Genomic DNA, 49,723 nt, shown 5'->3' on the forward strand with positions numbered 1-49,723 from the left:
TCGGGCGAAATCCGCGGCGTCAGCGATCTGTTGGAAGTAGACTTGTACCCGCACGCCCAGGACGAGGTCGCCGAGCACCAGGACCACCGCTCGGGCGGCCGCCGTCGCCATGGTCCTCGGCTTCGTACGACGCGCCAGGCCCGCGCCGGGCAGGGCGCGGGCCTGTCGTCGTGTACGCACGTCTCGTATGTGTCGCACTCGTGCGAGGGGTGCGGCGGGCGGTGCCGCGAGGGGTTATGTCTGGTCGGGGTCGAGGCCCTGCGCGCGGAGGAGCGCGGCCAGGAGGCGCTTCACGTCGCCCAGCTCTCCCTTCACGTCGCTGAGCTCGCCCTCGATCGAGTCGAGGCGCTGTGTGATGGTGCGTTCTCCCGGCGCGCCGATTGCGTCGCCGAGGGAGTCGATGTTGGAGAACGCGGTGCGCTGCTGGGTCTCGATCTCGCCGAGCTTGGTGCTGTGCTCGGCGAGCGTGCGGCCCGTGCGGAATGCCTGCGCTTCGAGGTCTCGCAGCCGTGCGTCTGTCGTCTCCATCGCCATGGGCTCATTCTCCCAGAGTCGGTGTGCCGCCTGATTGTGCGGCGGAGCAGGGGGCCGGGCCCGCGACGCGGGCGGGTTGTGTGCTGCCTGGGTGCGGGCGCACCGATTCCCCGTCGTCGGGGGATCGGGCGCGACCAGGACGAGGGCGCCGAGCCTCGGGGAGGCGCGGTCCCAAGGCAGGTCAGGTGGTCTTTTTCGGCGGGCGTCCGGGACGTCCGGGCTGGGTGTCGATGTGGTGCAGCAGGGTGGCGAGGTGCCAGACCGGCTCGCTGCCCACGTGGTCGTCGGGGGCCGGGGCCTGTCCGCGGGCGACGTAGCCACTCCAGGTTTTCGGTTGCACGCCGGTGATGGCCGCCGCGCCGCGTGTGGGCACGCTGCTGATCCGCCGTTGCACGTTCTCTGTCGACGCCCCCAGCTGGAGAGCGATGTGGTCCGCGGCCATGCCGTGCCGGTAGAGGTGTGCGATGTAGCGCCACATCACGATGCCGGATCGGTGTCGGGCCTCCTGCAGCTCCTTCTCCTTCTCCTCCACCCGGGCCACCAGCGCGAGATCGTCCGGGGAGTGCTGGCCGTCCCGGACTCGTCGGTAGAAGGTGTCCCGGAGCTGGGAGTCCTTCCCGATCAGGTGCTGAGGGTCCCCGATCCGGGCGACCTCGTCCAGCAGAGGGCGCAGGTAGCGCTGTCCGTGGGCGGCGATGACGCTCAGCCGGAGCCGCTGGATGGCGTCCTGCCCCTTCGGGGTGTCTGGGCCGTCCGTCTCGACCTTCGTCCGGTCGACCTCGTCGCCGTCCAGGTACGCCCGGACGTCGATGCCGTGACGGATGCGTGAGGGGTTACCGGAGCCGGACCACTCGGCCGCGCGCCACACGACGGTGGTCCCCGTCTCGTAGCCGAACCCGTGGGCGTGGAACTCGACAGCGTCCAGTGGGAGGAAGTCGCTCAACTGAGGGAGAGTTTCCATGACACCCATAATTACAGTCGGCGACTGTAATTTCAAGAGCTGTCCCGCCCCCACGTGGCCGTCAGGAGTCCTGCTCCTGCAAGCAGCGCCCCTCCGGCGTGCCCCGTGCACCGTGCGGCTCGCGGTGCACGGGCAGCACGCCGGGTGTCGGCGAGCACCAGGACCAGGCCGAGGACGCCGTCGGGCGCGCGGCCGGCCTTCCGGGCGGGGGCGTCGGTGGCAGGGGCGCGGCCTACGATCGGGGGCGTGTCCGACCCGCCTCCTGTGCTGCTGACCTTGCCCGACAGGGGCGAGAAGCGGAGCCCCCGTCCTCCACCCGCAGGCGGAATCCGCATGCCGTATGACCCAACGTGACCGTTGTCGAGGACCAGGCGGCCCGAACGCGCCCCACGGCGCGGACGAACTCAACCTCGATCAGGCGCTGACTGTCCTGGAGGGCTCGGGCGCGTGGGCGTGCACGGAGTGCGGCGCTGCTGCCGCTGCTCGGCACGAGCGGCGATGAGCACCTCAGCGCGCGTCGAGCATGAGTCCCGGTCCTCGTCCACCCAGTGCTTGAAGCTTGTACGGGCGTAGCCGTCACGGGACTCCGCCGCCAGCGGCAGCGCGTCGATGGCCTCGGCCAGGCGGAGCGTCTGCTGCTGAGGGGCTTCAGGCGTGGGCGCGGCCTGAGCGGCGGTCGTGGTGAGTGTGGCGGGCGCCAGCAGCGCGGCGGCGAGCAGGGCGCGCCAGGTCGAATTGATCATGGACGTAAGTCGTAGTGCCCCACCGGCTCGCCGTGTGGCATATTCGCGGGCTCACCACTCGACCAGCAGCACACAGCACCCCTGCCAGGCCAACGGCTTCGACTCCGGGCGCTGGCTGCCTCTGCCTGGAGTAACACGCAACGCTCACCGCACAGCCGCGGCGGAGGATGACCAGGTGGAGCGCCCCGTCGAAGTCGCCCTTGCTCGCGCCGTCACCAAGCTGCCGATCGGTGAGGGCTGGTGGTACGAGCCGAAGTTCGACGGGCACCGCATCGTGCTGTTCCGTGAACCGGACGCGGTGGCACTGCAGTCCCGCACGGGCAGGGACGTCACCAACGCCTGGCCCGACCTCGCGGCCGCCGGCCTCGACCTGCCGGTGGGAACCGTGGTCGACGGCGAGGCCGTCATCTGGAACGAAGGAGTCCTCGACTTCGCCGCCGTGCAGGCCCGCGCCGCCTCCGCCGCCGCCCGCGCACGACTGCTGTCCCACCGGCTGCCCGCGTCGTACGCCATCTGGGATCTGCTCGCCCACCCCGAGCTCGGTGACATCCGCGCACGTCCGTACGTCGAGCGGCGCGCGCTGCTCCTGGACGTCCTCGCCGACGTCGGGCCTCCGCTGCAGGCGGTGCCGGCCACCAACGACCCCGAGATCGCGCTGCGGTGGTACCAGGCACTCCAGACACAGAACATCGAGGGCGTCGTGGCGAAGCGGGCAGACGGCGCGTACCGGAGCGGCAGGTCGTGGCACAAGATCAGACACTCAGAGACAGTTGATTCCGAGGCCGTCGGCTACACCGGAAACGCCACCCACCCCCGCACCGTGGTCGTCCGGCTACCCGACGGACGCACCGCCCAGTCCCAGACTCTCACCGCACCACTGAGCAGACGCCTCGCCCAGCACATCGCCGCCTCCGGGCCCGGCCGACGCGCCAGAACTGACGACGGCGAGCGATACACCACAACCGGCGGCGGACTCATCTTGGAAGCGCTGGCCGGGACCACACGGCACGCCGTGGTGACCATCGTCCGCGCCCGCTGAGGATCAGAGCCGGGCGCCCCGACGCCCGGCTTCCCTGCCTGGCCGCCGCTCGTCGCCCCTGAGCTATCCGGCCCAGGAGACGGCGAGGACGTACAGGTGCGCACCGGGGCGGTTGACGGTGTAGACGACGGTGAGCGGGCCGACTTCGGCGCGGCGTACGTCCTCGCCTTCGGGGTCGGTTTCTGCAGCTGTTCGGCGAGGCTGGGGGCCGGGCTGGTGCGGAGGAGTTCGACGGGGCGCGGGTTGCCGGGGTCGTTGACCCAGGTGCGGACGGTGTCGAGGGAGGCGTCGTCGAGCGCGGCGGCCATGAAGTAGGCGGTCAGCATCCGGTGCGCGATTTGCTCCCAGTAGTCCCACTTTTCGGAGTCAGACCGGACGGGCCACAGGACGAATGCTGCCTCTTCCTGGGCTCGGCGCACATCAGTGCAGGCGCCGAGGTCGAGGGTCTGATACGTCATCAGTTCGCGGCCAGTCCCAGCGTTTCGGCAGCCAGCGCCTTCCGGCGCGCGTGGGCCTGGTCGAGTTTGTTGTGCAGTCGGTCGGCCTCGGCCGCGACGTCTAGGTCGAGCGGGGCAAGCGGCGGGTGGCCGGCGGCGAGGATGCGCTCGCGGTAGACCCGCAGCATCTCCGTGTCCAAGTCGCCATCGAATCCGGCCCACTCCACGGCGGGGGCGGCCTCCCTGGCCCAGGCGGTGATGGCGGCGTGAGCCTCGTCGACGGCGACGATGTAGGCGTGGTGGGCGGCCAGCCAGTTCGCCGCAGTGCTCAGTGCCTCCCACCGGGTCTCGACCAGGTGCAGGGTCCGGTCGCGCTCTCGGCGGGCGCGCTCCTCGGCGGCGAGGCGCGTACGCAGGCCGTTGTAGCGACCGACCGCCGTGAAGATCGGCTGGGACCACCCGATGGCCGTCTTGATGGCGTTCGGGTCCTCGGGGTGCTCGTCGGCGTAGCGCTCGACGACGTCCTGGACGTTCTCGAAGCTCTCGCCGTCGATGCCGTCGATGACAACAGGTGTGGTCATGTCGCTGGACTCCTTCGGTCGGTGGTCGGGGTCGATGCCCCTCGATCGCAGATCTGCGTAGACGGTCGGCCGGCTGATGCGGGCGGCCTCGGCGAGCGCGGAGACGTTCGTCTCGCCCGCCTGCCACGCGGCGGCGAGCAGGTCGGCCCGGCGTCCGGGCCTCGACCACTCCCGCAGTGCGGCCGTCGCTTCATCTCGTGTCGTGCTCACACAACGACGATCCTGTAAAGCAGCTTTACATGGCAAGTAGCTTTACAGCCCTCGGCCGGAAAACATCACCGAATGTCCGGATCGCCACTGTGGAAGGGGGACAGCGTTCGTGCGGCGACCGGGCCGAGAACGAAGTGCAGGCGGTATCAGGTCGGCGTGCCGCTGTGGCAACGGTCCGAAAACAGGATGAATTGCATCGGATGCAACACTCCGCAGGCCCTCTACAGCGCAGGCTCATACGTGATGCTCTGCCTTGGTCAGCCGGCCGCGACCTCGCTCATGGTCGCCGCCTCGGCCTCGTCGGCCGACAGGCTCCGGCTAGGGGCCGCTCGCGGTGCCGTGGCTGGTGCAACGAGCGTCGCCCACGCGAAGGGAAAGGACTCGAATCACTCATCCGACGGAACCTCGGGCGGTTCCGGTTCAGCGGAGCGGGAGGTGGGCAGCGAACGCCGCAACTGCCCATTGATCAAAAAGGAGACGCATCCATGTCCGAAGGGGACCTCACCGAGCAGCTGGAGAAGATCGTCACGGACCTCAACCGTGATCTGGCCCGGATCTTCACGGGCAGGGCGAACCCGCGTGCGCTGGATTCCGTCATGGTGCATCACTACGGTGTCTCAACTCCCGTGAGCCGTGCGGCGAGCATCACCGCTCCCGAGCCCCGCGTGATGGCGATCAAGCCGTGGGACTCCGGTAGCCAGAACCAGATCGAGCAGGTGCTGCGGGAGGCCGACCTGGGGATGGCAGTCCGCGTGGTCGACGGCGTAGTACGGCTTGAGGCTCCGGCGCTGACTGAACAGGGGCGGGCGGACGCGGTGGAGAAGATCCGCGCGCGAGGCGCTGCGGCCACGGAGGCCGTAGACAACGCCCTGCAAGCCGGTGAGCAGCAAGGCCAGAGGGCGGCGACGTACCACCATCGGATCGATGAGGAAGTCGCGGCCAAGGAAAGGGAAGTCAACACGGTGTGAGCGGGGCGGGGCCGGCCTCGGCCCCGTCCTCGCGGTGCACCACCAGCTCCTCGCCCGCTGCCAGCAACTCGACGGCGCCCAGGGTGTCCCTGCGGTCCCGGCACTGCGCAAGGCCCGCCGTGCGTACGGGAGCCGGGGCAGCGCCCTCACAGGCCGCGCTGACCCTGGTGGCCCGGGATGCCTGTACGGTGGCGCGCGCCGTGTCCTACAGACGGGCCGGCGGCGTGAAGGAGTAAATGCCCGTCTCCGAAGTCGCTGAACCGTCGGCGGGAGAGGATCCCAGCGCCGCGTGGACCACGACAACCGGGCCGGGTTCGGCGTAGCTGTTCCACCAGACCGGAATCTTGCCCTCGCACTCGGGCACCAGGTGGTGTTCGACGGAGCGGACCGACAGCTGCAGGGAGCCTGGCAGCGGGCGTGCCGTCGCGCGGTCGACGACGCGCGGCGACGCGGCCGTGAGGCATGTACCCGATCTGCGGAACAGCCGCGGCCCGGTAGTCCTCGGTCCGTTCCAGAGCCCTGAGATTGCCGGCCCTGAAGGTGAAGGCTGAACGGTGCCACGATCTCCGGCGCCGATGTTCTCGACCTGGGGGCGGATCACGAGCCCGACCGGATCGTAACGCAGGGCACATGCATGAATACTTTTGGTAACCTTCTTTGGTTGAGGCTCGAGCGGTTGTGGGTCTACCGGGCAGGACGTTGTCCCATGTCCCACGGGGCCGATCGAGCGACGTGATGCAGCAACCAGGATGGGGACGCAATGGCCGACTACACCGGTTCGTTCGAGCTTGACTCTCAGCAGAACTACGACAACTTCCTCACGGAACTCGGCGTTGGCCCCATTAATCGCAGGCTCATGCAGTCGACGAAGCCCGTCATCGAGTTCACCGTCGACGAGGCAGGTCAGTGGGTGATCACGAACCGGGACAGCCTGAGGACACGCCAGTCCCTCCTCAAGCTGGGCGAGGAGTTCACGGAGACGCGAGTCGATGAGTTGAAGGTGACGTCTCTGATCACCCGTGAGGGAGACGAACTGACCCACATCCAGACCCCTCTGAACGGCGGCAATGTCGTGAAGAAGGTCTACGACCTCAAGGATGACGACACCCTGACCATCACCGCGTCAGTCGGGAATGTCACCTCGGTCCTCGTCTTCAAACGGGTCTGATACCGCGAAGCGATCCGCACCGCTGCCGCCGACCTGCCCGACCACGCTGCCAACGAGGACGAGTCCCGCCCCGGAGGTGCCGGTCACCCTCGACGTGCCGGGCAAGATCACCAACTGCCTCCGCGCCCCCTGGCCAAACCCGCTGGCGCCCCGCACTCGGCCAGGGGGGTGGCCGCACGGCGCGACCAGGGCGACACCCTGCGCCTGATCGCCGTCCCCGCCGAACACCGGCCACAGCAGCGTGTGGCTCTCGGTCACCTGAGGAAGCACCGAATAGCACAGGGCTGGAACACTGCCTCTTCACCAGTAAGACCGTGAAACGGCCCGAGATCATCACCGAACGAGACCCACTCAGACCGTAAAGAACAAGCTCGGGGTTGTGGCGCGTGCTCACCGTTTGGCAAGTCCCAGAGTCAGGAGCACGATGAAGGCGCCTATGCCAAGGGCTGCGACAACGACGTCAGTGGGGAAGTGGGATAGCAGCACCCCGCCGGCGGCGTAGACCACAGCGAGGAGCAGACCCAACCCGACGAAGACTGAGATCGGGCTGGAGCCCCGGTCGTCCTGCGGGTAGCGGGCCTTGAGGGTCTCCCGGAATCGGGTGATCAGCGGTACTTGCTGCATGTGTCGGTCCTCCGGAGCGTGAGGGGGAATGGATGAGGGGCACGTGGCCGTGTGGCGGTCGGCAACGGAGGGTGGATTGTGGGGACTTCGTCGCCCGCCGGTGTGTTGCTACGTGCCGCGGCGTACCTCGAGACGTCCAGCGTCGTCTGCGGCGAGCTGGCGGATGTCCGCGACCTCGCCCGTCTGGGTGTCATGCAGCTGTAGTCGTGAAGCGCTCAATGCCCGTCCTGCATCGGTGAGATGGCGCAGACGCTCCTCCTCCGGTTCGTCCTCCCACATGCTTCCCAGCATCACGGTCCGGTCCAGCCCTCTGCTCACGTAGAGCGGGACATCCGCCTCCAGGAGCGGGCGCAGGGCCTGTGACGCGTCGTGCTGCAGCAGTTCGGCGGCGAGCATCTTGAGCGTCGTAGGCCTGCTCTGCGCGTTGCGGGCCCGATCGGCAATCACGTTCGCGCTGACGCCCTGCTCCGTGCTGTCAGTGAGCATCGCCTCCGCGAGGCGCTCTTTGGCCCGGCTGACCGCCAGGGCGGCCGGCGTCGTGTAGTCCCGGCCTCCGCCCTTCAACGGCAGCGGCCAATCGGCTTCGACACACAAGTCCTGAAGGTCGATCCGTGCATCGCGCTCCGACGGCGGTTCCAACCGTGGAGACAGCGGCCCGGAACCTGCCTCCAGGGTGTTGGTGTACCACCTTTCCACCAGCTGTCCGCGCGTCATGCTCCAGGCGGCAACCGGACCCAGGTTGTTGATCACATCGTCGACCGTCAGCCAGGTCAGCCCCTGCTCGTGCAGCAGCTTCAGCAGCCGCTCGAACTCCCGGACCACACGCCGCGGAAACCTGACGACCGGACCAGGCTCTTCAACGCCACGCACAGACACACTCCCTTCCCCGCCGAACACCCCTTCACCATGCCAGTCAAAAACTAGACCAGTCAAGATATTGACCACCACCGTGGCGGCTCGGACCCGAGGCCGACGCGGACTCGGACGGCGTCCGCGCTGCGGCCCATGCCGGCCGTGCGGCTCATGCGGTTGCTGCACGCGAGGCAGAGCCGCCCCGCCCTGATCCAGCCGTGCACGTGGCAGTGGTCGAAGTGCAGGAGCACCGCGACCGGGGCCCGCGTGAAGCCGTCGGCGGCGTACCGCTCTTCGCCGTCGGTGTCCACGAGTTGCTGCAGCGCGGCGTGGATCGCCTCGTGGGCTTCGCGCTGGCTCATGTCGTACAGGTCGGCTGGTCCGGCCGTGAAGGCCATAACCATCTGACTTGGCCTTCACGGCGTACATTGAAGATCCGGCCCGACGACATGAGCGCAGGCTGCGGAAGTCGTTTCGCTCGCGCGGTGGCGCGCCGCCCGCGGTACTGGCCGAGCGCGCCGAGCTGGTCGCCGTACTGCGGCCGAGGCACGAGCGGGGCGGGCGCGCCTGCGCCTCGCTACGTCCTGCTGGGGCAGCTCAACTTGCTGTCCCTGCCCGCCCGTTGGCGGCCCGCTCGCAGTGGCCTGGTGAGGCGGTCTGTGATCCAATCGGGAAGCGGCCGGATCGGCTCGTCGCGGACGATCACGTACGGGACGCCGTTCACGATGCTGCCGGGGCCGATCAGGTAGCCGCCGCTGTGACGTCCGGGGGCGCGGACGTCGATTCCGGGGCCGAGGCCGGAACGTCCGCCCGAGGTGCTGGGGACGATCCGGCCGGTGGGGGCGCGGAAGTACAAGTGCCGGCCCCCGGACGGGGTGGCCACGGTCAGCGTGTCCGGCCACGGCTCGCCGAGGCGCGCCGCGAGGGCGGCGAGCACGGCCAGGCCGTCGGTGTCGTCGTCCTGGTCGAGGTCGAGGCCGACCAGGTTCGAGGCGCGGCAGGCGACGCCGATGTTGTCGCCGTCGCGCCACCGTTGGCGCACCTGGTCGGGGGTGGCGAGGCAGTGGGCCTGCCACCGCCCGGCGGGCAGACGACCGCCGGGCGGGAGCGGGAACACGACGAGGCCTCGGGCCGTGAGGCCTGCGGCCTCGTCGGTGGTGGTCATGCCGGGACGGCCTCGCACTCCTGGCCGTCGTCCTCGAACCCCTCGTAGCAGGTGCACTCCTCGTACGGGCTGCCCGATCCGGCGCCGCAGTCCTCGCAGTGCACGTTGCTGTTGAGGTGGTCGTAGTAGTCGGTTTCCAGGTCGGTTTCGTACTCCTCGATGTCATCCGGGTCGAGGAAGTTCGGGTGCCGTACGCCGTCGTAGACGATGGTGGAGGTCTGCCCGTTCTCGCGTGCCTGGGTCTCTCCCCACGGCAGGTCCGGCAGGCCAACCTCCATGCCGAACTCGTCGCCGCAGGCGGCGCAGGCGTAGACGTCGAACCAGTGGGTGACGACCCACAGACTGCCGGGGTGACGGTCGACGTGGACGAGCCGCCCGCCGCACGCGCTGTCGTCATCGCAGGGCTCGCCGTGGCGGCATCCGGTGCCCGAGCAGCGGCACGGCCGGGCCGGGTCGTCCACGGTCCGCCACACCGCCTCGGCGCGGGCGCGCTGCACCGGGGACGCATCGGCGGGCAGCGCGCGCACGCCGAGTTCCTCGGGCACGATGCCCTCCGCGGCCTCCGCCTCGGTCGGCTGCAACACGTAAGCCACCGCCGGGGCGGCCGGGGCCGGCTCGGTGGTCGTGTCCTGCGGGGCGGTGTCCACGGCGTTCTGCTCGCGTACGCGGTCGAGAGCCGCGTGGTAGCTGATGCCTTCGGCCCGCTGGAGTTCGCGGGCGCGCTGCTGCTCGGTGGTACGTCGGGTCACGGTCGGTGCCTCCTGACCGGTTGGCTCGGGCCCCCACGCAGCCCCCCGGAAAGGGCAAAAAACGAGCACGGCCGTGCCGTGCGCCTTGATCCCGTAGAACCTTCCCCCGGTGTGCCCGCGCTGCGTGGGTGCGCGTACGGCTCGGGGTGGGCGGTCGGAACGCCACTGGAGACGACGGTAACGGACAGCGCTGACATCCGCGGTGCGCCTCGGCGGAGTCACGCGCGAGCGCCCGCAGCCAACTCCACTGGCTGCGGGCGCTCTTGCTGGTCGGGCTCCTTGTCAGTCGACGGTGGCGGCATGTTCGCGTATGCCGGGGGTCAGTCGGCGTCGAGCACGCCAGGACGGATGAGGCCGGTCTCATAGCCACGCGCGACGGCGTGCGCGAGGGTCCGCGCCCCGAGCCTGCACCGCACGCGGTACAACAGCAGCCCCGCAGTCTCCGGGCACACGCCGAGCGCCGTCGCGATCTCCGTATGGCGCAGCCCGCGCGCGAGCAGCCGCAGCGCCGTCAGCTCGTGCTCGGTGAACAGGGGCGTCACAGGATCGGCCGGTTGATGTGGCGGTGCTCGGTCTCGACTCCGATGCCGGCGACTCGGAGCCGGTCGGCGATGTCCTCGGCGACGGCGACCGAACGGTGGCGGCCTCCGCCGCACACCACGTGCAGGTCGACGCGGCGGCCGTCCGTCACCTGGTCCAGGAGGGCGAGGGCGCGGCGGGTGCTGCGCTCGATCAGTCGGGCGGCGCCGGGCGAGCTGCGTACGTAGGCGCGCACCTCGGGGTCGAGGCCGGTGGAGTGGAGCATGCGGGCGCGGACGGCGGGGTCTTTCGGCGGGTTGCGGAGTGACGAACTCAACGTTGACCAGGCGCTGACCGAGCTGGAACGACCGGGGCGCAACAAGGGCCGTCAACGCGAGGCCGAAGCCACCGTCGATACGGCACTCGGATACCTGGGAGACAACCCCGTCCACTTCGACGTTGATCAGGCCGACCACGTACCCCGGACATGCCGAAGGGCCCGTTCCAAAATTTTAGAATGGGCCCTTCGGCATGCACGTCGGCCGAGGTGCGTCAGGATCTCCGCTGCTGCTCGGTCCCCTTCAGCCACTCCACATGCCACCGGTACGACTTCAGGCACACATACGCGAGGCGAAGCCGCCGAATCAAGGTCACCGCAGCGACTGCGTTCAGCACGAGGATCACGGCGAACAGGCACCGCGCCCCCGGGGAGGGCGACGACACGCCAGCCCATACACAGATCACCGCAGCAGTGGCAGTGACGGTTAGCAGGAACGCCGCCCGCCTGCCCTGCCGCTGCTCATCGAGCAGCAGGCAACACATCCATTCCAACTCACCAGCGGTTCGGGCGCCGCCTCCGACCTTTCCTTCGCCGGGCATGGGCCCTCCCCCCTCGATCCGGCATCAGCTCTTGCATTGTGGCGCTCCCGGAAGATCAGAAACAGTGTCTCCGTCGACGTCGTGCACTCCTAAAAGTTGCCATTGTGGAGTGCCTGCCCCGGGCTACCCCTATGCGACATACGCATGCCGTATGGCCTGGGGCCATACCCCGACACACCCGTCACCGACCGGGCGCAGCCCGGCCGCGCGGCGTGATGCATAGGGTCAAGGCTGGTCATCTATCGGGGAGTTGATGCGCGTGACACGCACGGTTTGTGCAGCCATTTTGGTGACCTGTCGGTCCTGACGGGCTGGTCCTGCGGGGTGACGGTGGTGCACACAACTGCACCTTCAGCGAGGGGAGTTCGCTGTGGCATTACGGTTCTTCGGGATCGACCCCCACACCGGGGACAAGCAGAGTCCGACGGTGTGGGTGGACGAGGACAACCTGGAGCTCGTGTTCCAGGGGTGGGAGCCGGGCGAGGAACTGGCAGCAGAGTGCGCGGCGTTCGAGGTGCTGGGCCACGCCAAGGGAATTCCGGAGGGCGAGGCCGTGGTCAGGATCCCCGCCCGGATGATCGACATGGTGAGGGAGGCGTGCAATGCCCTCGAAGGGCGCTCCGACGTTCGATGAGCTGATGGCCCGGTGCCGGACGGCGGTGCACCTGGAGATGCGCGACAGCTACGCCGTCGACTACGAGGAAGGACCCTTCGCCCACTGGCGTGCCGGGTTCCGGCACGATGTGGCCGACCGGACCTCGTGGTGGCGGCCGTGGCTCGACCTCATCCAGACCAATGTGCAGCGCGGCGCGGTCATCCGCCGGGCCCGCATCGTGTCCGAGCCGGTCAGCGAGTACACGCGGTTCCTGCACGACGGCACGTTCACGAACGTCGCCGCGGGCGAGCAGGTCCGCTGGCTGCCGCGCGGGCGGGCCTCCGCGATCGCCCTGCCCGCCAACGACTTCTGGCTGTTCGACAACGCATGGGTGCACTGGAACCACTTCGCCGGCGACGGCTCATGGACCGGCGAGGAGATCACCGACGAACCCGCAGCCGCGAAACTCTGCACCGAAGCGTTCGAGGCGGCATGGGAGCACGGCACCCCGCACGGCCAGTACGAGATCCACTGAACAACCCTGGTAGGCCAGCCCATGCCCAAGTCCCCCTCATCGAACTTCTTGAGATCGAGGTCGAGGCCACCGAAGCACGCAAACTCGCTGCCCGTCTCCGGTTCGCCTGCCTCTCGGCCCGCAGCATCGAGTCGATTAGAGGCGCGAACTCGTCGATCACCCTGGGCACCAGCTTGCCGGCCCGAAGCAGCAGAACGGGTCCCGCGAATACGACAGGACCATGTGGAACGAATAGACCTTGCCGATGCCCATGTGAGCGAGACCCTAGTGTCCTGAGTCGGGAACCTCGCCTGCCTCAGGCCGCCCGCACTCTGTCCAGGAGGTCATCCACCGCGTCGACGCCGGCGTACTTCTTGAACTCGGGGGCGAGGTCGCGTACGAGTGCGACGCAACGGGGTGCCCCGATCTTCTCGGCCAGGGTGAGCGATTGCGTGGCGGCGGCTGCGGCCTGATCGGCCTCGCCGACCTTGAGGAAGCTGCCGGCTTCATAGCTGAGGAATACCGATCGGGTCTTGCTGCGGGCAGCGGGCAACAGAGCTGCGCCTTCGCCGATCAGTTGGTGGGCGTGTTCGAGCTCGCCGAGATCGGCGAGGCACTGGCCGGAGTCCACCAGGAGGTCGGCACCGGACATCCAGCTGCACCAGGCCGGGGGTTCGTCAGCGGTGCGGGCGAGTTCGCGCTCGGCGGTGGAAAGAGACGTGCGGCAAGCGCGCGCTGCGCCGAGTGCGGCCTGGGAGCGGGCGAGGCGGAGGTGGAGGAGGGCGCGTGCTGTGGGGTGGCGAATGCGGGCGACGGCGCTTTCGAGGATCTCTGCTGCGGTTTTCGGCTCCGTCAGCCAGGTGGCTTGGTAGGCGAGGTCCGACATGATGCCTGCGCCGAGGTCGCGGTCGCCGGAGGTGTGGGCGCTGTGCAGGGCGGCGTGCCAGTAGCGTCCTGCGGCGCCGTGCTCGCCCTGGTCGAAGCGATGCCAGGCGACTGTCTGGGCCAGGTGCGCGGCGAGGGTGTGCAGTCGCTGCCCCACGGGCTGGCTGTAGTTGGCGCCGTCGATCAGGTCCGTGATGGTCGTGAGGTGTGCGTCGAGCAGGGTGCGGGTGTGCTGGCGCTGCTCGGTGACCAGGCTGGTGAGCCGGTGTCCCGTGGCCTCCAGGAGGTCGACGAGCTCGGTGTCGATCGTCTTGCCGTCCAAGGCGGCGGACAGGGCCTGTGGTTCGTTCGTGGCCCACTGGTGGGCGAGGCCGACGAGTGAGGCGGAGCTGTAGGTCAGGAACGTGCGGCGGTCCATGGTGCGCAGGGCCTCTCGAAGGGCGGGGACGGTGCTGTCGGGCCCGAGCGGTATCGCGTGGTCGCGGCCGGGGAGCCAGTAGGGCCAACCGAGTTCGGTAATCAGGCTCTGGTCGACCTCGAACGCGTCGGCGAGGAGTATCTGGGAGTCCTCGTCGGGGGTGGCCCGGTCGTTCTCCCAGGTCCAGATCCGCTGCCGGTCCACCCCGGAGCGGAGCCCGCGCTGTTCGGCGACCCGTCGTACTTGACGGGCGAGTTCGGGCTGCGTCCATCCACGCTCGCGTCGGGCGTGGGCCAGCGGGTGACGGATCAGGTCGTCCACGGAGCAATCCCATCATCTGGGGTGAGCGCCAGCGTACTGCTCGTAGGGCGGCACTACAGCGGCACTACACCCAACTCCTGTTCAGTGTCGAATGGTTGAGCTGTACTCGCAGACGTTCCCTCGCTGACCGGGCGAGGCTGAGACCGCGAGAGGAGGGCCGAGATGACCAAGGAGAAGAAGGCCGAGACACCGAAGGTGACCGCCGAAGCGGTGCGGGCGCTGCAGCGCCGGGTGAACGCGTTCGCTGCGACCGGCATCACCAGCCACGCGCCGACCACGTACCACCGGTGACGCGCACCTGCTGGTGAGCAGACCGCGGCCGGGGGCGCTGGACTCGCCCCCGGCCGCTCTCCGTCCGTACGTTCACGACCTGCAAGAGGAGACTGACATGGCTGCTCCCGCCGGACTGGAGCTGACGTTCCTCGGGCACCAGACGTGGCACATCACCGATGGCCTGTCCACCGTACTGCTCGACCCGATCCTCGCTGAAGCCTTCGGGGCCGGGGCTCTGGAGTTCCCGATCTGGCCGCCGCGGACCGTCGACGTGGACAGGATGCCCCTGCCGGACGCGGTGGTCCTCAGCCACGAGCACCTGGACCACTTCCACCTGCCCTCGCTCAACCTGCTGCCGAAGCACATCCCGCTCTACACCGGCATGACCACGCCGGCCGCGGTCACCGACGCCATCGAGGTCCTCGGATTCACCGTGCACCGCGTCGACCACACCACCCCGCTGACCGTCGGCGACATCGAGATCACCCTCTACCCGGCCGGCGCCCGCACGCTCTTCTGGGAACAGCGCGTCGCCCAGCCTCTCATCCGCCGCGCCGGCACGAGCGGCAGCGACGTGTTCATCGGCGTCGACGCCGACGTCTCCGACCTCTACATCGAGCAGGTCACCGACGGAGCGCTGCCGCCCCCGCGGCTCGCGATCGTGTCCAACAACGCCCAGACCGTGCCGTACGGCGCGCTCGGCGCCGACGCCAACCTCCTGCCCGGCATGGACGGCCCGCGCCACCGCAAGACCGGCCTTGAGATCCTGCACGGCCTGCTGATCGACTACCTCAGGCCCCTCGACGGCGTCCGCGACGTCGCCCTGTGCGGCAACGGCTTCACCGCGCCGCGCAGCCCCCACGGCCCGTTCCTCTACGCCGACCACGCGGCACTCGCGCAAGCGGCCAACGCCCTGCAGCACCTCTTCCACGTCCACGGGCCCCGGCCCGGCGAGCGTCTCACCGTCCCCCACGACGGCGGCGACATCACCACGTCGGGCGCCGAGTGGGTGCACCTCGACACCCAGGCGGAAGCTGCCGCACTCGCCGTTCAGCGCGCCTTCCTCGACACCCCCGACGAAGCCGGGCCCACCCCGATCACGGACCCGCTGACCGAGGAACGCTGGTTGCCCGCACAGGCGTTGCTCGCGCAGGAACTGCCGATCCTGGCACGCGCCTTGATCGCCACACGCATGGGCGCGCTCGCCTCCGGCATCCACGACTACCTCAGCGGCCCCCTCGGCTCACAGCGCGCCGTTTTTCGCCTGCTCGACCCGCCCGGCGCCCAAGGCCACACCGAGTCCTACGCCTGGAACATCACCGGCCCCGCCTTCGAACGGGTGGAGTCCACCGGCCGCGAAGAAGCCATGGCCGCCTACCCGTTCGGCGCCGAGATCTTCTACCAGGACCTCATCGCCGTACTCGAAGGCCGCGCCCAGATCTGGGACGTAGTCGGCGGCTCGTACCAGGGCTGGCACATCGGCGAGCCCCTCGACTCCCCGGTCTACGCCCTCTTCGCCGTCTACGGCGAACACCAGCGCCCCGACCTCGCCGCCCGCTGCTACGAGCACAGCCTCACCGCGCTCGGCTACACCCAGAGTGCGAGCGCGTGAGCATCACCGTGGCCGGGCCACTCGCCGGCGCCGCGCGCGTGCGGCCCGACGGGTGGCTCGCCACTCCCCTGACCACCGTCCCCGAGCGCGCAGCTGCCCAGGCCCGCTCCCTGATCCACCGCTACCACCCCGCCGCACCCGGGCCGGTGCGCTGCCTGACCGCCCGCTACCGGAGCGCGACGTTCACCCTCGGCACCCCGCCCCGCCACCTCCTCAAGCGCCATGGCGACGAAGCGGCCTACCTCGGCGAGGTCCTGGCCTACCAACTCATCGACGGCGAACGCGTTCTGCCCGAACTGCACAGCGCCAGCGACACCAGCCGCACCCTGGTCGTCGACTTCCTGAACGAACAGGCCGATATCGATTGCGAAGACGGCTTCGACGAGCTGATCGCCACCGTCGCGGCCGTCCACACCGCTTCCGCCCGATGGCCCCAGCACATCAGTGCCTCCATACGCACCTGGCAGCTCGGCGAGACTGCCAACGCGTCGGCCCCGCAATGGATTCGGCAGCCCACCGCTTGGCGTGAGCTTCTAGGTCTGACCACCGGGGCACACGGTCCCGAGCACGTCCCCCTCGGCCATCTGGACCTCAAGGCCGACCACTGCCGCCGCCGGCCCGACGGCCGCCTCGCCCTGATCGACGCCGAGACCCTGCGCCCGGACATCACCGGCATCCCCGACCTCGTCGCCCTCGCCCACCTCGGCCAGACGGAAGGCCGCGCCCTGTCCCCGCGCTGGGTGCGCCAGACATACCGTCGTCACACCAACCACCTCGGTGCTCAGTGGAGCGATGCCAACCTCGTGGGCGCCCTGCGCGCATTCGCCGAGGCCACCGGCCTCACCTCATTGCACGGCACCGACCAATAGCCACCGACAGCACTTGGAGGACCGCTTGTTCACCGGCATCCGCACCATCATGATCTTCGCCGAGGACCCCGAGAAGACAGCCCGCTGGTGGGGCAACGTCCTCGACACGGCGGTCCACACGGACGTCAACAAGGACAACGGCGACGTCTACGCCTGGCTCGACATCGCCGGCGGCATCGAGTTCGGCTTCCACCCTCTTGACGAGAAGCGGAACAAGCGCGGCGCCAGCCCGGTGCCCTACTGGCAAGTCACCGACGTCGAAGCCGCACGACAACGACTCCTTGACGCCGGATGCACCCATCACCGTGGCCCCCACGACGTCGGCGACGGCACCGGCCGCAAGATTGCCCAGCTCACCGATCCGTTCGGCAACGTGATCGGCATCGACGGATTCTGACATCCCCCTTCGGAGGCCCCGATGCGCCACTGGCCGCTCACTCAGCTCACCCTCACCACACCTGACCTGCTCCTGCGCGTCCCCAACGACGAACAGCTCGACGAGCTCGCGCAGGTAGCCGCCGACGGCGTCGTCCCGCCCGGCACCGTCTACTTCCCACAGCCCTGGGCCTCCGGCAGCCCCGATGAGGTAGCCCGCAACGTCCTGCAGAACCACTGGTGGGCCCGCGGCGACTGGCGCGAGGACAACTGGCGCCTCCTCCTCGCAGTCCTCCTCTTGCCGGACGGGCAGGTGATCGGCCAACAGAACCTCTCCGCCCGCAGCTTCAGCGTCACCCGCGAAGCACGTACCGGCTTCTGGCTCGGCCGACGCTTCCAGGGCCGCGGCTACGGAACCCAGATGCGCGCTGCCGCACTCCACCTCGCCTTCGACAACCTCGGAGCCGAGCGAGTCGTCTCCACCGCCTTCGCGGACAACCACGCATCCCTGCGGGTCTCCGAGAAGTTCGGCTACGAACCCAACGGCATACGACGCCTCGCCCTCGAGGGTCGCCTCGTAAAAGCTCACGACGGTGCCATTACCGCCGCAGGATGGCGCTCACGGCCCCAACAGAGCACCCAGATCAACGGGTTCACCGAGTGCCGACACATGTTCGGCCTGCCCGCAGCGGCAGAACCCGTGGACGTTGTGTCGCACCTTTGACTCGCAGCCACCAGCAGGCCCCTCTTGGTCCCGGGCGCGCCGTACATCCTCGTCTTCCGAGTCGGTCGGGTCCACAGCAGCCATCCCCAGGGAGAGCCCGAGGCCAGGTCAAGTGCGCCCCGGGTCACCTCCCGTAAGTGGTCAGAGAGTTCGCCACGCACCATCACGCTTCTTCTCCGGTCGAGGAAATCCCCGTCGAACTGACCGCCCGTCAAGACCCTGGGTTCGAACTGACGGGGCATCGGCCCAACAGCGCAAGGGCGGCAGCGGTTCGCCCGCGCCTTGATGTTCGATTTTCTCGCCAAGGTGCGGCATGCCGAGGCACGTCTCGCTCTTCCGGCGCAGCGAATTTTGAGCGGTTCTTGTCGAACGTTGCGCGACTGTGCCGCTGCTTATCGGTCTCCCTCGGCCAGCACTTCTTTGGCGGCGACCGCGAAGGCTTCGCAGGCATGCTCCGCTGCCTCGCCTCGGGCGAGCATGTCCGCCTTGTCCGCAGCGAAGAAGATCTCCCGAGTCTTCACCTGTATCGCAGCAGCCTGCTCGGCAAGCTGCTGCGCCTCCGGGCCAATGGCAACAAGGCGGAGCCGGAATACGCTGCTTCGGACCTCGACATACAGCCGGTACGACTCTGCCCGGGCTGTGAAGGTCGCCTCGGAGTCGGGTGTTGCGTGCTGGCTTGTCCACCGGTCGTACTGCGCCCGCCGATAGTCCTCCGCCAGGGCAATGAAGCTGGTACACGCATCAAGAAGACGCTGGTAGCTTCGCTCACGGTCAGCATGGGCCGCGGACCGGGCTGCGATCTTCTCCTGATAGCGGTGCGCGACGACAGCGCCCAGCAGCGTTCCGATGACGGCAATAGCGGCCGCAATGATCCCCGACACAACGACCAGCCCATCATCGGCAGCACGCGACGGACAGAGCGCGAATCGGCCACTACCCGTGCCGCTAGCTCAGGCTTCACGAGCGCGGGCGACGGCAGCCGCCGTCGACTCCCCGGGTCCAGACGCCCCAACCTCGACGAACAGGACCCCCTTGGGCAGTCCGCGCAGCAGCTCGCTCACGTCACCGGTCACCACGGCCTCCGTCGTTGCCGTTGTGGCGGGTCGGGAGTGCGAGGGCCGACTCGGTGGTGATGCACCCGGCCTGCTCGAAGAAGGCCAAGCGGTCGAGGGAGTTGCCGTCGGCGTCGACCGTCATCAGCCATTCGTCGAAGAGGTCGTCGCCCAGGCGCGCCTGGAACTCGTCCATGATCCAGCCGCGGACCAGGGCGACTTCCTGAGTACCGCCCCGTCCCTCGGTGGCCATCCACGCCATACACAAGGCAGCCTCGCTGTTGAGGCCGGTGGCCATCCGTCGCACTCGGGTCTCGGCCTGCTCACGTGACTCGACATGCATGCGCCCCCTCCCGGTGGCTTGCCACCAGAGTGTCAGGGTGCTTGCATGGTGGCAAGCCACCGGGCAGGATTGGCGAATGACCACAGGAGACGAACGCCGCAGACAGCACCGCCACCGCCACAAGCAACGCGTCCTACGCGGCATCGACGACGAGCTGGTGGCGGACTTCGACGCCGCCACTCACCGCGCGGGCAGCGACCGCAGCAACATCACCCGCCAGCTCTGGGAGTGGTACGTCCGCCGGGACGGCGCCGAACTCCCCCAAAGACCGGACACCCCGCCACCACCCGCCGCCGGCGGCGACCGTCAAGAGCAAACCGAGAAGTAAGGGACAAACAGGATGACCGACCGCACGGGGCAGCAGGACGTGCTGAGCCAGACAGCAAGTCGTGACGTCCTCGACCGGCTGATCCTGCCGACCTGGACCCGGCACGCCGTCCCACAGCAGCAGCCCGTGGTCGTGTTCGTGGTCGGACAGCCAGGGGCGGGCAAGACCCAGCTGGTCGGCATCCTGCAGCACGTCCTCGACCGTCGTGGCGGTGCCGTGCTCGTCGGCGTCGACCTCTACAAGGCCGTGCACGAGCGGTACGAGACCCACGTCGAGAACGACGTGCGCACCGCGGGCGCCAAGGTGCGCCCGGACACTCGGCGTTGGCATGCCCTGGTCGAGGAGCATGTGCGGGAACGCCGATACGACGCGCTCGTCGAAAGCGCGCTCGCAGACCCGCATGCGTTCCGCACGGCGGCCGCGGCGTACCGGCGGGCGGGGTACCGGATCGAGGTCGTGGCCCTGGCCGTGCCCGAGGCGGTCAGCCAACTCGGCGTGCTGCGAAGGTTCCTGGACGGCGCCGAGGCCGGCGGCGGGAGGTACGTGTCCTGGGAGAACCACGACAACTGCGCGAAGCAGCTGCCGCTCGGCCTGAAGGTCATCGAGGACGAGCGCCTCGCCGACCGCGTGACGGTCGTACGGCGCGACCTGCAGGTGCTTTACACCAACAACCTCACCGACGGCACCTGGCAGCACCGGGCCCGCGCGGCCTCGGTGCTGCTGGGTGAGAGGTCCCGGCCCTGGGGCCCGGCCGAGACGGCGGTCTTCCGGGAGCATCTGGCTGATGCGGACCGGCGGGTGCATGCCGGGCTCGTGCCGGAGGACAAGAGCCTGGCCGTGAGGCGCGACGCCGAGCGTGTCGCGGCGCTCGCCGAACCGGTCCGGCGCATCGCCCAGCCGCGGGCCGAGGCGCCGGGCGTCGACTACCACCGGCTCTCCCACGACGAGCACACCTGGATTTTCGACGAGCTGATCGTGCCGTCGTTCCTCGGGCGGATCACCGCACAGGAGCGGCCGGTTGTCGTGTTCGTGAAGGCGCAGCCCGGGGCGGGCAAGACCCGTGCGGCCCAGATGGTGCGCAGGACCTTGCGCGGTCGTCCGACGTGGGTCACCGGCGACTTCTTCAAGGCGAACCACCCGGACTACCGGCGGTCGCTGCGGGAGAATCCGCGGACCGCGAGTTCGAAGATCCGGGCGGACTACCGGGCCTGGCAGACCCAGGCCGAGGCGTACGTACGCGCGCGGCGCGGGGACGTGCTGATCGAGATGGCGCCCGGCAGCGTGGAGCAGTTCCTGGACAGCGCGCGCCCGTTCCACGAGGCCGGGTACCGGGTGGAGCTGGTGGTCCTGGCGGTGCGCAGTGCGGACAGCCGGCAGGGGACCGCGGCCCGCTACGCGGCCGTCGCCGGGGACGAGCGGCTGCCGGCCCGGTTCACCACCGCCGCCGGGCATGACCGCAGCTTCGCCGTACTTCCCGAGGCCGTACGGGCGGCGGAGACGAGCGGGCTGGTTGGCTCGGTGGCGGTGGTGCGCCGGGACGGCAGCGCCGTGTACCGCAACGAGCGCCTCGACGACGGCGGTTGGGTACGCCCTACGGGCGCGATGGGGGCGCTGCTGGCGGAGCAGGAGCGGCCCTACACCGAGCAGGAGGCGTCGCGGTTCCTGGCCGTGCACCGCCACCTGCTCGCGGCTCTGCCGCAGTACCGGGCCGAGGTGCGGCAGATCCTGTGGCTGGCCCGTCCGCTCATGCCCGCAGGCTTCCAGCCCGGGACGCTTGCGGGGCCGGTGGCTGTCGCGGCGCTGCCGATGCGCCGGGCTGAGGCGGGCTACTCGGCGCCGAGTTCCTTCAGGCGGGCCGCGTAGCGGGCCGCGACCTGCTCGGCTTCCTCGCCGCCGTCGCCCTCCTGGAGCTCGCTGCGGTCGGCGAGCGCCTGGCCGTACTCGGCCTTCAGCTGCTCCAGCCGGTCTGCGTCGCCGCTCGCGCGGGCTTCGCGCATCTGCTCGGACAGCTGGGCGATCACGCCCTCCACCTGCTGGAGTGCCTCGGCGGTAGCGGGATCTGCGGAATCGTCGTACACGGGGAAACCGTCCTTGAAGTGGGGTGATTCGGACGGGCCATTGTCCCTGGGCCGCTCCCGGCCGCCGCGAGCGGCTGGAACTGCGCGGCTGGGACGGGCCGTGGCGGGGACGCCTCCCGTACGGCAGGGGCGCGGGCCTAGGCTGTGCGGAAAATGATCACTTCGGGGGTGGGGCATGGCCGATCTGCGGGCGTTGTTCAGCGTGAACGACCGGGCGCTCACGTCGACGGAGGCGTTCACGAACCGGCAGGCACAGTGGGAGAGCGTCACCACGGCACTGGCCGACCACCTGCGGCGTATCGCCGAACCTGGCTTCACGGTCGAGGACTTCGAGGCCGCGCGGAACAACGTCGTGGTGTTCTACGGGATCGGCGGCATCGGCAAGACGACCCTGTCACGCAAGCTCGAAGCCTCGCTCACCGACCCCGCGCAGCGGCCGTCCCAGTGGGGTGAGCCGTCCTGGGAAGGGCAGCGGCTCGTGCCGGTACGGATCGACCTGTCCCGCTCGGCCGGACTCGACTTCGAGCAGGTCGCCCTGACCATCCGGCTCGCGCTCGCCGCCCACCTCAACCGGCCGCTGCCCGCCTTCGACCTGGCGCTGCGCCGCTACTGGGAGCACAACCACCCCGGCGAGCCGCTGGAGCAGTATCTGCAGCGTGCCGGGCTCGGCTCGAAGTTCGGGCAGGCCCTGCCCCAGCAGATGCAGAACGCCCTGTCCGATGTCGCGCAGGCGCTGTTGATGCCCGGCACGGTTGGATCGGTCATCGGGCAGGTCACCGGATCGCTGGTGACCGCGCTGCGGGAGCGTCGCCAGACCGTCCGGGCCCTGGCCGGGTGCGCGCTGTTGGCCGACCTCCTGGAGGCCGAACCCACCCTCGACGCCCTGTCGTACTACCCGTACCTGCTCGCGTGGGAGCTCGCCCAACTGCCCGCCGAACAGCGGGTCGTGCCGGTCATCCTCCTCGACACGTTCGAAGACACCGGCGACCGCACGCACCGCGATCTGGAGCGGCTGCTGCAGCGGATCGTGTGGCTGATGCCGAACGCCCTGTTCGTGGTCACCGGACGCGGCCGGCTGCAGTGGGCCGACGAGCAGCTGCAGGGCCAACTCGACTACACCGGCCCGCTCGCCTGGCCCGGCCTGGTGGCCCGTGACGTGCCCCGGGCCCGCATGCCGGAGCAGCCGGGAGACGGTGAACGGCAGGTCCTCATCGGCGACTTCGCGCCGGAGGACTGCGACGACTACCTCGCCCGCCGGCTCACCAGCAACGGCCGACCTCTGATCAGCGATGTAGTGCGGCAGACCATCACGGCACGCTCGCACGGACTGCCGCTCTACCTCGACCTGTCGGTGATGCGGTTCCTCGAACTCCGCCGCAGCGGCCGCACCCTCGAACCCGGCGACTTCGACACCGACTTCCCCGCCCTGATCGCCCGCACTTTGCAGGACCTCACCCCCGACGAGCGGCACGTAGTGCGCGCCGCTGCCCTGCTCGACGCGTTCGACGTCCCCCTCGCCGCCCGCACCGCCGGCCTCGCCCAGGAAGCGGCCGCGCTGCGGCTCATCGAGCGGCCCTTCGTCCGCGAGCAGCCGTTCAGCACCTGGCCGTACTCCCTGCACGCCGTGATCCGCTCCACCATCCGCACCGCGGACGACCGCACCGACGACGCCTGGACACCACGGGACTGGCAACAGGCCGCCGAACGCGCCCACACCGCGCTCGGCACCCAATGGCGCGCCGGAGCCGCCCGCGACCGCAAGCTCCTCGTGGCGTGCCTGCGCCAAGGCCTCGCCCTCGCCGCCGAATTCGGATTCGACCTCGACTGGCTCGAAGACGCGAGCTGGCAGTACATCGGCGACTCCGTATGGGAACCCCTCCCCCACCCCCGCCCCGCCGACGCCCAGGGCGGGCTGGGCAGTGCCACCGACGCGCTCATCGAAACGCTCAGCGCGCTCGCACGGCGCCAGCACGAGCACCGTGGCCGTACCGTCGACCGGCTCACCAGCGTCATCGACTCCGCCCTGCTGCCCGACGAGCTCCACGACCTCGCCCTGTACTACCGGGCGAAGGCGCTGCGCGACATCGGCCGCAGTACGGACTCACGCCACGGCTACCAGCAGGTCGTCGACGGCGGCGGCCGCCTCGCCCAGAACGCCCGCCGCGGCCTCGCCCAGGCCGCCCGCCTCGCCGGCGACTTCCCCACCGCCTACGACGCCGCACAGCACCTGGGCTGGGAAGGACGCCACCAACGCGTCCTCGGCGACGTCCTCTGGCTCCAGGGCGAACCCGAGCGCGCCGCCGACGCCTACCTCGCCGGCCGCACCGAAGCCGAGCAACACGCCAAGGCGGGCGAAGCCGCCCACTGCCAAGCCCTGCGCGCACTCGCCGTCGCCTTCACCAACCCCGAGCAGGCCGACGACGAACTCGACCTCGCCCAGCAACTCCTCGCCCCGCTCTCGCTGCGCGCCACCGGCATCAACGCCGCCATCGCCGCCCTCGTACGCGACGCCGGCAACCCCACGGTCGAAGACCGCGTCCGCACCCTGCGCACCGAACTCGACATCGCCGGCCTCACCTCGATGACACCCACTCTCGAGCTCGCCCTGGCCTTCCACCAGGCCGTCCACGACGACCAGCAGGCCCTGGCGGCCACAATCGCCCGGCTCCGCGAGCTCACCCAGGGCGGCGACTTCGCGTACTACATCGACATCGTCCACTTCATGGCAGGCCTCCCCCTGCCCGACGGCCACACGGAGCCGCAGTGGCTCGTCAGCGCCACCGCCACCCGCGACCGCTGGCGTTCTGTCGTCAACGCCCGCCGGGCACAACAAAGCTGAGCTCGGGACGGTGCTCTCGGCCCGATTCCCCTGCTGCGCCCGACCGTTGTCAGTGCCGCACCTGAGAATCGCCTAGGACTTGTCCGGCCGATCATGTGCGGAGCCAGATGACGAGGGCTGCTGCGGTGGCGGTGCCGAGGAAGACGTATCCGCGCTTGTCGTAGCGAGTGGCAACCGCTCGTGCGTGCTTGAGCTTGTTGATGGCCCGTTCGACGGTGTTCCGTTTCTTGTACCGCTCTTCGTCAAAGCCCGGTGGCCGCCCGCCGCGTGAGCCTTTGCGCAGGCGGGCGCCCTGGCTGTCGGTCTTCTCCGGGATCGTGTGCCGGATGCCCCGGCGCCGCAGGTACTCGCGGCACGGCGCGTTGCTGTAGGCCTTGTCCGCCGCCAGGCTGTCCGGCTTTCTGCGGGGCCTGCCCGGTCCGGTCCTGGGGACGCGGATCTTCTCCAGCACCGGTTTGAACTGGGTGCAGTCGGCCCGCTGTCCCGGCGTGACGATCAGGGACAGCGGTCGACAGCGGCCGTCCGCGCTCAGGTGGAGCTTGCTGGTGAACCCGCCGCGCGAGCGGCCCAGGCCCTCGCCTCCCGCACCACCTCCACCAGGCGGCCGTGCAGGCTCTGCCACGGAGTTTCGCCCTGGTGTTCTGCCGCTCCGGCCCCCTTTGAGGCGGGAGTTGGCGGCGGATCGGTGCGGGCGCCGGCCGCATGCTGATGCGCGCGGACGACGGTGGAGTCGACCGAGATGTCCCAGTCGAGCTCGCCGCGTCGGCCTCGGCCTGGACCTGCTGAAGCAGGGGTTCCCAGGTGCCGTCGGCGGACCACAGCCGGTGGCGTTCATAGACCGTCTTCCACGGGCCGAACCGCTCGGGCAGGTCACGCCACTGCACCCCGGTCCGCACCCGGTGCAGAATCCCGTCGATCACCTGCCGGTGATCCCGCCACCGACCACAACGCCTGTTGCTCACCGGCAGGAACGCCGCAGCCGTTCCCACTCCGCATCTGTCAGATCACCCCGCCCCATGCCCAGAACAACGACCCGGGCCCGAGACAGTCACATGATCGTCCGGACAAGTCCTAGATGGCCGTACGCCCTGTGTGCCCGCCCCGACCGGGGCGGGCGTCGCTGTACCCGGGTCCTGCCGCACGGCTAGCGTTCGAGCCATTCCATGAGGCGCCTCTCCCACGCGACCCGCACCCGGTTCCGGAAGCGGGGATAGATCGTCGCCGGGTCCTCGTAGCCCAGGGCTCGCATGACGAGCCACCACAGGGGGCGTACGACGAGAAAGCGCCAGACAGGCGGGAAACTCCGGCTCCAGTGGCGGCGTACGACCACAGCCAGGGCGAACGCGAGGACTAGCAGCAGACGCGGGAAGGCCCAGTACATGATTTCGGGCAACACTCGGGAGCCCCTCCTTCAAGGGGATCCCGGAACGCGACCACCGGGGCTCTCGCGGCTCATGCCACGGGCGTCATCAATGTGATTTGCGAAAGGATTCTACCGACTGCCCGCGGTAGAGCGTGGGAAAATTGCCGCCTGGTCTCCAGGGCACTTGCACCGGGTCCCCGGATCCGCTGGGTTCGGCGAACCTCGTGAATGGCTCGCGCAGCCAGGAGAACGGCATTTCCACACCGCCGCGAATCTGCTCGCCATCTAGCTCCAGGGTGTTGTGACCATTCATCACACAGCGTTTGCTATAGCTGGTGACCACATCGGTGCCGCCGCTGAAGTCTGGTGGTACGCGGGTCTCCAGTCGGTGCGGTCGATCGATACGCCCGGCGTTCTGCACGATCAGAACCGGGCCTTCGGGCTCTCGATGGGGGACCGTGAAGGCTCGAGCCCTCTCGGCACCACACCTCTGGCCGCCAGCTCGGCTCGGCACTGCGCAGACAATGATCAGAGCGAGCCGAGGCCAGTCTCCGGGGGCCGGCGGGTAGATGCCTTCTGCTACCTCGCCGCGTTCGGCGTTCAGTCGTCGTTGGAGCTCCCGACGCCGCCGTTCGTGCGCGGCCGAGCCGTCACGTTCACGGGTCAGGGCGTCCGCCAAACTCCCGACCAGGACAGCAGCCTTCCGGTGTGTCCACTCCTGTTGCTGGCGCTGCGGCAAGCGTTCGCAGATCCGGTCCACCAGTGGCACCAGCCGTTCCTGCTGCCCCTGCCCTGTCAGCGCATCGTCGAGCTCAGCCCACTCACCGTCGAGGAGAGCTGCCACGAGCATCTCCGCCAGATCATCCACCCCTGGATCGGGGGCACGCGGAACCATCCCGATCTGAGGAACCAGCCACCTGGGTTGGCGAGTTGCGCAATCCTGCTGGGCAGGCCCGCCTGCCGCATCCGATCCCCGTTCGCTCACCCTTCCGCCTCAGGCAAGGAGTTCGGAGGCGGTGAAGATCGACCAATCCCAGTTTCCGTTGTCGTCGCGATCAGCGAGGAGGATCAGGTCGTCGACGCTGTCACGGGCTTGTTCCCGCGCCTTGGCCATGGTGACGAGGTAGGACATGTGGAAGTCCTCCGGGAGGGGCTTTCCGCCTTCGGTGTCGCGGTGGACCAGCAGGACCGCGTCGTTCGACTCGACGCGCGAGGCGAATATCCGCACGTCGTTGACGCTGAGTTGGGTGATCGTGTCTGTGCGAACCAGGATGAGGGTGTCCGGCCTGCGCGGGTTGATGGCCTGTACCCAGATGTTCGCCATGAAGTTCTCCGTGTGGTTGAGGGTCACGCGCTGCGCCGCATGATCGAGTCGTAGACGCGCTCTGTCTCCGGCTCGGTGCCGACGCTGAGGCTCCGGTTGACGGCGAGGAGCGTGTCGTACGCGGCGCGTACGGCGTCGCGGTTGCCCGCCTGGTCCTCGATGAGCATCCAGTCCTGGTAGAGGAGTTCGGAGCTGTCGTCGATGTCGAGGCCGACGCGTACGGCGCGCCGGGCGGCGTCGAGGTTGGGGCGTGGAGCCGTGCGGTGCCAGGTCGCGAGGGTGTGGGCGACGTCGGTGATGCGGACGAGCATCTCCTGGATGCGGGCTGCGGCCCAGGGCGGCTGGTCGCCGTCGAAGGGGCGGCCGGTCACCAGGTCGAGGGCGGCGGCGAGGTCCGCGATTCCTTCGGTCTCGCCCGTGGTGAGTCCGCGGGTGGCGAGGTCCTCGAACTGGGTCCAGTCGCAGCGGACGTGGTCGGAGAGGCGGTAGCCGCCGGTGCGGGCGCGGGGCAGGTAGACGTTTCCGTCGCTGTCCGTGCCGAGGCGGTTGCGGAGTTCGGAGATGCGGGTCTGCAGGGTTCGCTTGGCCCAGGGCTCCATCGGGTCCATGGCGTCGCAGATCGTGTCGCCGGTGATGCCGGGCTTGAAGTAGATCAGTGAGGCGAGCGCGGCGAGTTTGGGGCCGTGGCCGGAGGCCTCGACGCCCGTGACCTCGACCGGGCCCAGCACCCGGATCAGAGGCCCGTCACCGGTGATCTCCGGCTGCTGGGTGGGGAATTCGGTCTCGTCTGCCGCGTCCTGGTCGAGCAGGAGGGCCGGGGCAGCCGCGCTCTCCTCGGGCGCTTCGGGCTCCGGGTTGCCGTCGGGGGCTTCGTGGACGGCCGGAGTCGGGTTGAGGACGTGCACGGTGCCGCCGCTGGGCGCGGTGTCGGTGAGCGCGGCGAACGGTGCCTCGGGCTCGTCGACCGCGTCGGCGGCTGGGTCGGTGACCGTGGCCAGCAGGGGGACGCTGCTGGGGCCGGTGTCCGTGTCGGTCTTGGTGAGGCTGACGGGCGGGACGTGTCGCCAGGCGCCTTCTGCTGGGCGGGCGGGTTCGTCTGCGCTGTGCAGGATGCGCAGGAACTCCCGGTAGTCCTCCTCGGGGAGGGTCTGCAGGACGAGGTCGGTGTCGAGGAGGTCCAGGTGCTGGGGTGTGTCGGTGCCGGCCTGGAGGCGTACGGCGTCGGGGAATCCTGCTGCGGCGTGCCGCGCGGGCAGGACGAGCGCCACGGGCATGTCGTGGGCGGCGGCGAGCGAGTCGGCCAGGGACTGTACGTCGTCGGCCCGGATGGCGTCGGCGGAGCAGATCAGCATCCACGGCAGCGGGTCCGCTGGCTCGTCGCCTTGGTGGTGTTCGAGGAGGAGTTCGCCCAGGTCGGTCTGTGCGGCGCGCAGTGAAGGGACGGTGCGCAGGCGGCCTTGGGGCAGCAGGGTGGGCAGTTCGGTGCCGAGGCCGACGGTGAGGATGTCGGCGTGGTCGCTCCATGCGCTGGTGCCGGCTGCGAGGGCTATGACGCGTGCGGTGTCGCGTACGTCCTGGTCGTCGCCGTCCAGGAGGAGGACGCGGGTGTGGGTGAGGTTGAGGAGGATGTGGCTGCCGTCGGGGTCGGTGCCGAGCGGGACGAGGCCGGGGTAGGGGGCGGCGACGGTGTGCGGGCTGTCGATGAGCGGGTGGGCGGGGTCGAGCGTCCAGCGCTGTTCGGCGACGTGGGTGAAGGGCGGCAGCGGCTCGGCGGCACCGTTGAGGAGGAGTTCGATGCCGGTGGCGGTGACCCGGGCGCCGCGCAGCTCGGGCAGGGCGCGGTCGTGTTCGGCGGCGTGGTGCGCCAGGGTGCGCAAGGCGTCGTCGAGGAGGTCGACGCTGGCGGGTTCGGCGGTGGCGTTGAGGACCTGCTCGACGGGGCCGGGGGTGTCGGGCATGGCGATCGTCTCGCCGGGGTTGCGGCGGCGCCGCTGGAGCAGGCGCTTCACAGCGATCGTTCCGGCCAGGGTGCCGGCGAGGAGCATGCCGAGTCCGGCGATGTGGCGGGCGTCGACGGTGGATTCGCTCGTGGAGGGGGCGGCGGGCTCGTCTGCGGGGCGCGTCGGTTCGGCGGTGTCCGGCTCGGCCGGCTTCGTGGACGGGGCGGCCGAAGGAGCCTGCGTTTCGTGTCCGGAGGCGGAGGGAGACGGCGCGCTGTCCTCTTCCGCGGCGGGCTTCTCCGTCTTCTTCGGCGGCGTCTCCGCGGCGCCACCGCCTGCACCGTGCTGTTCGTCGTCGGCGGGGGTGTCGGGTTCGGCGGGGCGATCGTCGGTGGAAGTCCGTTCGCGGTCCGGTGACTTGGGGGCGTCCGGCTTGGCGTCCTCGGCCGGGGCGGAGGCGTGCGGGATGGTGAGCTTGAGGCCGGGGCGGATGTCGGCCGGGTTGGTCAGCCGGGTGCCGCCGGGCTGCGCGGCGCCCTTGTTCGCTTCGAAGATCTGGACGTACTTCGTGCCGGAGCCGGTCTCCTCCTCGGCGATCTCCCACATCGTGTCGCCGGGCTTCACCACGCGCTCGGCGTCGTGCCGCTCCTCGTCGACGGTGGCGGTGTGGCCTCCGGCCGGGCGCGGGGCGCTGTCGGCGGCGGGGTGGGCCGCGGTGTCGGTGGCCGGTGTCTGGGTGGTGCGGGCGTCGGCGGGCAGCTGCACGGTGGTGCCGACGGGCAGGGTGGCTCCGGTCGGCAGATCGGGGTTGAGCTGGCGGATTTCGACGGCGCGCTGTCCGTCGCCGAGCGTGGCTTCGGCGATGTCCCACACCGTCTCCCCCGCCTCGGCCACGACGTGCACAGAGGTCGCAGCAGTGGCTGTCCGCTCAGCGGCCTGGGCGGGTGCTGCGGGCGCTGCCTGTTCGGTGGTGTGCTGCGGGGTGTGGGGGGCGGTGGCCGCGACGGCGGGGGTGGAGGCGGCCATCGCGGTGCTGGCGGGCAGGACTAGGAGACCGCCGAGGAGGAATGCGGCCAGGCGCTGCGGGGCGGCGAGGCCGCGCCGGGGCCGGGAGGGCCTGCGCCGCAGCAGCGCTCCGGTCTCAAGCGCGGTGGAGACGACGAACCAGGCCCAGAACGCCCAGGCGGCCACAGTGAGAACGATGAGCAGGGTGCTGCCGTCGTCGTACTGCACCGCTTCGCTGATCTCGTCTGCGCTGGGCACGTGTCCGGGCAGGGTTCCGGCGTTGAGGAGCAGGACGGGGACGCCGACGAGGAGAGTGGCGAGGGCGGCGAGGCTGGCCACGGCCCGCAGGAGCCGTACGGCGAGCGGTAGTTGGGGGCGCATGGTCATCCTTGGGGGTCCGTGCGTACGAGGGTGGCGGTCGAGCGGGCGGTCACATTGAAGGTTCCGAAGCCGAGCCCGCTCAGGAGGATGGGCTCGTAGGTGTCGTGCACGGTGACGGTGATCTTCTGGCCGTCGGCGGAGACGCGGGCGGTGCCGGACGATCCGGCTTCTTCGAGGAACTCGGCTGCGGCGGCCTCGGCGCCGGCCGGGTCGACTGCGGTGCCGTGGCCGCCGATCGCGTCTTCGGGGATGATCTGCTGGCCTGCGGCACGGGCGGCTTCGGCGGCGAGGTCCTCGCTGTCGGCGGAGGCCTTCATGTAGCGGCCCATGTCTGTCATGAGGGCCAGCAGGCCGATGAGGATGATGCCGAAGCCGAGGTAGTACAGGGTGACCGAGCCCTTGTCGGACATGGCTTGGGTGCGGAGCGCGCGCAACCATCGGTTCATGAGCCGTCACCGCCTTGGTCGGTGCGGCTGTTGTACTGGTCCACGTAGCTGACGCGGGTCGATTCGAGGGTCTTCGCGCCAGGCAGTCCAGGCACCATGAGCTGGGACAGCGACACGGTGCACGTCACGGTCACGCTGACCTGCCCCGGATCGCCGACGGCTTTGGGGAAGTTGCTGACGTCGATCTCGATCGAGGACTCCTCGCAGGTCCGCCCGGCCTTGCTGAGGGCGGAGCGGGCGGCGTCCTGGCCGGCGGCCTCGGCGCCTTCGGGAGCGCTGGCCCGGCTGGCCGCGCGGGCGGCGGCCGCCGCCGCGTTGGCGGTGGTGGTGTCGCCGATGCCCGCCAGGCCGTACGCGGCGAGCAGCACCACCACGAACAGGACGACGGGCGTGCACACGAGGGCTTCGAGCGTGTAGGCGCCGGTGTCCTCGCGCAGACGGGCACGCCAGGTGCCCGCTCGGGCGGGGGCCCGGCGGGCTTTCGGCGGCGTGTGGGGGCTCATTGTTCGACGATGTCCTCGGCGCTGCGGTGGATGGAGATGTCGAGGAACGGCAGGAAGTTCATCACCTGGGCGTCGACGGTGATCTGGACCTTCTCGCCGGTGGATCCGGCGGTGGATACGTTCACGTCGCGCACGATGCCGATCCCGGCGAGCCAGCGGTGGGCCCGTGCGGCTCCTTCGGCGGGGGTGGACTGGTAGGACGATCCGGTCTCGGCGCCCTTTCGGGCGGCGGTCGCGGCTGCCGCGTCCCCGAGGTACCAGATCCCCATCTGGACGGCGGCGCACAGCACGATCAGCAGGATCGGGGCCAGCACGAAGAACTCCAGGGTGCTGATGCCGTCGTCCCGGTGCATGCGCGCCAGTCGCCGCTGCCAGAAGGCCCGGAGCCGCTGCATCTACTTGCCTACAGCGGACTTGAAGTCGGCGACGAGGCCCTCAAGGGCGCCGTTCCAGGCCAGGACGAAGGTGGCCACGCCGGCCATGACGACGATGCCGATGCCCAGGGCCTCCAGGGTCGACATGGCGCCGGTGTCCTCGCGGGTCTTCGCCGTGATGCTGTTGATGCGGGTGGTGAGGGCGACGTGCAGGCGCTGGCCCGCGCGGCGGACGAAGTCGGTGGGGTGCATGGAGAGTTCTCCTTCTGTGCGGGTGGTCGGTGCGCCGTCAGCGTGCGGTGAGTCCGAGGACGGCGGGGTAGGCGAACGCGGCGAAGGTGATAGCGAAAACCACGGTGGAGGGGAGCGGCAGCTTCTCGAACGCCCCGCTGGCCTCGGCCTGCTTGTCGGTGCGCAGCCGCGTGCGGAGCGCCTTGGCCTGCGTGTCCAGCGTGGCGATGATCTTCGCGCCGGATCCGGCGAGGGAGAAGGACTCGGCAGGGCTGGCCAGTTCGGGGATGTCCAGCTCGTCGCCGAGCTGCTTCAGTGCTTCCCACGGCTCGATGCCCGCGAGCTCGGCCCGGTTGAGGGCGGCGCGCATGCGGTGCAGGATCCAGTGGTCCCCGACCTGCACGGTGTGCAGGAGGGCTGCCTCGACACCGACGTTGGCGCTGCGTACGAGCTGTGCGCGTTCCAGGACCGAGGCGACGGCGAACCGGAACTCCAGGCGCTTCTCGCGGGCGTTGGCGCGTACTTCGTGGTCGGCGTTGAACCACACGATCACGGCGAACACGATCGAGACCACCAGCAGCGGCACGGCCAGCTGCGGGGCGCCGGCCGCCAGCAGCAGCGCGTTGAAGACCTGCGGGACGGCGAGCGCCGCGAGCGAGCCGAGGATCTTGGTGCCCATGTGCTCGGCGGGTGAGCGGCCAAGGACCTCCAGGTCGCTGCGCGCGACGCCCAGCAGGTGACCGAAGGAGGCGAGTGCCTTGTAGCCGGTGCGCTCGACGAGCGGCGTACTCCCGGACGCCGTGGCGTGCACCGTGGGCGGCGGGGGTGTGGTGCCGTCGAGGCGGTCGAGGACCGCGTCGGCGTCGGGCCGCGCGGGCAACAGCTCCGTCAGCAGCAGGTACAGGCCGCCCCCGATCAGGGCGCCCGTGATGAGTGCGGCGGGCGAGATCACAGGACGCCTCCGTCCGAGAGCACTGCACCGTGGTTGGGGGTGGTCCGGGTCGGCAGCGGGTCCAGCAGGCGCGGGTCCGGGGGCGTGTACGCCATGCGGCGCAGCCACCACAGAGCTGCGGCGAACAGGGTGGCGAGGACGATGAGGACGAGCTGTCCGGTCGCTGTGCGGTAGACCTCGCCCCAGGAGCCGGTGACCGTGTAGCCGATCATGGCCATGCTGATGAGGGAGACCCAGCGGGTGGAGACGCGTACGCGGTTGCGTTCAGCGTCGATGCTGCGCAGCGAATTCGCCTCGGCGGAGGTGAGTTGGGACATGGTTTTCAGGGCGTTGCTGAGGCCGCTGCCATGGTCCTGGGTGTGGGTGAGGAACAGCAGGACGACGTTGTCGACGGCTCCGTCGGCGAATTGGTCGGCGAACTGCCGGTAGGCGTGGGCCGGGTCGACGCCCATACGGAGCCGGGCGGCCAGCGTGCGCACCTGGGGGCGGATCGCCTGCGGGCAGCGGGTTGCTGACGCAGAGATCGAGGTCTCCAGGGTGGCGGAGGACTGGTGCATGCCGGCCAGCTGCTGCAGCCACTCGGCGAGCGCTTCGAGCCGTACGATCTGCCGCTGCGCGGTGCCGGCGGGGTTCCAGATCCACGGCAGGCCCAGCACGGCCGCGGCAGCGATGAGCCCGTGGACCGGGCGGAGCGTCACCACCCAGGTCGCGACCGCGGCGAGGGCGGCGACGGCGGTGAGCATGCGGTACTTGGAGGCCCAGGCCTCAGGCATGGAGGCCTGCATGCGGCGCCACATCAGCTGGCGGCGGGTGGCGGGGCGGCCTGGCTGGACGGCCACGCCGCGGATTCCCGTCGCGGTGAGCAGGAGTCCGGCCACGATGAGCGCCCCGAAGAACGCGGCGAGCAGGCTCCATTGGGTCGTGTTCACAAGGTGGCCTTCCGCAGACGGGGCTTGGCCAGATCGAGAGGGGCCGTCCACTTGCCGCGCTCCACGCGGAACCAGTCCGGGTCGAAGCCGACGTTGGCCAGGTCTTCCATGACGCCCTGCGAGGGCATCATCTTGAAGCTGCCGCGGGGGTCGTTGGGGGTGGGCTCGAAGATGTGCTGCCAGGACGGCTTGCCGTCCTCGCCGGGGCGCAGCTCGGTGATGTGGGAGACGAAGCGGTGGATCCGGCCGCCGATCTGACGCTGGTCGATCATGCGGACGAACACGATGAAGTGCACGCCGGTGGAGACCAGTTCGTGCACGGACTCCCTGGTGCGGTTCTGGCAGAGGGTGACCAGGCGGGGAAGGATCAGGTCGGGATGGTCCGCGTGCAAGGTGCACATCGTGCCCCGGCCGCCGGCGCTCATTGCTTCGAGCATCGCGTCGGCCTCGTCGCCGCGGACCTCGCCGACGATGACGCGGCTGGCCGCGGTACGCAGGGAGTGGGCGAACATGTCGGCCACTCCGATGCGGCCGACTTCCTTGCCGCTGCTGTCCAACTCTCCGTTGGAGAAGCGCGCTTCGAGCGCCAGAGCGTGGGGGGTCTGGCCGTGCTCGTAGCCCTCCTCCAGGTACAACTCCTTGTCGGATTCGAGGATGGTGATCCACTCGTGGGAGGGGATCAGGCGGGCGAGGGCGCGCAGCAGGGACGTCTTGCCCGCGCCCATGTTCCCGCCGATCAGCATGTTCTTTCCGGCGAGGACTAGGGCGTGCAGGAAGTGCGCCATGGCCAGGTTGATGGAGCCCCACTGGACCATGTCGTTGATGCTGGCCTTGATGGTGCCGTGGCGTCGGATGATCAGGTAGGGCTCGGGGGCGAGGAGCCCGGCCTCGGCCCTGGAGCCGTCGGGCAGCCGGAAGGACACCATCGGGCTGGCGGGTGAGAGGCGCCGTTCGCGGTGTCCGGAGTTCGCGGCGAGCCGGTTGATGAACCCCTCCAGGTCGGCGGCGGTGTCGACGACCGGCTCGACCTGCTCGACGGGGCGGGAGTTGTAGGAGACGAGGGTCGTGGTGCCGACGACGCGGATGTTCTCCACGTCCGGGTCGTCCAAGTAGCGCTGCAGCGGGCCTGCGCTGAACACCAGGTCGTACACGGCCTGGGTGATCGCGTCGACCTCGTCGGCGGTCAGCGGCGTACGGCCGAGGTACTCCTTGACGGCCCACTGGGCCACGGCCTTGGCGACCAGGGCGCGGGCCCGTTCGCGGCGGGCCTCCTCGGTCGGCATCGGATCGTCGTCGTCCGCGGTGGAGATCGTGTCCGCGACCCGGTCGCGGAGCACGGCGATCTCCTTGCGGGACACCGGCAGCGCGCCGGGCAGGTCGTCGACCCGCACCTCGTGCGGGGCGGTGGTGGCCGTGGCAGTGGGCGGCTGTACGGGGTGGGGCAGAGCCGTGGGCAGCGGCGCGGTGGCCGGTGGCGCGGGCGGCTGCAGCGATCCGCGCAGCAGGTCGGCGAGGCTCTGCGTCTGGGGGGTTCCGTTGTGGTCAGCCACGAGGTGCCTCCGCGCCGGGCATCGGGGCCTGCTGGCGTGAGGCGGCGAGTCGCTGCAGCACCCCGGCCACGACCGGCGAGGAGACCGCGGCCGGCGGCATCTGCAGGCGCAGCCGTCGCGTGCGGGTCTCGACTTCGAGCTGGGAGCACGCGGTTCGGGCCTGCTTGAGCAGCGGGGACTTCGCGAGTTTCGGCGGCCGCTCGGAGCCGTGGGTGAAGTAGGTGGCGGTGTCCGGGTCCCAGGGCAGCATCGCTACGACCGGGGCCTGCAGGCGGCGGGCGATCGCGTCGGAGGGCATGCCCTGCGCGCGGCCCTGCTCGGCGATCATCAGGACGCGCAGCGCGTCCGCGCCGGTTCCCGAGCGGTCCAGTTCCTCCCGCAGGGCGGCGGCGACGGGAACCGTCTGCGCCACCGACGTGACGCTGTTGCGTACGACGAGGAGGACCAGGTCCGCGCGGTGCAGCAGCCGCGACGGGTACAGCGACGTGTGCAGCTGGCCCGGTTCGAGGGAGACGCGGCCGGCGTCGACGAACACGTCGTACCCGGCGCCCTGGTCCATGGCCTGCAGCAGGCTCGCGAGCGGCTCCCATACCGGGGCGAGCGCGGGCGCCTGGGCCGGGTCGGTCAGGCCGGGCAGGATCCAGCGGTTGTTCTCGGCGTCCATGGGACGCATATGTGCCTCGAAGGCCTCGGCGAGCTGCTGGTGCAGCTGGGCCTCGGCGAGGTGCCACAGGCCGATCTCCGGCCCCCATCGGCCCTGTTGGAAGCCGTGGCGGACGCTGCCCTGTGCGCAGTCCGCCTCCACCAGGAGCGACACCTTCGGGCAGGAGAGCGCCAGAGCAAGGGAGGAGACGGTGGTTCCGCAGCTGTGCGCGGAGGTGATCACGGTGACGGACATCCGGTTCAGCCCTTCGTGACCAGCACCAGGCCGAGCTTGCCGTCGACGGCTTGGGACGCGACGGCGCTGCTCTGGTCCTGGGGGACGGCGATCTGCACCACCGCGGTCCCCGAGGTGTCGGGGCGGCCGACCTTCACGACCCGGCCGGTGACCTCCGCCTCGGACTCCTGCGCCGGCTTGCTGCGGGCGCCTTCCTCCTGGGCGGGGACGACGCGTACGGTGTCGGCCGGTTCGAGGGCGTCGATCGGGGCCCGGCCGCGCTTGACGGCGACGGCGACGAGTTCCTCGCCCTGGCGCAGGCCGTTGCCGTCCTGCAGTTGGCCGTCGGTCAGCAGGGAGCCGGCTGTCAGCCGCATCGAGGCTCGGCGTCCCACGATGTCGGCGCGTTCGCTGGCCGGGATGGGGCGCAGCGCCTGGTCCTCGGGCAGCGCGACGACCCGCAGGTCCTGCGCGGTGATCGTCTGCCCGGAAGGAACGTCGCGGGCGACGGCCAGCACGTCGGACCGATCGGTGGCGCTGTTGAGCAGCCAGGAGACGCCCAGGGCTCCGCAGAGCACCATCATGGCGCCGACGACGGCCCGGGGGCGGCTGCGCTGTCTGGGCGGCAGCGGCTCGGAAATGCCGACTTCGGGACGTGCGACGCCGCCATGGGCGGCCGCCGGTGCGGCCGGTGCGGGAACCTTCGAGTTCTTCAGCTTCACGTGCTTGGTGCCTTTCGGGCTGTTAGTCGAGGACCTTCAACTCGCCGACTGACACGGCGAAGTCGGTCTCGCGGACCTCGGTGAACTCCCCGGCCTCACCGCCGCCGTTGACCTGCCACTCGACCGTCCAGGTCGCGGTGGCGGTGCCCTGGTACTTGCCGCCCGGCTCGCCCTTGGACGGGGCCTCGAACTGGGCCCCGCAGTCCGGGGACTCCTGCATGCCGTACGACTTCTTGTAGGGGGTGCCGGGGCCGTCGCAGTGCACGACGTCGCCGCCGTCGCCCAAGTCCCACTCGATGTCGGTGACTTCGGCGGTCGCGGTCACCGTCACCGAGCCCGCGGTCGCGGTCGCGCTGGTCGGCCCGAGCGTGGTAGCGCCCTGGTTGACCCACAGCCACATCGGCACGCCGACCGTGTACTTCCCGCCCGCGCGCGGGCTGGCGATGTCGGGGCCGACGAGCTTCATCTGGTCGACGGCCTGGCGGGCGACGACCTCAGGGTCGATCGCGGGCGCGGCGGGGGCGCCGCCCGCGGGAATCCAGGAGATACCGACGCGGCCGGTCTCGGGGCAGATGATGCGGTAGACCGCGCCCTTCTGCCCCGGCTTGCGGTCCTCGTACGCGAGGTTGCTTTCCGGGGGCTGAGGGTTGAGCTTCTCGTACGTGCACTTCGGGGCGGACTTGCCGCTCTTCTTGCCCGCGGGCTTCGCATCCTGTTTGCCGGTTGAACCCGGTGTGGTGGAGCTGTCCTCCGCGCACAAGGTGACCGTCAGGGCGGTTCCCTCGCACTCGGCGCTGTTGCCGACGACCGGGTCATCGGCGGCTTGGGAGATCGGGGCTGCGATCAGGACGATCGCCCCTGCGGTCATCCCCGCTCGCCTCAGCATTTCTTGTCTCCGTGCGTGGTGAACTCGGTGATCATCCACCGGCCCTCCCACCTCTCCGCGGAGGCGGTCGCCTGGTAGCGCAAGGGCTGGCCGTCCGGGAATGGGATGACCTTCTTCTGCTTCGTGTTGTAGGTCTGCCACTTGGAGATGTCCATGCAGTCGGTCACCTTGGCTGTGGGGACCTTCGCCTTCAGGTCGAGCTGCGTGACCCGGGTGTCCTCGTGTCCCAGTTCACCGCGCACGACGGTCCCCGCCTTCTTCATCCGCGCCAGGTCCAGTTCGAAGCGGCCGAGGGCTTTGAGAGTCGCGTACTTCTCAAGGTCCGTGCCCTTCGCGTCGGCCTTTCGGTAGGCCTTCATCTGCTCGGTCCACATGCCGCTGTACGAGCGGAGCACCTCGTCCTTCTCCTTGGCCTGGGGGTCGGCCGTTTCGGAGGTCTGCTCGGGAGCCGGCTGGGAGGGCTTCGTGTTCGTCGGCTTGGCGGGTTCGTCAGGAGTGTCCTCGCCGCAGCCGGACACGGTCACGGTGAGTGCGGCCAGCAGGAGCGTGGCGACTGTGTGTCGCGTGCGCGACGGTCGAGGACGATCTGTGAATGGTGCGGCGGTCAACTCGCCCTCCCCGTTACGGCCTGTCACCGTGGTGTTCGTTGGTGCTGGTGGTGGGAGCAGACGGTTCGCGCCTAGCTGAGTTGGCTCGTCCCCCGCTTGCCCCGTTGTCTTGGTCACGGTACATAACCCTCTGTCAAGTGCCCAGTGGCTATTGGTAGTTCCTCGCACTGGTTCGTCACGTCTTGTACTGAAAAGTGCAGTTCTTGGCTGGGTTTGGGTGGTCACCGTACGGGCCTCCAGTTGTCCTGGTAGCGGGTGAGAACAACTTGGCCGAGACGGCCGTCTTCTACCGGGCCTGATTCGCGGGCGCCGGCCCACACGAGGCGCACCTCGACGCGGTGGTCCTTGTCGTCCGTGGCGCGGGCGATCGCCGCCTGGATCCGTACGTCACGCAAGGGGGAGCGCAGGGGCTTGTCGGTGAAGTAGTCCGGCCACTGTGCGCGGTTCTGGCCGGTGACCTCGGCTTTCCAGATCCGGGAGGCGAGGTCGATGAGTTCCTTCTCCGTACGGCGGTCGAGGTTAGGGGTAGAGGCGCGGTTGAGGACGCGCTGTACGGCGCGGTCGCCGGCGGGCCCGTCCCCGGCCACCGGGACGCCGTTGAGTGCCGTACGGGGGTCGCTCCCCCGGTTGTCTGGGGGCGTCGACTCTCCGCCGCCGGTGGCTGGATCGCTTCCTTCGGGTGTCCGCTCCGGCTCTCGTGCTGCGGTTGGTCGGGTGGGGCGGTCTTCGGGTGGTGCGCTGTCGGGTCGAAGGAGTGCGAGGCCGGTCAGGATGCAGACGGCGGCGGCCAGGAGCGGCACTACGACGGCGCGGCGGGGCGCGGTGGCAGTGTAGGTTCTCGAACTTCTTGTCCGGCCAGACGGCCGTGACCTGCGGGTCCTTGAGGCCTTCTCACCGATCTGTCCGGGCGTGTTTCTCATCTTGTTGGCCATTTCTCGATCGGCTCCGGACGCGCCGGTGATGGCCACCTGGCTGACCTTGGGGTTCTCCGTCGTGGTGGCTGGCTGGACACCTTGACGGACGAGTGCGTGAGAAACGGCCATCTCAAATGCGGCCCTACCGGAAGCGGGGGATCTCATAGGAGACGGGCGCCTCCTGCGTATGCGTGGTCCCATACGGGCTCGGTGCGGACTTTGGTGCCGGGCCGGGGGGCGTTGACCATTTGTCCGTCGCCGAGGTAGATGCCGACGTGGTAGATCGTGGCGTTGCTCGTTGGGTCGTACGCGAAGAAGACGAGGTCCCCGGGCCGTAGGGCTTTCAGTCCGGCTTTGGCGGGGATGCGCTGGCCTTGTTCGGCTTGTTGGGCTGCGGTGCGGGGCAGGTGAATGCCGATCTTGGCGTAGGCGTAGAGGGTGAGGCCGGAGCAGTCGTATCCGGTGATGTGGGTGCCGGATTTGCCGCCGGGTGAGCAGCAGATGCCGGTGCTGGGGCCGTCGGCGTTGCCGCCGCCCCAGGAGTACGGCTCGCCTTGTTCGGCGAGGGCGGCATTGATGACGGTGCGGGCGGTGCTGCTGGTGTTCTGGCCGAGGCGGATGGTGCCGTTGCTGAGCTGGGTGTAGCGGTCGATGCGGGCGAGGACGTCTGTGACGTAGGCCTGGGAGCGGTTGTACTGGTAGATCGCGGCCTTGAGCTGGCTGCGGTCGGTGAGGTTGCGGCCGTTGCCGCAGAGGTAGACGGCGGCACCGAGGGCGGCGTCGTCGGCGTTGTGCGGGTCTTTCGTGCCGTCGTTGTTGGCGTCGCGGCCGGATCCTTCCCAGGTGGAGGGCAGGAACTGGAAGGGGCCGACGGCGCGTTCGCCGCTCGCCGTGCCGTCGTAGCGGCCGTTGTCGGTGTCGGCGAACACTGTGGTGTTGCCTCCGCCGCCGGTGCCGTTGAGGAGGATGCCGTAGATCTTCGGGCGGATGTCGCCGTTGTCGGCGATGGTGCGGTCGGCGGCGTGGTTGGACTCGATGGCGGCGATGCCGGCGAGGATCGGCCAGCTCATGCCGTTGCACTTGGGGGACTGCTCAGGGAGTTGGGCGGCGGCCTGCTGGTAGGCGGCGAGCATCCGCGGTGGGATGCCGGCGACCTCGCCGACGGCTTTCGCGTCGGGGACGGCGGGGGTGCTGCTCGCGGCGAACAGGACGTACAGCGTGGACAGTGCGAACAGGCCGATGAGGACGGTCGTGCAGCCGAGCATTTTCTTCACTGGTCCTCCCCGCGGGTTCGGTTTCCGCGGCGGGTGAGTTGTGCTTCCAGGAGCGGTGAGAAGCGGCGGACCCGTGCGTCGCCGTTCTCGCGCATGCCGGCGTTGGCGTAGCGGGGGGTGCCGTGCTCGTCGAGCCAGGTCTGGTCCCAGGTGTGTAGCCGGTTCGCGCGTTCCAGTGGCTGGGAGACGGCCTCGTAGGTGCGGCGTGCGGGGGTGGTCAGGTCGCGCAGGCCGTCGCGGCTGTCGCTCGTCCACCGGTCGGTGACCTGCCGGTAGTGGCTGCGCTGGCGGTCGAGTTGTTGGCGCAGGTCGTGGGTGTGTGCGCTCGCTGCGCGCCGGGCGCGGGTCCAGGTCGCGGGCAGTCCGACGGTCGAGTAGTAGGCGGCCTTGCCGGTGCCGACCATGACGCGGCCGGCGCGGGTGCGTTTGAGTCCGGCTTCGAGGCGGGCGCCGATCGGGCGGAATTCGTCGCCTTGGGCGTCGTGGGTGATGCGTCCGGTGCGGCCGTCGATCACCGTGCTGTGGGTGCGGCCGCCGCGGGGCGGGCCGGCCTTCGGCTGCCTGGGTCCGATCAGCACGCTGTGTGCAGCGCGGGCGGTGAGCGCGAGCGGGGCGAGAGCGCGGCGGCCTTCGGCGTGGGCCTCGCTGAGGAGGGCTGCGGGGTGGCCGGGCAGGCCGGTGGGGTCGTTCAGGGCGCGCAGGCCTGAGGTGAGGGCGGAGTGGCGGGACATGAACGAGAGGTGGGCGGGTGAGCCCCCCATGCCGCCGCCGGCACCGTGGTTGAGGGAGGAGAAGGCGGCTGCGGTGGCGGCGGAGTGCTCGCCCATGGTGTGGCTGCCGCCGATCCGGGCGTAGCGCATGCGGGCGGCGATGCGCTGCCCGAGGGTCTGGCCCTTGCGGAGCATGATGCGGTGCGCGGCGAGGAGGGTGACGGCGAGGCCGACCAGGGTGAGCAGGCGCTCCATCATCGGGGTGGAGTTGTCCTTGAGGAGCGCGGCCGCGGCGACGCCGAAGAGGGGGATGATCAGGCAGACGCCGACCAGCAGGAGCATCGCGGAGGCGTAGATGCCGACCCACTTCCACAGCGCGGCCCGGTTGGGGCCGGGCAGCAGGGCCCAGGCGAGGACGACCAGGGTGCAGGCGGCGGCGGCGGCGCAGGCGAGTTGCGCGGCGAACTGGGCCAGGACCATGGCCAGGATGACGATGAAGACGATGGAGGTGGTGAGCAGGACGAGCAGGGCTCCGAACACGCGCTCCCAGCTGTTGGACGTCATGTAGGCGGCGATGGCCTTGCCCTCGGCGCCCTTTTTCTCGAACTCGGCCTGGGGGTAGGTCTGGCTGGCCATGTCGCGGCACAGGTCACCGGCCGGCCCCGGGGCACGGTCGCAGTGATCGGTGTTGGGCTTTTTGGGGTCGATGAGCTTTTTGTGGGTCTTGTAGAGGGGGTCGTCCTTGTCGAGGTGCTGGCCGTACTGGAGGAGCATGTAGGGCTGGACGACGAGGGTTTCGGTGAGGGTGCGGGTGATCGGCCGGGACACGTCGGCAGCCGCGAGCGGCCGCTCGCCACTGAGACAGGTGTCGCGGGCGGGGCCGGCGATGGTGTCGCAGGCCTTCTGGCGCTTCTTCTTCTGGGCTTCAGCGGCGGCCGGGTCGTTGGCCGGTGGAGTCTGGCGGCAGGCTTGCTGAGCGGGGCCGGTGATCAGGTCGCAGGGGTCGGCTCCCTTGGCCTTGTCACCGCCGTTTGAGGTGATGGAGGCCGCCTCCAGGGCGACGCGCTGGGTCTGCTGGATCGGCCCGTCGTAGCCGAGGAGGACCGTGGGCTTGACGGTGGTGGTCGCCGCGAGCGCGCCGATCACCAGGGTCAGCATGATCTCCCCGGCGCCGCGGGCGACGCGGCCGCGCATGATGAGGACGAGGCCGAACACGAACGCCCAGGCGGTGAACACCCCCACCAGGCCCAGCGGTCCGACGACGTCACGCTCGTAGGCGTCCGAGATTTTCTGCGCCGGGCCGGCCAGTTTGTCCAGGACGGGGAACCGGTAAGCCCAGTCGACGAGCCAGGAACCGAGTCCGGTGATGGTGCGCGACAGGGCAAAGGATCCGGTGATCATGAACGCCTTGACGGATTCGACAGGCCCGTCGCCGAAGGAGGTGAGCTCGTAGCGGTCCAGCGGGACGCCTTCGGACGATTCGACGTTGAGAGGGTCGAGGAGACCCCCGGAAGGATCACCGTCGGCGGCGAATGCCGGTGTGCTGGCGGCCGCCGTCACCAGCGCGGTCAGGACGATCAGGGTCACGGCGGTACGCCACCGGGAGAAGGCGGCCGGGCTCATGCCTTCCTCCGGGCCAGGTAGCGGATCACGACGACGCCGATCACGGCCGGCGTCAGCAGCAGGGCGGCGGCCGGGGTGAAGCCCGACGGCGGTCCGGCGTTGTCCCGGCCCTCGACGCAGTAGGCGTGGGCGGGTCCGACGATCAGGTCGCACGGGTCGTCCTCGGGCTTCGGCTTCGGGCTGGCCTGGGTGGGGGCGGGTTCGGCGCTGGGGGCGGTGCCCGCGGTGGCGGTGTGGGGGAAGGCGTTGCCGGTCTGCGGCCACCAGGCGTCGGGGACGCCGGTGTGGGAGAGGACGAGCAGGAGCGTGACGGCGGCCGCGGACAGCAGGACGGCCAGGGCGCTGGCGAGCCGGGTGCGGCGGGGGCGGAAGGTGTCACTCATCGCGTACTCCCGGATTCGGTGGTGAGGGCCAACGCGGGGGTGGTGTCACCGTGTCCGGCGGCCAGGACGTCGGTGTCGGGGGTGGTGTAGATGTCGGCGGCGATCCGGGGCACGCCCGGGACGAGGGTTTTGAACCGGCCGATGCGCATGCGGGGGTCGCGGGCGAGGAACTCGCCGGCGCGGTCTCTCTCGCCGAACGGGGAGAGGTCGGTGGTGACCGTGCGCAGCAGGTCGTCGTCGTCGCCGGGAAGGCCGAGCCATTCCAGGCCGCGGGCGGCCAGGACTTCGTCGCCGGTGCGGGACAGGAACCGGTAGGCGAGCAGTCCCTGCGCGGTGGAGGAGCCGAGTTCGAGGACGTCGTGGCAGCCGAGGCCGACGCCGGCGCCGTGCTTGCGTCCGTCGAAGACGACTTCGTCGACCAACGCTTGGCCCTCGGCGGAGGAGGTGAGCCAGTACGCCTCGTCCAGCGGCAGCAGCGTGAAGCGGCGGTCGGTGAAGGCGACTTCACGGGCGATCGCGGCGATGAGGTAGAGCACGGCGCGGCCGATGAGGGCCTCCAGCGGCTGCGTGCGCATCAGCTCGGGGTTCGTGACCGCTTCGCGGGGCGGCAGGGTGAGGCCGGTGGTGGTGATGACGACGAAGTCGCTGGACACCTGGGAGGTGAGGTCGAGCGGCGGCAGGTCGGGGTTGAACACGGCGGCGGCGAGCGGCTCGTCGGCGGCGACCTGCAGCCACTCCAGCAGGGACGTCGCCCGCTGGGCGCGGGCGCTGTCGCCGTCGGCCATCTCCTTGAGGGCGATGAGGACTTGCGCCATGCACGGTGCGGGGGCGGAGGCGGCCTGGGCGACGGCCTTCTTCAGCAGCGCCCCGTACTCGGTCATCGGGCCGATGCCGAGCTGCACGGTGAGGTAGCTGAGCGCGTAGCGGGCGCCGGTGGCCGGGTCGTCGAAAACCCGCAGGGGGTCGATGGACAGTTCGGCCTTGGCGGCGTCGACGACCTGGCAGCGGCCGGCGGCCGCGGACCGTGCGAAGCGGGCCCATTCCCGCTGCCGGGTGCGGTCGATGGCGATGACGCGGCCGCCTCGGTCGACGATGGCGGAGGAGATCTCCTTGAGCAGGACGCTCTTGCCGCCGCCGAGGTCACCGGCGATCCCGAATGACGCGGAGGCGTTGCGGGAGGGGGCGTCGGCGATGTTGAGGAGGGTGGGGGTGACGGTGCCGGTGTCCTGGCTGATGCCGACCATGACGCCGTTGCCGTCGCCGAACCCTTGCCCGGTGAGGGCGCCGTGCATGGCCCAGTCCTCGCCGAACTGGTACTGCGTGTACTCGTTCAGCGGGCCGGGGGTGCGGGTGGCGGGCAGGGTGAGGGCGAAGGCGTCTTCCTGGCCGCCGACCGGCCGCACCAGGCGGAAGTGGCCGGGCCGCAGGCGGGCTTGAAGGGCGCGGGCCCGCTCGTCGGCCTCGGCGGCTGTCGTGCCCCAGACGGTCAGGACGGTCACCGAGCGGACCTCGGTCTCGATCGTGTTGCGCGAGGCGCGGGCGCTGACGTCGCCGAGGTCCTCGGCGGCGTCGTGCATGTCGTCGGGCAGTCCGGTCTCGCGCCGGGCGGCGTACTGCTCGGCCTGGTCGACCAGGTCGCGCTTCTTCTTCGTGACCTCCTGGACGACCTTCTCGGTGGGCACGAGCGTCATGTCGCAGACCCAGTCGACGCCGAACGGCATGCGGTCCAGCTGCGCGAGGAAGTCGCCGCCGTCGGCGGTGTACTTGCGGGGCATCTCCGCCAGTGCCAGGTGCGCCTGGTAGGAGGTGCCGGCCTCGGAGGTCACTTGCAGCCACGGCCGTCCCAGCCGCGCCCGGCCCTTCTTCGTACGGGAGGTGCCGCGCTTGCCGGGCTTCGCGGGCGTGGGCGTGGGGGTCGTGTCGTCGGTTCCGCCCTCCAGGAGGCGGACCTGGCCGAGGTCGGTGTGTGCGGGGGCGCGCAGCATGCCGCTGACGAGGCGGCTGCCACGGGCAAAGGCGGTGGAGGACTCGGACAGCAGGGGCTCGTCCAGGCCGCGGGCGACGGCGTGCTGGTGCATCCACACGATCTCGGCCGGGCTCGCCGGGGTGAGGGTGAGGCCGCCCTCAAGCTCGGCGGTGATCTCCCGGGCGCGCTGCTGGCACTCTGCGACCTCGGTGGCGGACACGGGCGCCGGGGGCAGGCCGAGCATGCTGGCCAGTTCGGCCCAGCCGGAGGCGAGCGCGGCGCTCAGCCCGGCGCGGGCCCCGGCCGCCTGCAGCGGGATGGTGAGCCACAGGGTGCGCTGGTGCATCTCCACCGGGGTGGTGAGGTCTTCGCCCGCGAGGAGCTGCAGTTGGGCATCGGCGACCTCTGCCCAGTACGGGCGCGCGTGCAGGTCGACGCCCTCGACGGTGCGGGCGATGACCTCGCCCGGGTCGGTGCGGGCGCACAGCCCGTACAGGCGGGCCGTGCCGGGCAGGGAGCGGACCAGGGAGGTGACCCGGCCGATGAGCTCTTCGCGGGTGCGGGCGTTCATGTAGCGGGAGCCCTGCGGGGCGAGCGCCCAGATTCCCCAGACCTCGCCGGTGGTGGACCACACGAGGTTGTCGACGATGTGACGGATGGCGAGCTTCACCGCAGGTCCCCCTCGTACTGGTTGAACATCTGCTGCAGCGGCGTCGGGACGGGCTTCACCACCGGCGCGGCCGCGGCGTGCCGCTTGCGGCGGTGGAAGGGGCCGGGGCGCGGTGTGCGCTGTAGGGCCGGCCGCGGGCGGGCCGCACGAGCGGAGCGTGCGGGCGCTGGCGCGGGTTCGGCGGCGGGCGCGGGTTCGGCGGCGGTAGTGGAGACGAGGATGCTGCCCTGCAGCAGCTGGGTGCGCGGGGCGCGGGCGGTGCGGCCGGCGATCCGTCCGGTGGAGGGCTGCAGGAGGTAGCGGAGCCAGCCGTAGGCGATCCACAGCAGGGAGCGGCCTCCGATGCGGCTGGCGCGTGCGGCCCATACGGCTACGCCGAGGGCGATGACGGGGAGCGGGCCCAGCGGCGCCCACCAGGAGAACGTCTTGATCAGCACGTAGATCCCGGCGGCGGCGATGACGAGCTGGGGCACGGTGTACGGGCCGAGCGGCAGCGTCCAGTCGCCGATCTTCCCGAGGACCCAGGGGTAGCGGCGGGCGCGGGTGTAGCTCCGGCCGATCCGTACGGGGACAACAGCGCTGCTGCTCATGCCGGTTCACCCCCCTTGGCGGGCTCGGGCGTCGTGGCAGGGCTGGAGTACGTCGGGATCTGGGAAGGGGCACCGATGTTGGTGATCTCGTCGGTGACGGAGTCGCCGAGGTCGTCGCGGGCGTCGTAGATGCCCAGGGCCAGGACGAGACCGATCAGCGCGCCGATACCGGCCTTCATCGAGAACTTCTGGACGACCTTGACGACGACGATGATCCCGAGGACGACCTTGAGGCTGCCGTCTGCCCAGTCACCGCCGAGGTTGAGGAAGTGGTCGCCGATTTCCTTGAGGTCACCGGCGAGGACATGGTGGGTGGTGTTCATCGCGTCCTCTTCGGGCTCGTGGTGGTGTCGGTGTCACGGGAGGTCTCCAGGCCGGACTGCACGGCCCGGACCTCCCAGCGGCCGTCGCGGGCTTGGAGCTTGAGCGCGTACGCCAGCGGCCAGACCCGGCCGTCGGTGTCGCTCACGGTGATCTGCGCCCGGACCCGCACGGTGGCGCCGTCCGCACCGGCCGCGCCGTCGGTGCGCCCCACGGAGCGCACGTCGTCGACGCTCACGTCCGCCGCGTGCGCGGACGCCGGGGCGGGCAGCGTGGTGCCGGGGGCGAGGTAGCGGTCGGCGCCGCCGTCTGTGGCCGTGAGGTAGGCGGTGAGGAACTCCCCCACCGTGGAGGACAGCTCCGAGCCGGTCGGGACGGCGGCCTCGTACGGGGATTCGGGCTCGGCGGCCGCCGAGGGCCCGGCGACCTCGGCGGGCGCCGCGGCGACCGCGAACTCCTGCTTCCCGCCAGGGGCCGCCGTCGTGTCCGTCACCGTGACGGGCAGCGCGAAGTAGCGGACGAGCCCCGGCTGCTGCGCGCTGGAGCCCGAAGACGGCTTCGGGGTCGGCTCGTTGAAGTGCACGGCAATCGTCACGGACCAGGAACCGCCGCCCTGGCGCTCGGTCCGTACTGCGGCCAGGCGCTCGGCGGTCGGCGGGTGCTCTCCCCAGACGGGCAGCGGCACGGACGGGGCCATGGCCCGCAGCTGCCGCGCGGCCGGTCCGTCCTCGCTGCTGCCGGCGCGCAGCCACAGGCCGAGGAACAGCTCGGCGTACCCGGCTGGCGCGGCGGACGTCTGCGTCGTGCTCTGCGTCTTGGTGACGGGTGCGGACTGCCTGCCCTCCTGCGGACGCGCGGAGGAGAGGTTGGCGAGGAGGGCGAGCGGGCCGCTGGCCACGGCGAGCCAGACCGCTGCGCGTACGAGCGCGGTGCGCCGGAGGGACAGGCGCCGTACGCGGGGCGGGCCGCCGGAGTCGGGAGGGCCGCTGCGGTCGCGGCGTGGAACGTGGGGCATGGACGTGCTCCTCGGGGCTAGGTGTTGGTCGATGCCTCACTGTTCGCCGGGGCGCTCACCGCCCGGCTCCCCACCAACTGCCGCCTGCCGTCACGAGGTCATAACTCTGTGCGTGGTGAGTCCGGGGCACGGTCGTGGTGAGTGAGACAGCGCGCCCACAAGCCGCCGTGGTGAGTGACGGAGCCTTCTCCTGCCTGCACGGTCCTGGGGGTGTTGAGCGAAGGGGGAGCGGTCTCCATCGGCGGGCGGCGCGCCGGTGGAATGGGACAGCCCGGCGGCGTTGACCGCGTTGGAAAAACGGCCGCGGCGGCGGCCGGTGGAACCCGTCGAGCGATGGCTCCGGCGTTCCAACGCAGCCCGCGCCGGTGGTTCGTTCCAGGGCTGCGATCGTCCATCGCAGGTGCAGCGTTGGACCGGTGACGGCACCCATCGGACGGCTGCGATGGGTGCCGATGGGTGCGGTCCGGCGGGTGGTGGATACGGACTCACCACGGCGGTGACGGGCACGGTTGTTCACTCACCACGGTTGGAAAAATGCAGGTCAGCGCGTTCCAACGCCGTGGTGAGCGGCAAACTCACCACGGCGATGGGCCGGTTGGAACCACCACTCACCCAACCGCCCGTCGGCACTCCGGCGGGTGACCGATGGGTCCCAGTGGGGGCGCGGCCGATGGGCGATGGGTGGGCGCGGTGGGTGGTGGAACGCGGCCGATGAGTGGCCGTTCCAACGCCGTTCCAACGGTGGCCCGTCGCAAAGATTCCAACGTCCACTGCAGCGGTTGGAACGACGAGGCCGTTGGAATCGCGGTGCGGTCAGGCCCGGTTGGAATCGGGATCAGGCACCGCGTCGCAGGGCGCCGATGTACTTCCGAACGGTGCCGTCCTTGTAGCCGGCGACGGCAGCGAGGAGCGGGGCGAGCTCGTTGGCCGACAGCTCCTGCTGGGCCCGAGACAGCTGCCTGTAGTAGAACTCGACGCGGTCGGCTCCCTTGAGTCCGGCCGGGGCCGGTGCGAAGGCCCGCTCGCCCTTGGCTTCTTCGGTCGCTTCGGTCGCTTCGCTGGCGTCGTTGGCCGCAGCGATGGGAGGGGCCACGTCCGCGTCTGCCGTAGGGGTGGGCTCGTCGTGGGGCAGCCGCATCTGCACGATGCTCCGGGTGCCGGTCCGGTCGGCGGCCGCGCCGGCCGGTACGGCCGGCTCCGGGGCGCAAGCGACGGCCGCCACGGAGACGAGCTCGTCCTCACGCACCGTCCCGCCCGGCTCCACCGGCACGGACGAGTTGACGTACGCAGGCGCTGCGGTCCCGGTGTCAGCCACGTGGTCCGCCGGGGATGCGGCGGGCGGTACATCGCCCTCTCCCTGGGCCTCGGGCTCGCGCTCAGCAGGTTTTGTGCGCGGCTCGACGGCCGCGGGCGGGTCACTCACCACGGCGTGAGCAGGCGTGGTGAGCGGCTCCTGGACGACGGACTCGTCGTCTCGTACGAGCTCGTACTCGGCGTCCTCGTTGACCGTG

General features: G+C 70.3%; 53 protein-coding genes and 2 pseudogenes. 13 read left to right on the plus strand and 42 right to left on the minus strand.

Translation table 11 applies throughout. The features are described 5' to 3' along the window. The 4 genes from QIS99_RS28035 to QIS99_RS28050 form a co-directional block, all read right to left on the minus strand. Positions 1–180: hypothetical protein (locus QIS99_RS28035; protein ID WP_282516491.1), on the minus strand; the 180-nt coding region annotated here is incomplete at its 3' end. A 54-nt stretch (positions 181–234) separates the two neighbouring features. Next, a complete protein-coding gene (locus tag QIS99_RS28040; protein ID WP_282516492.1) occupies positions 235–528 on the minus strand; it encodes a hypothetical protein in 294 nt (97 codons plus the stop codon). Positions 529–715: 187 nt separating this feature from the next. After that, positions 716–1,495: a hypothetical protein gene (locus tag QIS99_RS28045; RefSeq protein WP_282516493.1), complete on the minus strand. Its 780-nt coding sequence runs from the start codon at positions 1,493–1,495 to the stop codon at positions 716–718. Between the two features lie 404 nt (positions 1,496–1,899). Further along, positions 1,900–2,238, minus strand: coding sequence for a hypothetical protein (locus tag QIS99_RS28050; RefSeq protein WP_282516494.1), 339 nt, complete (start codon positions 2,236–2,238; stop codon positions 1,900–1,902). 175 nt (positions 2,239–2,413) lie between these two features. Between QIS99_RS28050 and QIS99_RS28055 the strand changes: the two genes are divergently transcribed. Continuing rightward, positions 2,414–3,277: an ATP-dependent DNA ligase gene (locus QIS99_RS28055; RefSeq protein WP_282516495.1), complete on the plus strand. Its 864-nt coding sequence runs from the start codon at positions 2,414–2,416 to the stop codon at positions 3,275–3,277. Positions 3,278–3,734: 457 nt separating this feature from the next. Here QIS99_RS28055 and QIS99_RS28060 read toward each other — a convergent pair whose 3' ends face one another. Then, positions 3,735–4,505, minus strand: a complete 771-nt coding sequence (locus QIS99_RS28060; RefSeq protein ID WP_282516496.1) for a hypothetical protein — start codon at positions 4,503–4,505, stop codon at positions 3,735–3,737. Between the two features lie 485 nt (positions 4,506–4,990). Here QIS99_RS28060 and QIS99_RS28065 point away from each other — a divergent pair, with 485 nt between their 5' ends. Continuing rightward, the gene (locus tag QIS99_RS28065) at positions 4,991–5,473 is read left to right on the plus strand and encodes a ribosome-recycling factor (protein WP_282516497.1); all 483 of its coding nucleotides are present in this window, start codon (positions 4,991–4,993) and stop codon (positions 5,471–5,473) included. Between the two features lie 760 nt (positions 5,474–6,233). Next, positions 6,234–6,641 (plus strand): lipocalin/fatty-acid binding family protein, encoded by a 408-nt coding sequence (locus QIS99_RS28070; protein ID WP_282516498.1) that lies wholly within the window; start codon positions 6,234–6,236, stop codon positions 6,639–6,641. 390 nt (positions 6,642–7,031) lie between these two features. Here QIS99_RS28070 and QIS99_RS28075 read toward each other — a convergent pair whose 3' ends face one another. The 8 genes from QIS99_RS28075 to QIS99_RS28110 all read right to left on the minus strand — a co-directional run bounded on the left by QIS99_RS28075 (position 7,032) and on the right by QIS99_RS28110 (position 11,429). Next, entirely contained in the window at positions 7,032–7,265 is a 234-nt protein-coding gene (locus QIS99_RS28075) for a hypothetical protein (protein WP_282516499.1), read from the minus strand. 108 nt (positions 7,266–7,373) lie between these two features. Further along, positions 7,374–8,087: a hypothetical protein gene (locus QIS99_RS28080; RefSeq protein ID WP_282516500.1), complete on the minus strand. Its 714-nt coding sequence runs from the start codon at positions 8,085–8,087 to the stop codon at positions 7,374–7,376. 107 nt (positions 8,088–8,194) lie between these two features. Beyond that, positions 8,195–8,479: a hypothetical protein gene (locus tag QIS99_RS28085; RefSeq protein WP_282516501.1), complete on the minus strand. Its 285-nt coding sequence runs from the start codon at positions 8,477–8,479 to the stop codon at positions 8,195–8,197. A gap of 215 nt (positions 8,480–8,694) precedes the next feature. Further along, complete coding sequence (locus tag QIS99_RS28090; protein WP_282516502.1) at positions 8,695–9,282, minus strand: bifunctional DNA primase/polymerase; 588 nt, start codon at positions 9,280–9,282, stop codon at positions 8,695–8,697. Further along, complete coding sequence (locus tag QIS99_RS28095; RefSeq protein WP_282516503.1) at positions 9,279–10,031, minus strand: hypothetical protein; 753 nt, start codon at positions 10,029–10,031, stop codon at positions 9,279–9,281. Before QIS99_RS28095 ends, QIS99_RS28090 begins: the two co-directional genes overlap by 4 nt. A 320-nt stretch (positions 10,032–10,351) precedes the next feature. Beyond that, entirely contained in the window at positions 10,352–10,573 is a 222-nt protein-coding gene (locus QIS99_RS28100; protein WP_282516504.1) for a helix-turn-helix domain-containing protein, read from the minus strand. After that, positions 10,570–10,887, minus strand: a complete 318-nt coding sequence (locus tag QIS99_RS28105; protein WP_282516505.1) for a RapZ C-terminal domain-containing protein — start codon at positions 10,885–10,887, stop codon at positions 10,570–10,572. The genes QIS99_RS28100 and QIS99_RS28105 overlap by 4 nt, the downstream gene beginning before the upstream one ends. A gap of 215 nt (positions 10,888–11,102) precedes the next feature. Beyond that, positions 11,103–11,429 carry a hypothetical protein gene (locus QIS99_RS28110; RefSeq protein WP_282516506.1) on the minus strand — a complete coding sequence of 109 codons (327 nt, stop codon included), beginning with the start codon at positions 11,427–11,429 and terminating at the stop codon, positions 11,103–11,105. Between the two features lie 370 nt (positions 11,430–11,799). Here QIS99_RS28110 and QIS99_RS28115 point away from each other — a divergent pair, with 370 nt between their 5' ends. Next, the gene (locus QIS99_RS28115) at positions 11,800–12,063 is read left to right on the plus strand and encodes a hypothetical protein (RefSeq protein ID WP_282516507.1); all 264 of its coding nucleotides are present in this window, start codon (positions 11,800–11,802) and stop codon (positions 12,061–12,063) included. Next, positions 12,032–12,559, plus strand: a complete 528-nt coding sequence (locus tag QIS99_RS28120) for a DUF6879 family protein (RefSeq protein WP_282516508.1) — start codon at positions 12,032–12,034, stop codon at positions 12,557–12,559. Before QIS99_RS28115 ends, QIS99_RS28120 begins: the two co-directional genes overlap by 32 nt. 295 nt (positions 12,560–12,854) lie before the next feature. Here QIS99_RS28120 and QIS99_RS28125 read toward each other — a convergent pair whose 3' ends face one another. Further along, a complete protein-coding gene (locus QIS99_RS28125; protein ID WP_282516509.1) occupies positions 12,855–14,162 on the minus strand; it encodes a helix-turn-helix transcriptional regulator in 1,308 nt (435 codons plus the stop codon). A gap of 162 nt (positions 14,163–14,324) precedes the next feature. Between QIS99_RS28125 and QIS99_RS28130 the strand changes: the two genes are divergently transcribed. The 5 genes from QIS99_RS28130 to QIS99_RS28150 all read left to right on the plus strand — a co-directional run bounded on the left by QIS99_RS28130 (position 14,325) and on the right by QIS99_RS28150 (position 18,015). Further along, positions 14,325–14,453, plus strand: a complete 129-nt coding sequence (locus tag QIS99_RS28130) for a hypothetical protein (RefSeq protein ID WP_282516510.1) — start codon at positions 14,325–14,327, stop codon at positions 14,451–14,453. Between the two features lie 97 nt (positions 14,454–14,550). Then, positions 14,551–16,047: an MBL fold metallo-hydrolase gene (locus QIS99_RS28135; protein WP_282516511.1), complete on the plus strand. Its 1,497-nt coding sequence runs from the start codon at positions 14,551–14,553 to the stop codon at positions 16,045–16,047. Next, positions 16,044–16,916 carry a hypothetical protein gene (locus QIS99_RS28140; RefSeq protein ID WP_282516512.1) on the plus strand — a complete coding sequence of 291 codons (873 nt, stop codon included), beginning with the start codon at positions 16,044–16,046 and terminating at the stop codon, positions 16,914–16,916. The genes QIS99_RS28135 and QIS99_RS28140 overlap by 4 nt, the downstream gene beginning before the upstream one ends. 25 nt (positions 16,917–16,941) lie before the next feature. After that, complete coding sequence (locus tag QIS99_RS28145; protein WP_282516513.1) at positions 16,942–17,313, plus strand: VOC family protein; 372 nt, start codon at positions 16,942–16,944, stop codon at positions 17,311–17,313. Positions 17,314–17,334: 21 nt separating this feature from the next. Next, positions 17,335–18,015 carry a GNAT family N-acetyltransferase gene (locus QIS99_RS28150; protein WP_282516514.1) on the plus strand — a complete coding sequence of 227 codons (681 nt, stop codon included), beginning with the start codon at positions 17,335–17,337 and terminating at the stop codon, positions 18,013–18,015. Between the two features lie 392 nt (positions 18,016–18,407). On the opposite strand, the gene QIS99_RS28155 is transcribed toward QIS99_RS28150, so the two are convergent. Together QIS99_RS28155 and QIS99_RS28160 are read right to left on the minus strand one after the other, a co-directional pair. Further along, on the minus strand, positions 18,408–18,896 hold the full coding sequence (locus tag QIS99_RS28155; protein WP_282516515.1) for a hypothetical protein: 489 nt from the start codon (positions 18,894–18,896) through the stop codon (positions 18,408–18,410). A gap of 181 nt (positions 18,897–19,077) precedes the next feature. Next, positions 19,078–19,410: a hypothetical protein gene (locus QIS99_RS28160; RefSeq protein WP_282516516.1), complete on the minus strand. Its 333-nt coding sequence runs from the start codon at positions 19,408–19,410 to the stop codon at positions 19,078–19,080. Between the two features lie 76 nt (positions 19,411–19,486). Between QIS99_RS28160 and QIS99_RS28165 the strand changes: the two genes are divergently transcribed. Together QIS99_RS28165 and QIS99_RS28170 are read left to right on the plus strand one after the other, a co-directional pair. Further along, positions 19,487–19,738, plus strand: a complete 252-nt coding sequence (locus QIS99_RS28165; RefSeq protein WP_282516517.1) for a hypothetical protein — start codon at positions 19,487–19,489, stop codon at positions 19,736–19,738. Positions 19,739–19,750: 12 nt separating this feature from the next. Next, positions 19,751–21,601, plus strand: a complete 1,851-nt coding sequence (locus tag QIS99_RS28170; protein WP_282516518.1) for a zeta toxin family protein — start codon at positions 19,751–19,753, stop codon at positions 21,599–21,601. Here QIS99_RS28170 and QIS99_RS28175 read toward each other — a convergent pair. Further along, a complete protein-coding gene (locus QIS99_RS28175; RefSeq protein WP_282516519.1) occupies positions 21,565–21,816 on the minus strand; it encodes a hypothetical protein in 252 nt (83 codons plus the stop codon). The genes QIS99_RS28170 and QIS99_RS28175 overlap by 37 nt on opposite strands. A 175-nt stretch (positions 21,817–21,991) precedes the next feature. Here QIS99_RS28175 and QIS99_RS28180 point away from each other — a divergent pair, with 175 nt between their 5' ends. After that, positions 21,992–24,655, plus strand: coding sequence for an ATP/GTP-binding protein (locus QIS99_RS28180; RefSeq protein WP_282516520.1), 2,664 nt, complete (start codon positions 21,992–21,994; stop codon positions 24,653–24,655). Positions 24,656–24,746: 91 nt separating this feature from the next. On the opposite strand, the pseudogene QIS99_RS28185 reads toward QIS99_RS28180, so the two are convergent. From QIS99_RS28185 to QIS99_RS28305, 25 genes and pseudogenes are all read right to left on the minus strand, one after another. Continuing rightward, positions 24,747–25,673 (minus strand): annotated as a pseudogene (locus QIS99_RS28185) (IS5 family transposase). 126 nt (positions 25,674–25,799) lie between these two features. Further along, complete coding sequence (locus QIS99_RS28190) at positions 25,800–26,051, minus strand: hypothetical protein (RefSeq protein ID WP_282516521.1); 252 nt, start codon at positions 26,049–26,051, stop codon at positions 25,800–25,802. 73 nt (positions 26,052–26,124) lie between these two features. Continuing rightward, positions 26,125–26,886 carry a hypothetical protein gene (locus QIS99_RS28195; RefSeq protein WP_282516522.1) on the minus strand — a complete coding sequence of 254 codons (762 nt, stop codon included), beginning with the start codon at positions 26,884–26,886 and terminating at the stop codon, positions 26,125–26,127. Positions 26,887–27,012: 126 nt separating this feature from the next. Continuing rightward, the gene (locus tag QIS99_RS28200) at positions 27,013–27,342 is read right to left on the minus strand and encodes a hypothetical protein (protein WP_282516523.1); all 330 of its coding nucleotides are present in this window, start codon (positions 27,340–27,342) and stop codon (positions 27,013–27,015) included. A 23-nt stretch (positions 27,343–27,365) separates the two neighbouring features. Then, complete coding sequence (locus QIS99_RS28205; protein ID WP_282516524.1) at positions 27,366–30,668, minus strand: LysM peptidoglycan-binding domain-containing protein; 3,303 nt, start codon at positions 30,666–30,668, stop codon at positions 27,366–27,368. Positions 30,669–30,670: 2 nt separating this feature from the next. Continuing rightward, on the minus strand, positions 30,671–31,114 hold the full coding sequence (locus QIS99_RS28210) for a pilus assembly protein TadG-related protein (protein WP_282516525.1): 444 nt from the start codon (positions 31,112–31,114) through the stop codon (positions 30,671–30,673). Next, positions 31,111–31,617, minus strand: coding sequence for a hypothetical protein (locus QIS99_RS28215; protein WP_282516526.1), 507 nt, complete (start codon positions 31,615–31,617; stop codon positions 31,111–31,113). The genes QIS99_RS28210 and QIS99_RS28215 overlap by 4 nt, the downstream gene beginning before the upstream one ends. Then, complete coding sequence (locus QIS99_RS28220) at positions 31,614–32,012, minus strand: TadE/TadG family type IV pilus assembly protein (RefSeq protein WP_282516527.1); 399 nt, start codon at positions 32,010–32,012, stop codon at positions 31,614–31,616. The genes QIS99_RS28215 and QIS99_RS28220 overlap by 4 nt, the downstream gene beginning before the upstream one ends. Next, positions 32,013–32,243 carry a hypothetical protein gene (locus tag QIS99_RS28225; protein ID WP_282516528.1) on the minus strand — a complete coding sequence of 77 codons (231 nt, stop codon included), beginning with the start codon at positions 32,241–32,243 and terminating at the stop codon, positions 32,013–32,015. 37 nt (positions 32,244–32,280) lie between these two features. Further along, entirely contained in the window at positions 32,281–33,174 is an 894-nt protein-coding gene (locus tag QIS99_RS28230) for a hypothetical protein (protein ID WP_282516529.1), read from the minus strand. Further along, on the minus strand, positions 33,171–34,103 hold the full coding sequence (locus tag QIS99_RS28235) for a type II secretion system F family protein (RefSeq protein ID WP_282516530.1): 933 nt from the start codon (positions 34,101–34,103) through the stop codon (positions 33,171–33,173). Before QIS99_RS28235 ends, QIS99_RS28230 begins: the two co-directional genes overlap by 4 nt. Continuing rightward, positions 34,100–35,653, minus strand: coding sequence for a CpaF family protein (locus QIS99_RS28240; RefSeq protein ID WP_282516531.1), 1,554 nt, complete (start codon positions 35,651–35,653; stop codon positions 34,100–34,102). The genes QIS99_RS28235 and QIS99_RS28240 overlap by 4 nt, the downstream gene beginning before the upstream one ends. Next, positions 35,646–36,551, minus strand: a complete 906-nt coding sequence (locus tag QIS99_RS28245) for a MinD/ParA family ATP-binding protein (protein WP_282516532.1) — start codon at positions 36,549–36,551, stop codon at positions 35,646–35,648. Before QIS99_RS28245 ends, QIS99_RS28240 begins: the two co-directional genes overlap by 8 nt. Positions 36,552–36,556: 5 nt before the next feature. Then, positions 36,557–37,252, minus strand: coding sequence for an SAF domain-containing protein (locus QIS99_RS28250; RefSeq protein WP_282516533.1), 696 nt, complete (start codon positions 37,250–37,252; stop codon positions 36,557–36,559). A gap of 22 nt (positions 37,253–37,274) precedes the next feature. Beyond that, positions 37,275–38,138 (minus strand): ATP/GTP-binding protein, encoded by an 864-nt coding sequence (locus QIS99_RS28255; protein ID WP_282516534.1) that lies wholly within the window; start codon positions 38,136–38,138, stop codon positions 37,275–37,277. Further along, a complete protein-coding gene (locus QIS99_RS28260; RefSeq protein ID WP_282516535.1) occupies positions 38,132–38,662 on the minus strand; it encodes a hypothetical protein in 531 nt (176 codons plus the stop codon). Before QIS99_RS28260 ends, QIS99_RS28255 begins: the two co-directional genes overlap by 7 nt. 305 nt (positions 38,663–38,967) lie before the next feature. After that, entirely contained in the window at positions 38,968–39,333 is a 366-nt protein-coding gene (locus QIS99_RS28265) for a hypothetical protein (protein WP_282516536.1), read from the minus strand. Positions 39,334–39,821: 488 nt separating this feature from the next. Then, the gene (locus tag QIS99_RS28270) at positions 39,822–40,925 is read right to left on the minus strand and encodes a C40 family peptidase (RefSeq protein WP_282516543.1); all 1,104 of its coding nucleotides are present in this window, start codon (positions 40,923–40,925) and stop codon (positions 39,822–39,824) included. Positions 40,926–40,930: 5 nt separating this feature from the next. After that, positions 40,931–43,267, minus strand: coding sequence for a hypothetical protein (locus QIS99_RS28275; RefSeq protein WP_282516537.1), 2,337 nt, complete (start codon positions 43,265–43,267; stop codon positions 40,931–40,933). Beyond that, positions 43,264–43,650 carry a hypothetical protein gene (locus tag QIS99_RS28280; RefSeq protein ID WP_282516538.1) on the minus strand — a complete coding sequence of 129 codons (387 nt, stop codon included), beginning with the start codon at positions 43,648–43,650 and terminating at the stop codon, positions 43,264–43,266. The genes QIS99_RS28275 and QIS99_RS28280 overlap by 4 nt, the downstream gene beginning before the upstream one ends. Continuing rightward, positions 43,647–46,286, minus strand: coding sequence for an ATP-binding protein (locus tag QIS99_RS28285; protein ID WP_282516539.1), 2,640 nt, complete (start codon positions 46,284–46,286; stop codon positions 43,647–43,649). Before QIS99_RS28285 ends, QIS99_RS28280 begins: the two co-directional genes overlap by 4 nt. Then, on the minus strand, positions 46,283–46,876 hold the full coding sequence (locus tag QIS99_RS28290) for a hypothetical protein (protein ID WP_282516540.1): 594 nt from the start codon (positions 46,874–46,876) through the stop codon (positions 46,283–46,285). The genes QIS99_RS28285 and QIS99_RS28290 overlap by 4 nt, the downstream gene beginning before the upstream one ends. Then, positions 46,873–47,199, minus strand: coding sequence for a hypothetical protein (locus tag QIS99_RS28295; RefSeq protein ID WP_282516541.1), 327 nt, complete (start codon positions 47,197–47,199; stop codon positions 46,873–46,875). Before QIS99_RS28295 ends, QIS99_RS28290 begins: the two co-directional genes overlap by 4 nt. Continuing rightward, positions 47,196–48,212 (minus strand): conjugal transfer protein, encoded by a 1,017-nt coding sequence (locus QIS99_RS28300; protein WP_282516542.1) that lies wholly within the window; start codon positions 48,210–48,212, stop codon positions 47,196–47,198. The genes QIS99_RS28295 and QIS99_RS28300 overlap by 4 nt, the downstream gene beginning before the upstream one ends. Before the next feature lie 835 nt (positions 48,213–49,047). After that, positions 49,048–49,723: pseudogene (locus tag QIS99_RS28305) on the minus strand (hypothetical protein); the annotation flags it as partial.

Source organism: Streptomyces solicavernae, from assembly GCF_029968095.1.
Classification (GTDB): domain Bacteria; phylum Actinomycetota; class Actinomycetes; order Streptomycetales; family Streptomycetaceae; genus Streptomyces; species Streptomyces solicavernae.

What these genes read in the sequence shown, in the direction of transcription:
- QIS99_RS28255 (WP_282516534.1), bottom strand. Translation starts at nt 38,138, where the DNA reads ATGCTGAGGCGAGCGGGGATGACCGCAGGGGCGATCGTCCTGATCGCA.
- QIS99_RS28160 (WP_282516516.1), bottom strand. Translation starts at nt 19,410, where the DNA reads ATGCATGTCGAGTCACGTGAGCAGGCCGAGACCCGAGTGCGACGGATG.
- QIS99_RS28165 (WP_282516517.1), top strand. Translation starts at nt 19,487, where the DNA reads ATGACCACAGGAGACGAACGCCGCAGACAGCACCGCCACCGCCACAAG.
- QIS99_RS28070 (WP_282516498.1), top strand. Translation starts at nt 6,234, where the DNA reads ATGGCCGACTACACCGGTTCGTTCGAGCTTGACTCTCAGCAGAACTAC.
- QIS99_RS28085 (WP_282516501.1), bottom strand. Translation starts at nt 8,479, where the DNA reads ATGAGCCAGCGCGAAGCCCACGAGGCGATCCACGCCGCGCTGCAGCAA.
- QIS99_RS28130 (WP_282516510.1), top strand. Translation starts at nt 14,325, where the DNA reads ATGACCAAGGAGAAGAAGGCCGAGACACCGAAGGTGACCGCCGAAGCG.
- QIS99_RS28180 (WP_282516520.1), top strand. Translation starts at nt 21,992, where the DNA reads ATGGCCGATCTGCGGGCGTTGTTCAGCGTGAACGACCGGGCGCTCACG.
- QIS99_RS28300 (WP_282516542.1), bottom strand. Translation starts at nt 48,212, where the DNA reads ATGCCCCACGTTCCACGCCGCGACCGCAGCGGCCCTCCCGACTCCGGC.
- QIS99_RS28245 (WP_282516532.1), bottom strand. Translation starts at nt 36,551, where the DNA reads ATGTCCGTCACCGTGATCACCTCCGCGCACAGCTGCGGAACCACCGTC.
- QIS99_RS28225 (WP_282516528.1), bottom strand. Translation starts at nt 32,243, where the DNA reads ATGCACCCCACCGACTTCGTCCGCCGCGCGGGCCAGCGCCTGCACGTC.
- QIS99_RS28150 (WP_282516514.1), top strand. Translation starts at nt 17,335, where the DNA reads ATGCGCCACTGGCCGCTCACTCAGCTCACCCTCACCACACCTGACCTG.
- QIS99_RS28090 (WP_282516502.1), bottom strand. Translation starts at nt 9,282, where the DNA reads ATGACCACCACCGACGAGGCCGCAGGCCTCACGGCCCGAGGCCTCGTC.
- QIS99_RS28290 (WP_282516540.1), bottom strand. Translation starts at nt 46,876, where the DNA reads ATGAGCAGCAGCGCTGTTGTCCCCGTACGGATCGGCCGGAGCTACACC.
- QIS99_RS28270 (WP_282516543.1), bottom strand. Translation starts at nt 40,925, where the DNA reads ATGCTCGGCTGCACGACCGTCCTCATCGGCCTGTTCGCACTGTCCACG.
- QIS99_RS28280 (WP_282516538.1), bottom strand. Translation starts at nt 43,650, where the DNA reads ATGAGTGACACCTTCCGCCCCCGCCGCACCCGGCTCGCCAGCGCCCTG.
- QIS99_RS28170 (WP_282516518.1), top strand. Translation starts at nt 19,751, where the DNA reads ATGACCGACCGCACGGGGCAGCAGGACGTGCTGAGCCAGACAGCAAGT.
- QIS99_RS28065 (WP_282516497.1), top strand. Translation starts at nt 4,991, where the DNA reads ATGTCCGAAGGGGACCTCACCGAGCAGCTGGAGAAGATCGTCACGGAC.
- QIS99_RS28075 (WP_282516499.1), bottom strand. Translation starts at nt 7,265, where the DNA reads ATGCAGCAAGTACCGCTGATCACCCGATTCCGGGAGACCCTCAAGGCC.
- QIS99_RS28205 (WP_282516524.1), bottom strand. Translation starts at nt 30,668, where the DNA reads ATGCGCCCCCAACTACCGCTCGCCGTACGGCTCCTGCGGGCCGTGGCC.
- QIS99_RS28135 (WP_282516511.1), top strand. Translation starts at nt 14,551, where the DNA reads ATGGCTGCTCCCGCCGGACTGGAGCTGACGTTCCTCGGGCACCAGACG.
- QIS99_RS28110 (WP_282516506.1), bottom strand. Translation starts at nt 11,429, where the DNA reads ATGCCCGGCGAAGGAAAGGTCGGAGGCGGCGCCCGAACCGCTGGTGAG.
- QIS99_RS28040 (WP_282516492.1), bottom strand. Translation starts at nt 528, where the DNA reads ATGGAGACGACAGACGCACGGCTGCGAGACCTCGAAGCGCAGGCATTC.
- QIS99_RS28210 (WP_282516525.1), bottom strand. Translation starts at nt 31,114, where the DNA reads ATGAACCGATGGTTGCGCGCGCTCCGCACCCAAGCCATGTCCGACAAG.
- QIS99_RS28295 (WP_282516541.1), bottom strand. Translation starts at nt 47,199, where the DNA reads ATGAACACCACCCACCATGTCCTCGCCGGTGACCTCAAGGAAATCGGC.
- QIS99_RS28215 (WP_282516526.1), bottom strand. Translation starts at nt 31,617, where the DNA reads ATGAGCCCCCACACGCCGCCGAAAGCCCGCCGGGCCCCCGCCCGAGCG.
- QIS99_RS28045 (WP_282516493.1), bottom strand. Translation starts at nt 1,495, where the DNA reads ATGGAAACTCTCCCTCAGTTGAGCGACTTCCTCCCACTGGACGCTGTC.
- QIS99_RS28120 (WP_282516508.1), top strand. Translation starts at nt 12,032, where the DNA reads ATGCCCTCGAAGGGCGCTCCGACGTTCGATGAGCTGATGGCCCGGTGC.
- QIS99_RS28200 (WP_282516523.1), bottom strand. Translation starts at nt 27,342, where the DNA reads ATGGCGAACATCTGGGTACAGGCCATCAACCCGCGCAGGCCGGACACC.
- QIS99_RS28275 (WP_282516537.1), bottom strand. Translation starts at nt 43,267, where the DNA reads ATGAGCCCGGCCGCCTTCTCCCGGTGGCGTACCGCCGTGACCCTGATC.
- QIS99_RS28050 (WP_282516494.1), bottom strand. Translation starts at nt 2,238, where the DNA reads ATGATCAATTCGACCTGGCGCGCCCTGCTCGCCGCCGCGCTGCTGGCG.
- QIS99_RS28220 (WP_282516527.1), bottom strand. Translation starts at nt 32,012, where the DNA reads ATGCAGCGGCTCCGGGCCTTCTGGCAGCGGCGACTGGCGCGCATGCAC.